Annotated in this window: 44 protein-coding genes; 23 read left to right on the top strand and 21 right to left on the bottom strand. The window is 72.4% G+C overall.

What is annotated here, in order from left to right; translation table 11 throughout:
• Nucleotides 1-145 precede the first annotated feature (145 nt).
• The 3 genes from ABZ374_RS40320 to ABZ374_RS40310 are packed head-to-tail and all read right to left on the bottom strand — an operon-like array spanning nt 146 to nt 3145.
• Nucleotides 146-985, bottom strand: a complete 840-nt coding sequence (locus tag ABZ374_RS40320) for a hypothetical protein (RefSeq protein ID WP_360321780.1) — start codon at nt 983-985, stop codon at nt 146-148.
• Nucleotides 982-1998, bottom strand: a complete 1017-nt coding sequence (locus tag ABZ374_RS40315; RefSeq protein WP_360321777.1) for a fatty acid desaturase — start codon at nt 1996-1998, stop codon at nt 982-984. The genes ABZ374_RS40320 and ABZ374_RS40315 overlap by 4 nt, the downstream gene beginning before the upstream one ends.
• 7 nt (nt 1999-2005) lie before the next feature.
• Nucleotides 2006-3145 carry an amidinotransferase gene (locus ABZ374_RS40310; RefSeq protein ID WP_360321774.1) on the bottom strand — a complete coding sequence of 380 codons (1140 nt, stop codon included), beginning with the start codon at nt 3143-3145 and terminating at the stop codon, nt 2006-2008.
• Between the two features lie 281 nt (nt 3146-3426).
• On the opposite strand from ABZ374_RS40310, the gene ABZ374_RS40305 reads away from it, so the two are divergent.
• Nucleotides 3427-3999 (top strand): papain-like cysteine protease family protein, encoded by a 573-nt coding sequence (locus ABZ374_RS40305; RefSeq protein WP_360321771.1) that lies wholly within the window; start codon nt 3427-3429, stop codon nt 3997-3999.
• A gap of 11 nt (nt 4000-4010) precedes the next feature.
• Nucleotides 4011-4856, top strand: a complete 846-nt coding sequence (locus ABZ374_RS40300; RefSeq protein WP_360321768.1) for a hypothetical protein — start codon at nt 4011-4013, stop codon at nt 4854-4856.
• 67 nt (nt 4857-4923) lie between these two features.
• On the opposite strand, the gene ABZ374_RS40295 is transcribed toward ABZ374_RS40300, so the two are convergent.
• The 7 genes from ABZ374_RS40295 to ABZ374_RS40265 all read right to left on the bottom strand — a co-directional run bounded on the left by ABZ374_RS40295 (nt 4924) and on the right by ABZ374_RS40265 (nt 13867).
• Nucleotides 4924-5823 carry a carbon-nitrogen hydrolase family protein gene (locus ABZ374_RS40295; RefSeq protein WP_360321766.1) on the bottom strand — a complete coding sequence of 300 codons (900 nt, stop codon included), beginning with the start codon at nt 5821-5823 and terminating at the stop codon, nt 4924-4926.
• 31 nt (nt 5824-5854) lie between these two features.
• Nucleotides 5855-6505 (bottom strand): carbon monoxide dehydrogenase subunit G, encoded by a 651-nt coding sequence (locus ABZ374_RS40290; RefSeq protein WP_360321763.1) that lies wholly within the window; start codon nt 6503-6505, stop codon nt 5855-5857.
• 15 nt (nt 6506-6520) lie between these two features.
• Nucleotides 6521-8959 (bottom strand): aerobic carbon-monoxide dehydrogenase large subunit, encoded by a 2439-nt coding sequence (gene cutA, locus ABZ374_RS40285; RefSeq protein ID WP_360321760.1) that lies wholly within the window; start codon nt 8957-8959, stop codon nt 6521-6523.
• Complete coding sequence (locus ABZ374_RS40280; RefSeq protein WP_360321757.1) at nt 8956-9498, bottom strand: (2Fe-2S)-binding protein; 543 nt, start codon at nt 9496-9498, stop codon at nt 8956-8958. The genes cutA and ABZ374_RS40280 overlap by 4 nt, the downstream gene beginning before the upstream one ends.
• Complete coding sequence (locus ABZ374_RS40275) at nt 9498-10418, bottom strand: xanthine dehydrogenase family protein subunit M (RefSeq protein WP_360321754.1); 921 nt, start codon at nt 10416-10418, stop codon at nt 9498-9500. Before ABZ374_RS40275 ends, ABZ374_RS40280 begins: the two co-directional genes overlap by 1 nt.
• A gap of 55 nt (nt 10419-10473) precedes the next feature.
• Entirely contained in the window at nt 10474-11952 is a 1479-nt protein-coding gene (locus ABZ374_RS40270; RefSeq protein WP_360321751.1) for a solute carrier family 23 protein, read from the bottom strand.
• Nucleotides 11953-12211: 259 nt separating this feature from the next.
• Nucleotides 12212-13867, bottom strand: coding sequence for a PucR family transcriptional regulator ligand-binding domain-containing protein (locus ABZ374_RS40265; RefSeq protein WP_360321748.1), 1656 nt, complete (start codon nt 13865-13867; stop codon nt 12212-12214).
• Nucleotides 13868-14206: 339 nt separating this feature from the next.
• Here ABZ374_RS40265 and ABZ374_RS40260 point away from each other — a divergent pair, with 339 nt between their 5' ends.
• The 3 genes from ABZ374_RS40260 to ABZ374_RS40250 are packed head-to-tail and all read left to right on the top strand — an operon-like array spanning nt 14207 to nt 18034.
• Entirely contained in the window at nt 14207-15154 is a 948-nt protein-coding gene (locus tag ABZ374_RS40260) for a DUF2877 domain-containing protein (protein WP_360321745.1), read from the top strand.
• Nucleotides 15138-16616: an FdrA family protein gene (locus tag ABZ374_RS40255; RefSeq protein ID WP_360321742.1), complete on the top strand. Its 1479-nt coding sequence runs from the start codon at nt 15138-15140 to the stop codon at nt 16614-16616. The genes ABZ374_RS40260 and ABZ374_RS40255 overlap by 17 nt, the downstream gene beginning before the upstream one ends.
• Entirely contained in the window at nt 16613-18034 is a 1422-nt protein-coding gene (locus tag ABZ374_RS40250; RefSeq protein ID WP_360321739.1) for a DUF1116 domain-containing protein, read from the top strand. The genes ABZ374_RS40255 and ABZ374_RS40250 overlap by 4 nt, the downstream gene beginning before the upstream one ends.
• 135 nt (nt 18035-18169) lie before the next feature.
• On the opposite strand, the gene ABZ374_RS40245 is transcribed toward ABZ374_RS40250, so the two are convergent.
• From ABZ374_RS40245 to ABZ374_RS40235, 3 genes are read right to left on the bottom strand one after another with little or no spacing between them, the layout of a single operon-like run.
• On the bottom strand, nt 18170-19276 hold the full coding sequence (locus ABZ374_RS40245; protein ID WP_360321736.1) for an XdhC/CoxI family protein: 1107 nt from the start codon (nt 19274-19276) through the stop codon (nt 18170-18172).
• Between the two features lie 6 nt (nt 19277-19282).
• Nucleotides 19283-20452 carry a VWA domain-containing protein gene (locus tag ABZ374_RS40240; protein WP_360321733.1) on the bottom strand — a complete coding sequence of 390 codons (1170 nt, stop codon included), beginning with the start codon at nt 20450-20452 and terminating at the stop codon, nt 19283-19285.
• A gap of 1 nt (nt 20453) precedes the next feature.
• The gene (locus ABZ374_RS40235) at nt 20454-21356 is read right to left on the bottom strand and encodes a MoxR family ATPase (protein ID WP_360321730.1); all 903 of its coding nucleotides are present in this window, start codon (nt 21354-21356) and stop codon (nt 20454-20456) included.
• 270 nt (nt 21357-21626) lie between these two features.
• On the opposite strand from ABZ374_RS40235, the gene ABZ374_RS40230 reads away from it, so the two are divergent.
• Both ABZ374_RS40230 and ABZ374_RS40225 read left to right on the top strand, forming a co-directional pair.
• Nucleotides 21627-22904 (top strand): sensor histidine kinase, encoded by a 1278-nt coding sequence (locus ABZ374_RS40230; RefSeq protein ID WP_360321727.1) that lies wholly within the window; start codon nt 21627-21629, stop codon nt 22902-22904.
• 36 nt (nt 22905-22940) lie between these two features.
• Nucleotides 22941-23615, top strand: a complete 675-nt coding sequence (locus ABZ374_RS40225) for a response regulator transcription factor (RefSeq protein WP_360321724.1) — start codon at nt 22941-22943, stop codon at nt 23613-23615.
• 21 nt (nt 23616-23636) lie between these two features.
• On the opposite strand, the gene ABZ374_RS40220 is transcribed toward ABZ374_RS40225, so the two are convergent.
• Nucleotides 23637-24392 (bottom strand): nucleotidyl transferase AbiEii/AbiGii toxin family protein, encoded by a 756-nt coding sequence (locus tag ABZ374_RS40220; RefSeq protein ID WP_360321721.1) that lies wholly within the window; start codon nt 24390-24392, stop codon nt 23637-23639.
• Between the two features lie 307 nt (nt 24393-24699).
• Nucleotides 24700-26019 (bottom strand): aromatic acid exporter family protein, encoded by a 1320-nt coding sequence (locus ABZ374_RS40215; RefSeq protein ID WP_360321718.1) that lies wholly within the window; start codon nt 26017-26019, stop codon nt 24700-24702.
• Between the two features lie 278 nt (nt 26020-26297).
• Here ABZ374_RS40215 and ABZ374_RS40210 point away from each other — a divergent pair, with 278 nt between their 5' ends.
• Complete coding sequence (locus tag ABZ374_RS40210) at nt 26298-28256, top strand: AAA family ATPase (RefSeq protein WP_360321715.1); 1959 nt, start codon at nt 26298-26300, stop codon at nt 28254-28256.
• A gap of 219 nt (nt 28257-28475) precedes the next feature.
• On the opposite strand, the gene ABZ374_RS40205 is transcribed toward ABZ374_RS40210, so the two are convergent.
• Nucleotides 28476-29648, bottom strand: coding sequence for a serine hydrolase domain-containing protein (locus ABZ374_RS40205; RefSeq protein ID WP_360321712.1), 1173 nt, complete (start codon nt 29646-29648; stop codon nt 28476-28478).
• A gap of 141 nt (nt 29649-29789) precedes the next feature.
• Complete coding sequence (locus ABZ374_RS40200; RefSeq protein WP_360321709.1) at nt 29790-30893, bottom strand: hypothetical protein; 1104 nt, start codon at nt 30891-30893, stop codon at nt 29790-29792.
• A 204-nt stretch (nt 30894-31097) separates the two neighbouring features.
• Here ABZ374_RS40200 and ABZ374_RS40195 point away from each other — a divergent pair, with 204 nt between their 5' ends.
• Together ABZ374_RS40195 and ABZ374_RS40190 are read left to right on the top strand one after the other, a co-directional pair.
• Entirely contained in the window at nt 31098-31553 is a 456-nt protein-coding gene (locus ABZ374_RS40195; protein WP_360321706.1) for a hypothetical protein, read from the top strand.
• A 143-nt stretch (nt 31554-31696) separates the two neighbouring features.
• The gene (locus tag ABZ374_RS40190; RefSeq protein WP_360321703.1) at nt 31697-31981 is read left to right on the top strand and encodes a hypothetical protein; all 285 of its coding nucleotides are present in this window, start codon (nt 31697-31699) and stop codon (nt 31979-31981) included.
• On the opposite strand, the gene lanL (ABZ374_RS40185) is transcribed toward ABZ374_RS40190, so the two are convergent.
• Together lanL (ABZ374_RS40185) and ABZ374_RS40180 are read right to left on the bottom strand one after the other, a co-directional pair.
• Nucleotides 31960-34575, bottom strand: a complete 2616-nt coding sequence (gene lanL, locus ABZ374_RS40185; RefSeq protein ID WP_360321700.1) for a class IV lanthionine synthetase LanL — start codon at nt 34573-34575, stop codon at nt 31960-31962. The genes ABZ374_RS40190 and lanL (ABZ374_RS40185) overlap by 22 nt on opposite strands.
• 237 nt (nt 34576-34812) lie before the next feature.
• Nucleotides 34813-34983, bottom strand: a complete 171-nt coding sequence (locus ABZ374_RS40180) for an SflA family class IV lanthipeptide (RefSeq protein WP_360321697.1) — start codon at nt 34981-34983, stop codon at nt 34813-34815.
• A gap of 252 nt (nt 34984-35235) precedes the next feature.
• Here ABZ374_RS40180 and ABZ374_RS40175 point away from each other — a divergent pair, with 252 nt between their 5' ends.
• On the top strand, nt 35236-36051 hold the full coding sequence (locus ABZ374_RS40175; protein ID WP_360321694.1) for a phosphatase: 816 nt from the start codon (nt 35236-35238) through the stop codon (nt 36049-36051).
• A gap of 49 nt (nt 36052-36100) precedes the next feature.
• Here ABZ374_RS40175 and ABZ374_RS40170 read toward each other — a convergent pair whose 3' ends face one another.
• A complete protein-coding gene (locus ABZ374_RS40170) occupies nt 36101-36541 on the bottom strand; it encodes a DUF5997 family protein (RefSeq protein WP_360321691.1) in 441 nt (146 codons plus the stop codon).
• A gap of 58 nt (nt 36542-36599) precedes the next feature.
• On the opposite strand from ABZ374_RS40170, the gene ABZ374_RS40165 reads away from it, so the two are divergent.
• Complete coding sequence (locus ABZ374_RS40165; protein WP_360321688.1) at nt 36600-37370, top strand: LysR family substrate-binding domain-containing protein; 771 nt, start codon at nt 36600-36602, stop codon at nt 37368-37370.
• Between the two features lie 42 nt (nt 37371-37412).
• On the opposite strand, the gene ABZ374_RS40160 is transcribed toward ABZ374_RS40165, so the two are convergent.
• Nucleotides 37413-38759, bottom strand: a complete 1347-nt coding sequence (locus tag ABZ374_RS40160) for an MFS transporter (protein WP_360321685.1) — start codon at nt 38757-38759, stop codon at nt 37413-37415.
• A 358-nt stretch (nt 38760-39117) separates the two neighbouring features.
• Between ABZ374_RS40160 and ABZ374_RS40155 the strand changes: the two genes are divergently transcribed.
• From ABZ374_RS40155 to ABZ374_RS40105, 11 genes are all read left to right on the top strand, one after another.
• The gene (locus ABZ374_RS40155; RefSeq protein WP_360321682.1) at nt 39118-39654 is read left to right on the top strand and encodes an LAETG motif-containing sortase-dependent surface protein; all 537 of its coding nucleotides are present in this window, start codon (nt 39118-39120) and stop codon (nt 39652-39654) included.
• A gap of 273 nt (nt 39655-39927) precedes the next feature.
• Nucleotides 39928-40407 (top strand): SigE family RNA polymerase sigma factor, encoded by a 480-nt coding sequence (locus ABZ374_RS40150; protein ID WP_360321679.1) that lies wholly within the window; start codon nt 39928-39930, stop codon nt 40405-40407.
• Nucleotides 40404-40928, top strand: coding sequence for a hypothetical protein (locus ABZ374_RS40145; RefSeq protein WP_360321676.1), 525 nt, complete (start codon nt 40404-40406; stop codon nt 40926-40928). Before ABZ374_RS40150 ends, ABZ374_RS40145 begins: the two co-directional genes overlap by 4 nt.
• 198 nt (nt 40929-41126) lie before the next feature.
• A complete protein-coding gene (locus ABZ374_RS40140; RefSeq protein ID WP_360321673.1) occupies nt 41127-41414 on the top strand; it encodes a helix-turn-helix domain-containing protein in 288 nt (95 codons plus the stop codon).
• Nucleotides 41411-41914 (top strand): hypothetical protein, encoded by a 504-nt coding sequence (locus ABZ374_RS40135; protein WP_360321666.1) that lies wholly within the window; start codon nt 41411-41413, stop codon nt 41912-41914. Before ABZ374_RS40140 ends, ABZ374_RS40135 begins: the two co-directional genes overlap by 4 nt.
• A 111-nt stretch (nt 41915-42025) precedes the next feature.
• Nucleotides 42026-42421, top strand: coding sequence for a GNAT family N-acetyltransferase (locus ABZ374_RS40130; protein ID WP_360321663.1), 396 nt, complete (start codon nt 42026-42028; stop codon nt 42419-42421).
• A 107-nt stretch (nt 42422-42528) separates the two neighbouring features.
• Nucleotides 42529-43359 (top strand): SigB/SigF/SigG family RNA polymerase sigma factor, encoded by an 831-nt coding sequence (locus tag ABZ374_RS40125; RefSeq protein ID WP_360321660.1) that lies wholly within the window; start codon nt 42529-42531, stop codon nt 43357-43359.
• A gap of 211 nt (nt 43360-43570) precedes the next feature.
• On the top strand, nt 43571-43792 hold the full coding sequence (locus tag ABZ374_RS40120) for a hypothetical protein (protein WP_360321657.1): 222 nt from the start codon (nt 43571-43573) through the stop codon (nt 43790-43792).
• A 263-nt stretch (nt 43793-44055) separates the two neighbouring features.
• Nucleotides 44056-45159 carry a glutamate--cysteine ligase gene (locus ABZ374_RS40115; RefSeq protein ID WP_360321654.1) on the top strand — a complete coding sequence of 368 codons (1104 nt, stop codon included), beginning with the start codon at nt 44056-44058 and terminating at the stop codon, nt 45157-45159.
• Nucleotides 45160-45430: 271 nt separating this feature from the next.
• Nucleotides 45431-48034 carry a class IV lanthionine synthetase LanL gene (lanL, locus tag ABZ374_RS40110; protein WP_360321651.1) on the top strand — a complete coding sequence of 868 codons (2604 nt, stop codon included), beginning with the start codon at nt 45431-45433 and terminating at the stop codon, nt 48032-48034.
• A 3-nt stretch (nt 48035-48037) separates the two neighbouring features.
• The gene (locus ABZ374_RS40105) at nt 48038-48172 is read left to right on the top strand and encodes a hypothetical protein (RefSeq protein ID WP_360321648.1); all 135 of its coding nucleotides are present in this window, start codon (nt 48038-48040) and stop codon (nt 48170-48172) included.
• Nucleotides 48173-48216 lie beyond the last annotated feature (44 nt).

Below are 48216 nucleotides of genomic sequence, written 5' to 3'. Positions count from 1 at the left end.
CGGCACCGCCACGCCGTCCCTGTGCGCCGCGGACGGCACCGCGTGCAACCCGGCGGGCATCTCCGCCAACAGCCTGCGGATCGGCGCATACCTGCGCCGCCGCACCCCCACCCGTCCCCCCGTTCCCCAAGCGCGTCCCGAACGCTCAGGTCCACCAGACCAGTTCGCCATCACCGCCCAGGGCCGTGAAGCACGTCAGCAACAATCGCGCGGCGGGCTCGGCGTGTTCGCTGCCCACCACCGCATGCGCGAGGTTGCCGTCGATCACGCACAGATCGCCGCCGCCGACCGGCAGCGTCAGGTGGGCGTGGCCGGCCAACAACTCCGGCGGATACGGAAAGCCGCTGTACGTCAAGCCCAGGGCCGCCCGTGACGCGTCGTCCGGTTCGACGTTCCACAACCGCAACGCGCCGGTCCCCTGCGGAACCTGCGGGTAGACGTTGACGGCCATCACCCGGGACAACCGCTGGATCTCGAAACCCGCCTGGAGCGGGTCGCGAAGCTGGGCGACATCGTCGTGCGGCATGAGTTGGTACGCGCCGGTCTGGTTCCAGCACACCGCCTTCGAGTCGCCCGCCGCCTGGTCGCCGTGCACCGCCGGGCGGGCCCCGGCCACCACGCCCTCGTCGACCAGCGCGTCGCGCAGGGCCGCCACCGGATCGAAGGCCCCCTCGTACAGGGCCGCGACCGCATCCGCCGACTTCGCCACCTCGGAGAGGTATTCCGCGGTGGTCTTCTCGATGTGCGAGGCCCCGACGAAGTACCCTTCGACGCCGTCCTGTCCCGCCCCGTAGCGCGGGGTACGCCGCTCCGAGGCCCAGAAGTTGGCGGTGATGCGCGCACACTCCTGCGGGGTGAGGAACCCGGTCACCCGATGGGCGGCCAACTCGCCGTGCAGCACGTCGCGCACGGCGGACAGGTCCACCACGCGCGCCGTCTCGTGGACACGAAATCCCGTCGCGGGCAACGCCCGCCCGCTGATCACGACGCACTCCCGAATTCGGTCACGGAGCCACCGGAAGCCCCCGACGCACCCGATGCGCCGGCCGCCCTGCCCGCCGCCTCCCGATGCAGCAACGGCCGCCCCCGATCGAGGAATCCGAGCATCGCCGGAACCGGGCTGATTATTCGCGGCCCGGCGGCCAACCTGGCCCAGTTGCGCTCGCGCACCTGCGGCATCTTCGACCAGTGCATGCCCGGGCTCAGATGGTGTTCCTGATGGAAGCCGTCGTTGAAGGTGAGCAGGTTGTACAACCGCCCGTAGTGGCTCACCGAGTCGGCCGCTCGCGAGCCCGGGTCGGCTCCGTAATGCCGGTAGTAGTTCTGCACGTTCACCATGGTCAGGGCCACGAAGAAGGCCGGCAGGTAGCTCAACAGCAGCCACTGCCAGGAGATCACCGCGAGCAGCGCGGGGGTGAGCACGTGCGCCGCCCGATCCGCCCGGATCAGCCGCAGTTCGCTGCGCCGCCGACTCTCCCGGCGCGAGGCCAGCGCGTGCAGCGTGCTCTCGCCCGGACCGACCCGCCACAGTCGGACCACGTACGACACTTCGCGGGCACGGTCGAGCAACGACTCCAGTGCCCCGCCGAGCGCGTAGCGCAGCAGCGGGGCGTGCTCTCCGTCCTTGCCCCCTCGGTAGGTCGAGGTGGTGTCGCGGGTGGTCCCGTCCACGCCCGGCGCGTCGTTGTTGAACCGATGGTGGTTGCGCACGTGGGTGAGTCGGTACGCCTGCACGGACTGGCCGATGTTGGCCGAATTGAGCACCGACACGGCCGCGTTCAGTCGATCGGAGGTGAACCAGGGCACGTGCGCGAACAGATGGGAGACCACGATGATGTTGTAGGCCGTCATCACCGCGAGCGCGGCGGTCCCGCCCGCCTGCGCCGGGATCGAGGCGTCGTCCCAGCGCACCGCCAGCCAGACGGTGGTGGCGAACTGGGCCACGCTCAGGCCCAGGAGAAGCGCGTCCTTCGGGGTGTTCCGCCAGATCCGCGTCACCGTGACCTCACAGGTAGGATTCGAGCGTGCCGCGCCGGCGCACATCGAGCGTGGCGCAATGGAACGAGCCGCCGAAGCTGTTGAAGTTGCGGAAGTCGCACGGGATGGGCGTGAAGCCGAACCTGCGCATCGCGTCGATCATCGGCTCGTCCTGGCGCTCCACGACGACGCGGTTCTCGTCCAGCATCAAGATGTTCATGTTGAGCCACTTGCTGGTCATGTAGAGCGGATGCCCGTCGGGGATGACCGGCTGCGGGGCGGCCATTACATCCCACCCCTTGAACAGCTTCGGCACCTCGGGGACCCGGTCCGGGTGGATCAGCAGCTTCCCGGGGGCCATCGGCACCAACGTGGCGTCGATGTGCATCGGATGCGAATCCTCGAACTCGAAGACGTGGATCCGGTATTCGTCGCCCAGGTGGCGACGCAGCCACTCGATGCCGAAGGTGTTGGTGACATTGCTGGTCTGGGCGATTATGTCGCGCCCGCAGCGGGTGAAGTCGGCGGCATCGAAGGTCGGTTCGAACTCGGTGACCACCAGTCGGGTCGGGCCGTCCTCGCCGGGATCAGTCCAATCCTGGTCGTATTGCTCGTCCTTGAGTTCCGGTTTGGGTGCCGCGCTCCATCGGGCCCCGGCGTGGAAGTACTCCTTCAGGAGCGGCCGGTAGGCCAGCGTCTCGAAGTAGCGCGACCGCCAGGCCATCGGGCATTCGATGATCTCGTCGCCGACCACCAACAGCGCGTCGCGGGGCATCGCCGCGTACATGCCGGTGCTGGTCCAGTCCAGGGTGCGGTACTCCTGCTGCTGGGGGATGGGTTCCGGGCGGCGCACGGTCACCCCCTCGGCTTCGAGGAGATGGACGAACCCCTCCAACTCCCGGCGGGCGGCCTCGACCTGCTCGGCGGGGAAGGGGCGGCCGGCCCGGTTTCTGAAGGTCGCGTGTTGGTCGGCGGGCAGGACCGGTGGCAGGGACATATGCCAGGTGGGGAAGCCGGCGCCGTCGACGATGCCGACGATCACCTCTTCCAGTGGATCCCACTCCGTGTAGGAGCCGACGGGATACCCCGAACCGGGGTTGCCGGTAAGGGTCTTCGGTTGTGGTGGGGCGGTCGGTGTGGTGACTGCGTCCAGATGGTCGAGACTCATGGTCCACTCCTCGTCGGGTGGCTCGGCCGGCCGGGCCGCACTCGTCGCACAGAGTGCATGGCCTGTAACAGATGGAACGCCATGGTCACCCTTGGAGACAACCCCATCACGTTAAGTTTGTTCGGCTGGGGTGCGTCGTGGGGACTTCCCTGTGCTTATACGACGGCTCGTTCCTTCGGGTGTCGTTCCCGGGTGGCGCGTAGGCGACGTGGACATTTCGCGCTGTCATGTGATCGCAGGATCGCTCGAAAATCGTCATGTCCACACAGGAAAGCAGGAGTATGAGCAGATTCCGGTTCGCGAACGGCGCGTCCGTCATCGCGTTGACGGCCTCGGGGTTGCTTCTCGTCGCGAGCGGCACGGCCCGGGCGGAAAGCAACTACGACCAAATCACCATGCTCAAGCAGGAGAAGACCCAGTGGTGCTGGGTGGCCTCCGGACTCACCATCGCCAAGTTCCAGGGCTACGGCACCACCCAGGCGGACTTCTGCACCCGCGCCGCCGCGAAGAACAGCGGTCTGAGCTGCGACAACCAGCCCGCCACGCTCCAGGACATGGCGAACGCCTGGTCGAGCCTGGGCATGAAGCAGACCGGTACCGGCCTCTCCAGGGCGGCGACGTTCAATGAGGTGAGCACCGACGTCAAGGCCGCCCGGCCGATCGGCGCCCGCATCGGCTGGAGATCCGGCGGTGGCCACATGAACGTCGTCTACGGCTACGACACCTCGAACAACACCATCGGCGTGGGCGATCCGTGGAAGGACACCCAGACCTACACGTGGTGGAACTACAACGACTATGTGAACAACAGCTCGTTTGTGTGGACCCACTCCAGGACCGGCATCTCCCAGTAGAAGGAGGCGACATGCGAGACCCAGACACGTCCATCACCCGCAAGAGGAATCGTTCCGTCCGACTGTCCGCCGTCCTGGCACTGAGCGCGTCGGCACTGCTGACCGCCGTCGGTCCGGCCGGCGCCGCGGACATCCCCGACCCGCAGGCCGCGCTGGACCTGGTGAAGTCCGCCGAGGTGCACAACGCCGTCTGTCGCTTCCTTTCCGTACCGCTGCCCCAGGGCGACTCCCGGACGCCGGTGAACATTCCGGACAATCCCGAACCGTGCCGGGACCTGCCGGTGTTCACCGTGAAGGACCCGCTGGCGGTCAACGAGATCACGCCGGACTTCGTGGCCGGCACGGCCCTGCCGATCCCCGGCCAGGCCATCGCGCTCAGCCATCTCGTGGCCTCGCTGGACGCCCCCGTCAACGGCCGCAATGCCACCGTCATGCTCGCCCCGACCCAGGGCGGCGGCTGGCACCTGGCGGCCGTTCGGGACGGCGATGTCGACAGCACGTACGCCGGCAAGGCCGAGGCGGGCACCGCGGTGTTCACCGAGCCGCAACTGCACGCCTGGTACCGGCTCAAGGCCACCACCGTCGAGGCGCTCGACGACCAGGCCATGGAGGGTCTGGGCGGCCGGTCCACGGCCTCGCTCGGCGACTACCAGAAGCTGGTCAAGGCTCGCTACGCGGACAAGCTGCCCGGGTCGGACTACGACACCAAGGGCATGTCCAGCGGCTTCGCCACCACCGACCCGGCGGACGACTCGTCGTCCGCCACCGCACTGGTGGTCGGCGGTTCGAGCGCGGCACTCGTACTCGCGGGCGGCGCCGCCTTCCTGCTCCGCCGGCGGCGCGGGCACACCGGCTGAACCCCGCCCTTCGCCCCGGCCCCCGCCGACACAGGGGGGGGACCGGGGCGAAGCGAGGGGCCGGCGTCTACCCGTGCGGGAAACTCGTCTTCGCCGGACGGACCAGGTCCTCCGCGTAGTTCGCGATCAGGTCCAGGTTGCGATCCGCCAAGTGGTCGAAGACCTGGGGGATGTTCGACCCCGGGGTCAACGATGCCAGCGCCCGCTCCGGGTCCAACCGGGCCGAGACCCACCCCTCGTGCGAGGAACCGCGCGCGACGACCTCCGCGCCCGGCGTGACGATCATCGAATTGCCGAAGTACAACACGCCGGCCGGGTCGCTGCCGGTGGCGTTGGCGCCGATCACGTAGACGTGGTTGTCGTACGCCCTGGCCCGGCAGGTCAGTTCCCACAGGTCGGCGGAACGCAGCAGCGCCGACGGGCGGCAGATGATCTCGGCGCCGTGCACGGCCTGGATCCGGCTCAACTCCGGGTAGTCGCCGTCGAAGCAGATGATCATGCCGATCCGACCGAGGTCGGTCTCCACCACGCTGACGTACTCACCCGCCGTCACCCACCCACCGCGCGACCGCAGTTCGGGCCCGAACGGGTGGGTCTTGCGGTAGACGCCGAGCACCCGGCCGTCCGGCCCGGCCAGCACGGACGAGTTGTACACCACGCCCCGGTCGTCGCCGCGCTCGTAGGTGCCCCACACCAGGTGCACGCCCAACTCCCGGGCCCGCTCCTGGAACGGCTCGGTGAGCGCGCCGGGGACGTCGTCGACCAGGTCCCACAGCTCCTCGGCGCTCAGCGCCGGGGTGAAACCGGTGGTCACGCTTTCCGGCAGCACCACCAACTCGGCGCCGGTGGACTCGACGCAGCGGGTCACCCAGTCCAGCGCGTGGGCGATGTTCGCCTCGACCACCGCCGCCGTGAGCGGTCCGGGCTGGGGGACGACCTGGACGGCCGCCGCCGTGAAGGCACGCATGGTTGCTCCTTTCCGTGCAGGCGAGGACGGATCAGCGCCGACGGGCGATCACGCCGCCGACGATCGCACCGAGCAGGGCCACCGCGGCGCCGAACAGGGCGCCCTTGGCGAAGTCGTCGCCGAGCGAGGCGGTCGGCGCCGCGAACGTCCCGGCCGGCAGAGCCGGCGCGGCCGCGACGCCATCGGCCGTCGCCACCACGGGAGTTCCGTTGACCGCCGCGGGCACCGGGGTGAGCGGCGTCTGTCCGGTCAGGATCTTGTCGACCGACTTGAAGAACTCACCCGCCGTCTTCTTGGCGACACCGGTGAGCATGCGCTGCCCGACTCCGCCGATGACGCCGCCCACCACGGCCTCGGCGTCGTACTCCAGCCGGGTGCGCCCGCCGTCGATGTCCGCGAGGGTGACCTTGACCTCCGCGCTGACCGTGCCCGGGCCGCCGGAGCCGGACGCCTTGAGCATGAACGAGCCCGGCGGCACCTGGTCGGTGAGCTGCACGTTGCCCAGGTAGGTGCCCTTGATCGAGGCGACGCCCATCGTCACCGTCATCCGGTACGCGTCCGGACCGGTCTCCTCCAGCTTCTCGCAGCCGGGGATGGTGCGGGTCAGTACCGCCGGGTCGTTCAGCGCGGCCCAGACCTTGTCGGCCGGCGCGTTCAGGATGGCGTTTCCTTGGACCTTCATGCTGGGTCGTGCTCCTTAACGGTGGGCGCTGCGCGGGGCGGGCTCGTGGTCGGCGCCGCGGCGCAGGGCCGGGATCTCGCCGGCGGCGAACCGCTTGCGCAGGTGGAAGAGTTCGGACGGCTGGATCGGCATCCGCACGATCGGGAAGCCCTCGGCGTCCTCGATCGCGGAGGCGAACACGGCCGCCGCGGGAATCACCCCCGCCTCGCCCGCGCCCTTGATGCCGAGCGGGTTGAGCGGGGAGGGAGTCTCCAGGTGGTCGATCTCGATCTTGGGCACCTCGCTGGCGTACGGCATCAGGAAGTCCATGAACGAGGCGTTGACCAACTGGCCGTGCTCGTCGTACTCCATGCGCTCGTACAGTGCGCCGCCGACACCCTGGGCGACGCCGCCGTGCACCTGGCCCTCGACGATCATCGGGTTGATCAGGTGTCCGCAGTCGTGCACGACGCAGTAGCGCAGGACGCGGATCTCGGCGGTGTCCGGATCGGTCTCCACGATCACCGCGTGCATGCCGTTGGCGAAGGTCGCGGTCGGCGGCGAGTAGTAGTCGCGGCCCTCCAGGCCGGGTTCGTCGTCCTCGGCCACCGGCGGCTTGGTCAGGTCGGCGGTGCCGGTGAGCTGGGTGGCCGCCTGGGACGCCTCGTCGAAGGCGTAGCGCAGCGGGTTGGACAACACCGCGACCGTGCCGAGCGCGACGGACGAACCGGGGCTGCCCTTGACCCGCACGTGCCCGTCGACGATCTCCAGGTCGCGCGGATCCGCCTCCAGCGCCTCGCCCGCGATCCGCAGCGCCTTGGCCTTGACGTTGCGCGCCGCCAGCGCGATGGCGTTGCCGCTCATCACCGCCGCCCGCGAGGCGAACGTGCCCACCGCGTAGGGGAATCGGCGAGTGTCGCCGGTGGTCACCGTGACGTCCTCGATCGGCACGCCCAACTCGTCCGCGACGATCTGCGCGAACACCGTCTGGTGCCCCTGGCCCTGGCTGGTCAGCCCGGTGGCCACGTTGACCTTGCCGGTGGTCTCGACCTGGACGTGGCCGCCCTCGTACGGGCCCACCCCGGTGCCCTCGACGTAGCACGCCACGCCGATCCCGACCCGACGACCCTCGGCCCGCGCCTGCGCCCGGTACGCCTCGAACTCGTCCCAGCCGACCAGCTTCTTGAGCGCGTCCAGCGACGCCGGGAAGTCGCCCGAGTCGTAGATCAGCGGCCGGCCGTCCTGGAACAACAGCCCGTGGTCGTACGGCATTTCGTTCGGCTGGATGAAGTTGACCGCGCGCACCTGGGTGCGGTCCTTGCCCAGGTGGTCGGCGATCGCGTCCATCGCCCGCTCCATCGCGAACACGCCCTGTGGGCGGCCGGCGCCGCGATACGGCGTCACTATCACCGTGTTGGTGTAGAGGCTGCGGAAGTCCACCCGGTAGGCGCCGGGCTTGTACGGGCCGAGCAACTGGGTGGAGGTGATGATCGGGACGATGATCCCGTACGGCGTGTAGGCGCCGTTGTCGTGCAGGATCTCCACGTCCAGGCCCAGCAGTCGGCCGTCGTCGTCGAACCCGACCCGTACCGTCTGGAGTTGGCCGCGTTCGTGGGCGGCGGAGATGAAGTGTTCGCGGCGGTCCTCGGTCCACTTGACCTCGTGGTCGAGCAGCCGGGCCGCCCACGGGATCAGGATCTCCTCGGGCCAGGGGTGCACGATCTTGACGCCGAAGCCGCCGCCGACGTCGGGGGTGACGCACTCGACGCGGTCCAGCGGCAGGTCCAACTTGGCGGCCACGGCGGCGCGTACGCCGGTGGAGGTCTGGGTGGAGGTGTACACCCGCAGGCTCGCGTCGGCCGCGTCCCAGCGGGCGTAGACGCCCCGGCCCTCCATCGGCATGCACGCGCTGCGCTCGATGTCGAGCTTGAGCTCCAGCCGGTTCGGCGCGGCGGCGATCGCGGCGGGCGCGTCGCCGACCTCCTGGACGAAGTGCGCGGCGCAGTTGCCCGGCACGTCGTCGTGCACCAGGCGCTCGGCGCGGTGGGCGTTCTCGATGCCCACCACCGGCGGCAGCGGTTCGTACTCGACGGTGATCCGCTCGCAGGCGTCCTCGGCCAGGTAGCGGTCCCGGGCGACGACCATCACCACGGCCTCGCCGACGTGGTTGACGAACTCCTTGGCCAGCGGGTAGGCGGTACGGCCGTGGGTGAGCGAGGGGTGTGGGATGAGCAGCGGCAGCGGCTCGGCGACCCGGCCGGACAGGTCCTCGTAGGTGTAGATCGCGATCAGGCCGTCGACGTCGAGCGCGCCGGTGACGTCGATCCCGGTGACCCTGGCCCGGGCGTGCGGACTGCGCACGAAGGCGGCCTCGTAGGCGCCCTGGCCCAGGTCGTCGAGGTAGCGGCCGTTGCCGACCAGCAGCCTCAGGTCCTCGGTGCGCTGTACGGGTGCGCCGAACATCTTGGTGGTCATCGGGCGTCCCCCTCGGCCTGCTCGGCCTGCGCGGCCCGGCGTTCGTCGGTGATCTCGGCGGCGCGCAGTACCGACTTCACGATGTTCTGGTACCCGGTACAGCGGCACAGGTTGCCGGAGACGGCCTCGCGGGCCTCCTCCTCGGTGGGTGCCGGGTTCTCCTCCAGGAAGGCGGAGACGACGGTGAGGAAGCCGGGGGTGCAGAAGCCGCACTGGAGGCCGTGGCACTCGCGGAACGCCTGCTGCACGGGGTGCATGGTGCCGTCGGCGTCGGCCAGTCCCTCGACCGTGGTGATCTCGTGGCCCTGGGCGCTGACCGCGAACATCAGGCAGCCGCGCATCGGCTTGCCGTCCACCCGGATCGTGCACGCGCCGCACACCCCGTGCTCGCAGCCCACGTGGGTGCCGGTCAGCCCCAGGTCGTGGCGCAGGCAGTCGGAGAGCAGCCGGCGCGGGGTGACGGTGGCGGTGCGCAGGACGCCGTTCACGTTCAGCCGGATGTCGAGGCGTTGCTCGGTGGGGATCTGCGTCTCGGTCATCAGGCGCTCCGCTCGTCGGTGCCGGTGCTGCTCGGTGCGGTGGGGTTCGGGTCGACCAGGGCCGCGCGTTCGGTGGCGGTGCGCAGGGCGCGGGCGGTGAGTACGCCGGCCAACTGCATGCGGTACTCGGCGGTGGCGTGGATGTCCGGCTCGGGCTCCAGGCTGCCGGCGGCCAGCTTCGCCGCGTCCTCCCAGACCGCGGTGTCCGCGGTGCGGCCGATCAGCGCGTCGGTCAGGTCGAGCACGAGCGGGACGGGCGAGAGCGAGAGGTAGGCGGCGCGGGCCGAGACGATCCGCAGGTCGTCGTCGACGGTGACCGCCGCCGCGACGCCGCACATCGCGTAGTCGCCGTGTCGGCGGGCGATCTCGGTGAACTCGGTGCCGGTGCGGCCGGGCAGGTGCGGGAAGTGCGCGGCCACGGCCAACTCGCCGGCTTCGATGCACGATTCCAGCGGTCCGAGGAAGAAGTCCTCGGCGGCGACCGTGCGGGTGGCACCCTTGCGGGCCAGGGTCATCGAGCCGCCGAGCAGGGCCAGCACCGCGGTCATCTCGCCGGAGGGGTCGGCGTGCGCGAGGCTGCCCACGGTGGTGCCGCGGTTGCGGATCACCGGGTGGGCGACCAGGCGCAGACCCTGGCGCAGCAGGGGGACGACCGCGTGTGCGGCCTCGTCCGCCTCGACCTCGGCGTGCCGGGCGAGCGCGCCCACCGCGACGCCGCCGGGGTCGGTGCGGACGTAGGAGAGTTCGGCGAGCCCGTTGATGTCCACCAGGTGGGCCGGGGCCGCGAGTCTCATGTTGAGCATCGGAATCAGACTCTGGCCGCCGGCGAGGACCTTCCCGTCGTGGCCGACCGCGTCGAGGGCGTCGAGAGCCTCGGCGAGATCGGTCGGTGCGTGATATCGGAATGCCGGCGGCTTCACGGTGTCGTCTCCTCCTGGTGTTCGCGTGCGGTGGTGCGCGTCGGGTGGGTCGGCGTCAGCTCGACGTCGGCGGCGCCTTCTTCGGCGGAGCGGCGGCGGTGGAGCCGGCCAACGGCTGTGCCGCGGGCCGGTGTTCCTCGACGGTGCCCAGGGACAGCGCGGTGCCGCCCTCCAGTTCGACGTCGACCGGGGCCTTGGGGTCGCGCATGTGTGCGGGGGCCAGGGCGTGCAGGGCGTGGTAGATCACCAGCGTGACTATGGTGCCCAGCGCGATGCCCTCGATGGTGAAGTCGTCGTTGAACTTGATCGCGACGCCGCCGATGCCGATCACCACGCCGGCCGCGACCGGGACCAGGTTGATCGGGTTGGCGAAGTCGACCTTGTTCTCGATCCAGATCTTCGCGCCGAGCAGGCCGATCATGCCGTAGAGCACGACGGTGATCCCGCCGAGCACACCGCCGGGGGTGGCCGCGATCAGGGCGCCGAACTTGGGACACAGGCCGAACAGCACGGCGACGACGGCGGCCACGTAATAGGCGGCCGTGGAGTAGACCCGGGTGGCCGCCATGACGCCGATGTTCTCGGCGTAGGTGGTGGTGGGCGAGCCGCCGACCGCGCTGGCCATCATGGTGCCCAGGCCGTCCGCGGTGATCGCCTTGCCCAGGCTGCCGTCCAGGTCGGCGCCGGTCATCTCGGAGACCGCCTTGACGTGACCGGCGTTCTCCGCGATCAGCGCGATCACGGCGGGCAGCGCGACCAGGATCGCCGAGGTCTTGAAGTCCGGGGCGTGCGTGGAGGGCATCCCGAACCAGTCGGCGGAGGTGACGCCGGAGAAGTCGACCCGGTCGTGCGCGAATGCCTTGCCGTCGTGCTGACCGGGCTGGACCGAGGTGATCTGGCCGAAGCCCTTGTCGAACAACCACGACAGCGCGTAGCCGAAGACCAGGCCGAGGAAGATCGCGATGCGGGACCAGAAGCCGCGCAGCAGCACGGTCATCGCGATCACGGCGGTCATCGTCAGCAGGGCGATCCACTGGTCCTGCGGCCAGTAGACCTCGGCCACCACCGGCGCCAGGTTGAAACCGATCAGCAACACCACGGCGCCGGTGACCACCGGCGGCAGGGCCTTGTTGACGAGTTCGGCGCCGAGCAGGTGGATCAGCACACCGGCGAGCGCGAGTACGGCGCCGGCGATCAGGATCGCTCCGGTCACCGTGGCGCTGGAGCCGCCGGCGGCGCGGATGGTGGCGACCGCGCCGACGAACGCGGCGCTGGTGCCGAGGTAGCTGGGGATCTTGCCCTGCACGATGAGCAGGAAGACCACCGTGGCCAGACCCGACATCATGATGGCCAGGTTCGGGTCCAGACCCATGACCACCGGGAATACGAATGTCGCGCCGAACATCGCGACGATGTGTTGTGCTCCCAGACCGATGGTCCGACCCCACGAGAGCCGTTCGTCGGGGCGTACGACCTCACCCGGAGGTGGGGTGCTGCCGTCCCCGTAGAGCTTCCATCCCAAGCCGAGTGCCATGTTCAGCCGCCTTCCAGGCGTAGGGGGGTGCGAGGGCGATTCGTTGTCGCACGACCCGGCACGGTGAGCGCGATCCGGTGGAGTCCGCCGTTCTCGCCACGAGGTTGGGGGAAGGTTATGGACGGGTCGGACACTGCGGCTTGGGTGATAGGTGACAGATCCGGCCCGGCGGTGTTGTGGAATTCACCCAAGGTTTGTTGCCTTCGTGTGTCGGCGTATGGATGAACAACCAAGGGTCTCTCCGTACGTGCGCGTTACGCTACAGCCCGCGCATGCGGCGGACCTGGAGCGCCAGCATGATGTTGAGCCGCAGATGCGAATCGGTGGTGAACGCGCCGAGCAGCCGTTCCAGCTTCCCGATCCGGTAGCGCAGCGTGTTGTAGTGGAAGTGCAGGATCCGGGCCGTCTCGGCGACGTTGAGGTTGGTGTCCAGCAGCACCTCCAGGGTGGTGCGCAGGTCGGTGGTCTCCTCGTCCTCGCGACTCGCGAGTTCCCCGAGCGTCTCCCGCATGAAACTGGTCAGTTCGGCGGAGTCGGGGACCAGGCTGAGCAGCCGGTACACACCCAGGCTGTCGAAGTCGGCGATGCCGCCCGGGCCGTGCATCTGCCGGCCGACCTTGGCCGCGCGGCGGGCCTGTTCGTAGGCTTCGGGCAGCAGCGCCGGGTCGGTGACCACGCGGCTGACGCCGGTGGAGAACGAGCGGCGTCCGCCACCGCCGTCGCCGGAGACCTGGGCGACCATGTGTCGGACCAGTTCGCCGGGCGGGGTGCGCTCGGAGGCGCCCATCACCACCACGACCTCCTGGCTGTAGCCGACCACGGCCGCGCGCGGATCGCGTTCGCGTACCACGATGCCCCACGCGGTGGCGAAGCGTTCGTGTGCGGGCCGCAGGTCGTCGCTCTCCGGGTCGGGGCCCTCGCCGGGTTCGAGCTGCGCGACCACCACGGTCAGCGGGCGGTCGATCGCCCACCCGAGCGAGGCGCAGTGCCGGACGGTGTGCGCCGGATCGCCGGCCCGGCCGGCCAGCAGGTCGCGCATGAAGTCGCCCTGGTACTTGCTCTCCACGGCGGCGACCGCGAGTTCCTTGGTGATCACCAGCGCCGCGGTGGCGGCGGCGCGTTCCAACACCTGGATGTCGCTCTCGTCGAGCGTGCGGCCGGCGGAGATCAGCACCACCCGGCCGTGGTCCAGGGCGCCGGCCAGGATCGGCACCAACGCCACCTTGGCGGCGGGCTCCTCCAGGGCCCGCGCGCCGTGCTTGAAGCGCTCGACCCGGAACCGGCCGGTGGCGTCGAACACGCCGCGCCCGGACGCCTTGGCCTCGACGCCCTCCGAGGCGGAGGAGGCGAGCAGCCGGCCGTCGGGCGTGGTGACCATGACGGTGCCGCCGAGCAGCCGGCTGAGTTCGTCGGTGATCGCCTCCAGGCCGCCGCCCGCGAGCACCACGCTGACCAGCGCGCGGTGCGCCTCCTCGGAGCGGGCCAACACCGCGGCCTGCCGGTTGAGGATGTCGGTGAGCACCTGGTTGAGGATGTCGTCGAAGGCGACGTCGTCGGCCAGCCGGATGATCGGCAGGCCCACCCGATCGGCGGCCGCCAGCATGTCGGCGGGCAACTCGTCCAGGTAGCGGCCCAGCTTGATGCCCACTGCGGCCAGCCGGCGCGACTCCAGCTCGGTGACCAGGTCGCACAACGACTGCGGGGTCTCGCGCAGCGGGTAGCCGGTGGTCAACAGGAGTTCGTGCGGCTTGGTCCAGGGCAGGATGTCCGGGACCTCCATCACGTTGAGCCGCTGGACGACGCGGTCCAAGCCGCGCTCTCCCGCCATCAGTCGGGCGCCGGACAGGCTGGAGAGGCTCAGCACGTCGCGGACCGACACGCCGCGAACGAGCGTGCCGGTACTCGCGGTTCGCACGCCGCCGGGGCCTTCCCCAGGGCTTGGCAAATTACGCGAATTAAGTGCGCCAAGGTTGGCAACTTGCTCCATTCGAGGACCATAGCCATTGGATTACGTTCACAACAGACATAGAGCGGTCCGATTCAAGTCGTTTCGGGAAAGCAGTCACCTCGTCGCTCACCCGACCCGGGGGCCTCGACCACACCGCGTTCACCACCGGCACGCACGGCTTCGTTCCGTATCGCATCGGCTCCGCACCGCCTCGAAACCGCTTCGATCCCGCACCGCACCGCACCGACCGCGCACCGCTTCGCATCCGTACCGCTCGCATCCGCACCGTTCCCGGGAGGCACCATCGTGGTAGGCCCGGGAGAGCACGACGAGCCGGTGGCGAAGTCGGTGCCGGGTTCGGCCTCGGTACGCCTGCGTGCCGTGCTGGAGCGGCCGAGCCGGCCCGCCCGGGTGCTCGGCGTCTTCCCGGCCGCGATCTACCTGGCCGACCCGGACGGCACCGTCCTGACCCTGTGCACGCACGACGCGGTCCGGCTGCCCAACGCCGTCGTGCTCACCGCCCGCACCGCCGCGTCGCCCTTCCCCGGGCCGGCCGGCCGCATCGACGCCCGGATCGGCGACGGTCGGGTGGGCCTGGGCGCGCTGGAGGTGACGGCGGTCCGCTGGTGGACCCCGCCGCGCCCGCCCGCACCGGGCGACGCCGACGCCCGCCGGGCCGGCCGCGCCGCGCTGCGTGGCGCACTGGCGCCGGTCCGCACCGGGCTGTCCGGGCAGGCCCGCGCCGACCTGGCCGAGCTGGGCCGGTACGCGGCGACCGACCCCGAGCGGGCCGGCGCCGCCGCGCTGCGCCTGATCGGCCTGGGCCCGGGGCTGACCCCCAGCGGCGACGACGCGCTGTGCGGCTTCCTGCTCGCCCGACGCCTGCTCGACCCCGAACCCGGTGGCGATCGGCCACCCGACACCCTCGGCGCCCGGATCGCGGCACACGCCCCCGGCCGCACCACCGACCTGTCCGCCGCCCTGCTCGGCCACGCCGCCGGCGGCGACGGCTGCGCGCAACTGGTCGACCTGATCGGCGCGGTCGGCCGCGGCACCGACGTACTCCCGCGCCTGCGCCACCTGCTGGCGGTGGGCCACACCTCCGGCGCCGACCTCGCCCACGGCGTGCTGGCCGGGGCCGAGGCGGCCGACGCAGGCGCCGTACCAACCGTGGCCGAAGCCCCGTACGGGCCCGGCGACGGAACCGAACTCCCGTACCCCGAAGGAAGGAGCGCCCGTGAGCAGCGCGCTTGAGCTGCGCCGCGGAACATACCGAGACTCGGTCAGCCTGATGCAGGTGAGCCGATCGGTAGCCGCGGTGGACGGGGTGACCAAGGCGCTCGTCGCGATGGCCACCGAACTCAACGTCGGCCTGTTGGCGGGCATGGGCTTCGAGACCCCCGACGGCGCAGGACCCAACGACCTGATCGTGGCGATCCGGGCGGACGACGAGGACACGCTGCGGCGCGCCCGCGAGGTGCTGGAGGAAGCCCTCGTGTTGTCCACCGGCGGCGGCACCGGGATCGGCTCCGCCGCCGGCGTGCCGCCGCGCACGATCCGCACCGCCGCGAACGCCACGCCCGGTGCGAGCCTGGCCCTGGTCTCGGTGCCCGGCCCGCACGCGTTCGCCGAGGCGATGGACGCCCTCGAAGCCGGCCTGGACGTGCTGATCTTCAGCGACAACGTGCCGGTCGAGCAGGAGATCCGGCTCAAGGACGCCGGCCGTGAACGCGGCCTGCTGGTGATGGGCCCCGACTGCGGCACCGCCATGGTGGGCGGCGTCGGGCTGGGCTTCGCCAACTCGGTGCGCCCCGGCCCGATCGGCCTGGTGGCCGCCTCCGGCACCGGATCGCAGGAACTGATGTGCCTGCTGCACGCGGCCGGCAGCGGCGTCAGCCACTGTCTGGGGGTGGGCGGTCGCGACCTGAGCGAGGCGGTCGGCGCGCGCTCGACACTCCAGGCGCTGGCGATGCTGGACGCCGACCCGGCCACCGAGCTGATCGTGGTGGTCTCCAAGCCGCCCGCCGACTCGGTCGCGGCCGAGGTCGAGCGCTACGCCGCGACGCTGAGCACGCCGGTGCAGTTGGCCTTCCTCGGACAGGGCCGGGACGACCTCACGGCCGCCGCGACCAAGGCGCTGGCCGCGATCGGACACCCGGGTGTGCAGGACCGGGTCTGGCGGCCCGACGCGGCCCGTGCCACCCGCACCGGCGCGCTGCGCGGGCTGTTCTGCGGCGGCACGCTGTGCGACGAGGCGATGATCATCGCCGCCGACCGGCTCGGGCCGATCGCGTCCAACATCCCGCTGCGCGCCGACTGGGCGCTGCCCGCGGACCTGCGCGCCGCCGGGCACCTGATGATCGACTTCGGCGACGACGGCCTGACCGCGGGCCGCCCGCACCCGATGATCGACCCGAGCCTGCGCCTGGAGCGGCTCGCCGAGGAACTGGCCGACCCGGCCTGCGCCGTACTGCTCCTGGACGTCGTGCTCGGCCACGGCGCGCACGCGGACCCGGCCGCCGACCTGGCCGAGGTGCTGCGCGCGGCCGGGCCGAACGCGCCCACCGTGCTGATCTCGCTGTGCGGCACCGACCTGGACCCGCAGGACCTGGAATCCCAGGCCCGGACGCTGACCGCCGCCGGCGCCGAGGTCCACCTGTCCAATGCCGAGGCCGCCCGGCGCGCCGTGGCGATCGTAGAAGGGCTCGACGCGTGAGTGCTCCCAACCCCAACGGCGGCTCGCTGCTGACCCGGGACCCCTCGGTGGTCACGGTCGGCGCCGAACTGCTCGCCGACGCGCTGGCCGCCCAGGCCGTCCCGGTCACCGCCGTCGACTGGCGTCCGCCGCTGCCCGGCACCGCCGACGCGCTGGCCACCGTGCTGGCCGACGCGCGCCGCGAGGCGGCCAACCGGGTCGCCATCGAGCGGGTGCTGGCGTCCACGCCGCATCTGGTGGACGTCAAGCCCGCGAGCGAGGCACTGGGTCTGCGGGCCGGGCAGTTCCGGCACGCCGGGCCGCCGATCGACTGGGCGCGGGCGTCCGGGCCGATGAAGGGCGCGCTGATCGGCGCGGTGCTCTTCGAGGGCTTGGCCAACTCGCCCGAGGCGGCGGAGAAGTTCCTCGCCGAGGGGCACGCCGAACTGGACTCGTGCCATCACCACCACGCGGTGGGCCCGATGGCGGGTGTGGTCAGCCCGTCGATGTGGATGTTCGAGCTGGAGGACACCACGCACGGCACACGCGCGTGGTGCTCGCTGAACGAGGGCCTGGGCAAGGTGCTGCGCTACGGCGCGTACGGGCCCGAGGTGATCGACCGGCTGCGCTGGATGTCGGCGGTGCTGGGCCCGCTGCTGCGCACCGCGGTGCGCGCGGGCGAGGCGATCGACATCCGGGCGATCATCGCGCAGATGTTGCAGATGGGCGACGAGGGCCACAACCGCAACCGCGCGGGCACCCTGATGCTGCTGCGCGAACTGCTGCCGAACATGATCGACAGCGGCGCGCCGACCTCGGACATCGCCGAGGCGGCCCGCTTCGTCGGCGGCAACGACCACTTCTTCCTGAACCTGGACATGCCCGCCTGCAAGCTGGCCATGGACGCGGGCCGCGACGTGCCCGGCTCCTCGCTCGTGGTGGCCATGGCCCGCAACGGCACCGACTTCGGCATCCAGGTCTCCGGCACCGGCGACCGTTGGTACACCGGCCCCGCCGAGGTCCCGGACGGCCTCTACCTGGGCGCCTACGGCCCGGACGACGCCAACCCGGACATCGGCGACTCGGCGATCACCGAGACCGCGGGCATCGGCGGCTTCGCGATGGCCGCGGCGCCGGCGATCGTGCGGTTCATCGGCGGCGAGGTGGACGACGCGCTCGCGGCCACCCGCCGGATGTACGAGATCACCCTCGCGGAGAACCCGGCCTACCAGATCCCGGTGCTGGACTTCCGCGGCACGCCGACCGGAATCGACGTGACCAAGGTGGCCCGCACCGGCATCCTCCCGCAAATCAACACCGGCATCGCCGGCAAGGTCGCGGGCACCGGCCAGGTCGGCGCGGGCCTGGTCACCCCGCCGGCGGACTGCTTCGTCGCGGCGATCCGGGCGCTGGCCGAGGCGGCCCCGCCGCTCGGCTGATCCGGAGGCAACCGCAGGGAGCCCGCCGCGCGAATCGCGCGGCGGGCTCCTTCGTGTGTGCGGTGCTCGGCTTCGGGGGCGCTCCGGCGGTGCTCCACCGCGTGGCCCGGCCCGCGATGCTCCGCCGGGTGGAGGTCAGCGGTGGATGCTGCCGTCGGTGAGCGACAGCGGGCGCGCGGAGCCGCCGTGCCGGGCCTGGATGATCTCGGCGAGCACCGCGATCGCGGTCTCCTGCGGGGTGCGCGCGCCCAGATCCAGACCGATCGGCGAGTGCAGCAGCGCCAGCTCGGCCTCGGTCACGCCCGCCTCGTGCAGCCGGACCAGCCGGTCGGCGTGCGCACGCCGGCTGCCCATCGCGCCGACATAGGCGAGCGGCAGCCGCAACGCCCGGACCAGGACCGGCACGTCGAACTTGGGATCGTGGGTGAGCACGCACACCGCCGTACGCCCGTCCACCCGGGTGCCCGCCAGGTAGCGGTCCGGCCAGTCCACCACCAGCTCGTCGACGTCCGGAAAACGCTCCGCCGTCGCGAACACCGGCCGCGCGTCGCACACGGTCACCCGGAACCCGGCCAACGCACCCATCCGGGCCATCGCCACCGCGTAGTCGTTGGAACCGAACACCAACAGCCGAGGGCGCGGCACGTACGAGCGCACGAAGACGATCTCGTCCTGCCGCACGCCCAGCGCCTCGACCGGCACCAGCGCGTCGCCGTCGGGGTGCGCCAGCGTGGTGCGATCCGCCGCGAGCAGCTCGCGCAGCGCCACTGTGAGCGCACGGCTCGCCTGGCCGTCGGCCTCCCGCTCCGGCCCGACCACCACCCGGGCGCCGAGCCGATCCCGGTCGGGCGTCGCGACCACGGTGGCGACCGCGAGCGGGCGACCCTCGCGCAGCGCGGCGATCAGCTCGGGAAACTCCGGATAGCGCGCCGGGTCGACCGGCTCGACGTAGACCTCCAGCGTGCCGCCACAGGTCAGCCCCACCATCAACGCGTCGTCGTCGCTGATCCCGTAGGCGGCGGTGCGCGGCCGGCCCTCCCCGATCACCTCCAGCGCCAACTCGTACACCGCGCCCTCGACACACCCGCCGGACACGCTGCCGAGCGCCACGCCGTCGGCGGACACCGCCATCACCGCACCCGCGTCCCGCGGGGCACTGCGCAGCGTGGACACCACCGTGGCCAGCGCGAAGGTGCGCCCGTCGCGGTACCACGCCTCCAGGTGGTCGAGCAGTTCACGCATCGTCGTTCACCCGGTCCGTCGTTCGTCGACCAGCAGTGCACACAATTCCTCCAGCGCGGCCAGGCTGTGCCCGGCGACAAAGTCGTCAACGTACGGCAGCGCCGCCGCCATACCGGCCGCAAGGGGTTGATACCCCTCCCGGGCCCGATGCGGATTCACCCAGATCACCCGATGAGCGAGCCGATGCAGGCGGGCCATGCCCACCGCGAGCCGATCCGGCTCGCCGCGTTCCCATCCGTCGGAGGCGATCACCACCACCGCGCCCCGGGCCACGCCCCGCCGACCCCAGTCGGCCAGGAAGGCGTGCAACTGGTCGCCGAGCCGGGTCCCGCCGCTGAAATCGGGCACCGCGGCGGACGCGGCGGCCAACGCCCGATCCGGGTCGGTGTGGCCCAGCTCCCGGCTGATCCGGGTCAGCCGGGTCCCGATGGTGAACACCTCGGTACCGCGACGCCGGCGCGCCGCGGCGTGGCCGAAGCGCAGCAGCGCGTCCGCGTACGGCGCCATCGAGCCGCTGACGTCCAGCAGCAGCACCAGCCGGCGCGGGCGCACCACCCGCTCGGCATACCGCAGTCGGTCGATCTCGCCGGTCCGCAGCGCCGCCCGCACGGTGCGGGCCCGGTCGATCCGGCCGTGTCGGGCCGGCCGCCGACGCCGGGTGCGGCGCATCGGGGCGGCCGGGCGCAGCAGCGCGAGCAGTCGGCGCAGCTCGGCGCGCGCGGCCGGATCGAGCAGGGCGATGTCGCGCCGGCGCAGGACCTCGGTGCGGTCGGCGGCGGCGACCCGCGGTTCGGCACCGTGCTCGTCCCGCTCCGGCGGGGCCTGCTCGGTGCCGGGCAGGCCGACGGCCCGCTCGACGTCGACGCCCGGCCGCCGACGCCCCGCCGGCGGTTGTTCGCAGCCGAAGTACGCGGTGAACGCGGCGTCGTAGCGGGCCAGTTCCTCCCGCGCGGAACACAACGTGAGTCGACCCGCCCAGTACGTACCCGAGCGCCCGTCGGCGCCCGACTCGGCGGCGGCGGTCAGGAACGCCTGCACCCGTCCCGGATCGGCCCCCACGCCGGCCGCCCGCACGGTGCGGGCGAAGGCGACCAGGGTGGCGACCCCGTCGCGGCGCACCGGTGCGGCGAGGGCGGCGCGCACCGTGGTGGCGTCCGGCACCCCACGCGCGGCCATCTCAGCCGCCTGCCGCGAGCAGCCGATCCAGCCCGTGCGCCCGTACGCTCGCCAGGTCCTCGCGATGCTTGAGCACCGCGCCGAGCGTGCGGGCCGCCGCGTCCGGATCCAGGTCGCGCACGCCCAGTACGAGCAGCGCGCAGGCCCAGTCCAGGGTCTCGGACACACCGGGCGGCTTGACCAGGTCGGCCGCGCGCAGTCGGCCCACGGCGCGCACCACGTCCTCGGCCAACCGGGTGCTCACCTCGGGCAGCCTGCGGCGCACGATCGCCACCTCGTGCGCGTGGTCCGGGTGATCGAGCCAGTGGTAGAGGCAGCGCCGTTTGAGCGCGTCGTGCAGTTCGCGGGTGCGATTGGAGGTCAACACCACCAGCGGCGGCACCTTCGCCGCGATCCGGCCCAGTTCGGGCACGGTCACCGCGAAGTCGGACAGCACCTCCAGCAGGAACGCGTCGAACTCGTCGTCGGCCCGATCCACCTCGTCCACGAGCAGCACCGCCGGTGCCGCCTCGATCGCCCGCAACACCGGCCGGGCGATCAGGTAGCGCCGGTCGTACAGGCCGGCCTCCAGGGCCGCCGCATCGGTCTCGCCCGCCGCGCCGGCCGCCCGCAGATGCAACATCTGGCGCGGAAAGTCCCAGTCGTACAGCGCCTGCGACGCGTCCAGACCCTCGTAGCACTGGAGCCGGAACAGCGGTAGGCGAAACGCGTCCGCCAGGGCCCGGGCCAGCGCGGTCTTGCCCACTCCCGGCTCGCCCTCGACCAGCAGCGGCCGGCCCATCCGCAGCGCGAGCCAGGCGGCGGTGCCGATGCCGTCCCCGGCCAGGTAGTCCACGCCGTCCAGCCGGGCGACCACCGCCTCGGGCCCGTCGACGTCCTCGCCGTCCCACCACGCCTCAGCCACGGCACACCCCTCGACGCGCATCCTGCCCGGCCCGTCGGGACGGGCGACCGGTGTTCAGTGGATATCGCTGTTCAGTACATGCTGTGCAGGCCGCGCACACGACGGCAACATCTGCCAAATCAGGACGCGATCCCTGCACATCCGTGCCGGCGCGGGGCCACCGGATCCGCACCACTCGCGCACCGCGCGGCGATCTCCACCCAGCGTGGTAGGCACTTGTCGACCGTGGGTTCGACGACCGATCCGCGATCGCGGGCTACGCTGCGCCGAATGCGGGCGCGAACGCTGTGGAGCAGGCACGCCGTCACCCCTCCGCCGATCGTGGTGGACGCGATCCTGGCGTTGTCCTACATCGTGGTGAGTCTGCTGCTGGCCCACGAGGATCCCACCGGGGACTGGCGCAGGACCGACATGTTCGGCTTCGTGCTGATCGTGGTGATCAACCTGCCGCTGATCGTGCGCCGGCGCGCCCCGGTCGCGGTGCTCTCGGTGATGCTCGCGCTCCAGATCTGGTACATCGCGCTGGGTTACTGGCCGGTGGTCAATTCGCTGGGCACGCTGATGGCGACCTACACGGTCGCCGCGCACCGCCCGATCCGGAACCTGCTCTGGTGCGTGCCGGCGGTGGGTGCGACCTGGTTGTACGCCGGGCTGGCCGCGGACGGCGGTTCGATGGCCACCGTCGTCGCCCAGGTCCTGGTCGTGCCGCCGGGGATCTGCTGGTTCGGCGTCGCGGCCCGGCGGCTGAACGAACGCAACGCGCAGTACGCGGCGTTGACGCGGCGACTGGCGCGCGAGCAGGAGGCCCGGGCCCGGCGTGCGGTCACCGACGAACGGGTGCGCATCGCCCGCGAGTTGCACGACGTGGTGGCCCACCACGTATCGGTGATCTCGGTGCAGGCGGGGCTGGCGGAGTACGTGTTGAGGTCCGATCCGCCCACCGCCGAGGCGGCGTTGCGCACAATCGGCGAGACCACGCGCGAGACGCTGGACGAGATGCGCCGGATGTTGATGTTGCTGCGCGCGGACGACGAGGACATGTTCGACCCGGACGAGGCGCCGCCGGACGCCGCACGGGGGCGGACCGCCGACGATCGGCTGGATCCGGCGCCGGGGCTGGCCCGATTGCACGAGGTGGTGCGCCGGATCCGGGCGGCGGGGGTCGACGTGCGGCGCGAAACGGTGGGCGTCGAGCGCCCGTTGTCGCCGGGGATCGAGTTGTGCGCGTACCGGATCGTCCAGGAGGCGCTGACCAACGTGCTCAAGCACGCGCGAACCGCGAAGGTGGACCTTTTGGTCGACTATCGACCGCATCATCTGCGGATCACCGTGACCGACGACGGCGGCGGGCGGCCGATGGTCGCACCGCAGGGTTGCGAAGCGGGCACAATCGGTGGGGTGGCGGCGCACGGGTTGATCGGCATGTCCGAGCGGGCCAAGCTCTACGGCGGGACGCTCGTTGCGGGACGGCGGCCCGATGGGGGGTTCGAGGTCGACCTCGTCCTGCCGATCCCGGCCGAGGCCGCCGGGAGCGCCGGGGACGGCTAGGCCGCCGTGTACCGACGGGACGGAAGGAACGACGGGGTGACCAAGGTATTGGTGGTCGACGACCAGGTCCTGATCCGGGCCGGACTGGCCGCGTTGTTACGCGCGGCCCCGGGGATCGAGGTGGTGGGGGAGGCATCCGACGGGGCCGAGGCGGTCGACCTGGCCGCGAAGTTGCATCCCGAACTGATTCTGATGGACATCCGGATGCCCGGGATGAGCGGCGTGGTCGCCACCGAACGCGTCCTGGCCGCCGCCGAGGGCACGCCGCCTCGGATCGTGGTGCTGACCACGTTCGATCTGGACGAATACGTCTATGCCGCGTTGCGGGCCGGGGCGTCCGGGTTCCTGCTCAAGGAGATCGGCCCGCAGCGGTTGCTGGCCGCGATCGACGCGGTGATGGCCGGCGACATGTTGTTCGCGCCCAGTGTCACCCGGCGGCTGATCGAGACCTACGTCTCGTGCGCCGCCGCGGCCGGCGGCGGCGCGGTGCCGCCCGACCTGGAGGCGTTGACCGGGCGGGAGTTGGAGGTGCTGCGCCTGGTCGGCCGGGGCATGGCCAACAACGAGATCGCCGGCACCCTGGTGGTCACCGAGTCGACCGTCAAGACGCACTTCAACCGTGCGCTGGCCAAACTGAACCTGTCCAGCCGGGCCCAGGCGGTGGTGTTGGCCTACGAGACCGGCCTGGTCACGCCCGGCGGCCGGCGCTGATCGAGCACCGCGTGGGCGCGCTCACCCGGGTTGGTCGCCGGACGGTCCCTCCGCCGGGGTCACCGACTCCGCCAGTGCCGCGAGCTTGGCCAACACCCCGGGGTCCAGCGCGGCGGCGATCGGGCGGCTGTGCCGGACGGAGAGCTCGGCGAACCGGTCCTGGAACCAGGCTCGGACGGCGGCGACCCGGGCGGCCGGCGCGCCGAACCGGGCGAAGTCCACGTCCTCGCGCTCGGTGACGTGCTTGAACGCGGTCAGGACGTCCTCGGCGCGCAATTCCCGGTCGTAGGCCAGGGCGAGGTCGAGCAACCGGTCGATGTCGTAGTGGTCGGCGAGCGCGAAGACGTCGAAGGCGTCCCGTACTTCCGAGCGCAGGGCCAGGGTGACCAGCTTGGCCGCGGCGAGGTCGTCGGGGTGCAGTACCGCGACGCCGGCCACGACGGCGGGCTCGTGCGTGCGCGGTGCGACGTGCAACGTGAGCGGCGTGCCGCGGCCGGGCCCGGCCGGGCGCACGTTCATCCGGACGAACGCCTTGCCGCCGGCCCTGCCGTCGACGGTGACCCGCCAACCCTGCTCGGTCAGGGCCGCGGCGATCGTGGTGCGGGCGGCGGTCAGGCGCTTGGCGTCGCGCGCCGCGAGCGCGAAGTCGACGCCGTCGCCGTCCCGGTCGACCAGGCCGTGTCGGCGCAGGCCCCGAGCCCCGGCCAGGGCGACCCCGAAGGGCTCGCCGGCTGTCGCGACGGTGTGGACGAGTTGTTCTTCGGGGCTGTGCGGCACGGTGTCCGGTCCTTGGCTTCGGGGCTCACAGGGTACGTGGGCACCGGCCCCCGGCGCCGCCCGCATCCGCGTACTCCGACGGTTGACCCGCTCGCCCCGACTACCGCGTCGGTTCGACCCGCCCCTCCACCCGGGACGGGATGCCCTCGCGGGCCCCGGCTGCTTGGCTGGACGCACAGCGGTTCGCCGGTCCACCCCGGATCCCCGGCACCCGACCGCTCGGCATGAGCTCGTACACGGGGGTGAGCTCAGGCCCGATCCAGGGCCGGCCGGTGCGAGACTCACGCACCGGCCGGCCCTCGGTCGGTCAGCGGCGGCGGCGCAGGGTGTGGCGGTGCAGGCGGCGGGGGACGCGCAGGAGGCGGTCGGTGGGGGCGACCACCCGGCGGAGGCGGTCCCGCAGCACCGGTGCGGGACGGATCACCGCGGCCCGCAGGCGACGGTCCTCGGCCAGGCGCCGGCGGCGCTCGTCGATCCGCTGCGCCAGGTCGCCCGGGGTGCCCGCGGGCCGGGTCTCGTCGACGAGCTTGTCGACCGCGGTCAGCAGGGTGCCGTACAACTCCCAGCGGTCCGGGTTCTCGATCGAGTCGGCGAGCAGGATCGCCTCGGTGCGCGAGCGGTCCACATCCGCCTCGGCCAGCCGTTCGCGCAGCGTGTTCTCGGCCCGGGCGGAGTCCTCGGGGCGATCCTGGCCGTGCAGCACGACCAGGTGGCCGTACGCGGCGAACAGCGCGGCCAGCGAGCGGAACAGGCTGCGCAGCGACTGCTCGGTGGCCGGCGGGATCTCGGTGTACGCCGGTTCGCCGCGCTCGCCCCGCGCGTACAGCCCGCTCAGTGCCCGGCACACCATGCGCAGCGCCACCGCGCTGATCTCGGCGGTGTCCAGGCCGCTGCGCAGCGCGAGCACCCGCCCCGTGGCCCGCCGGCCGCGCGGGTTGAGCCGGGTGCCCTCCTCGGCGGTGGACAGCGTCGCGTCCACCCGCACGATGTCCCGGTCGATCCGGCGGGCCTCCTCCAGCCAGCCGTGCGCGCGGTCGTGGCCGACGTCGGCCTCCAGTTCCCCGGCCATCGTGTCCAGGAGCCGGGTCAGCGCGGTGAACGCGGACATCACCGCCTCGTTCGCGGGCCGCACGTGCACGGGTGGCGCCAGGATCAGGGAGAACATCATGCCGACGGCCGCGCCGACCAGGGTTTCCGCGACCCGGTCCCACGCGGTGTCCCCGACCTGGCTGACGCCGAGCACGATCATCGCGCTGATCGCCACCTCGTTGATCGAGTCGCCGAGCCGGATCAGATGGCCCAGGCCGAGCGAGGCCAACAGCAGCAGGGTCAGGCTCCACCAGTTGAGCCCGACCGCCTCGCTGAACAACACCGCGATCAGCACCCCCGACACCACGCTGGCCACCCGCTGCACACCCGTGGTGAAGGTCGCGTACGAGGTGACCTGGACGACCAGGAGCGCGGTGAGCGGGGCCAGGATCGGCTGTGGATCGGGGCCGGTCAGGGCCAACGCGGTGACGTAGGAGGTCACCGCGGCCACGGTGGTGCGCAGGACCTGGGCGACCAGCGAGGTCTCGCTCTCCTTGACCCTGGACAGCGCCGCGGCGAGATCGACGTCCGACGGCATGCGACTCCCTTCTCTCCCGGTTCGCGGGCCCTCGTGGGGCGGATTTCCCTTGTATGCCCTGTTCCGGACGAGCACACCACGCGCCCGGGGCAATATCGCGATCATCCGGACGCGCGTGGGCGAGTGCGTGGCGGCGGGCCGGTGGGCGCGTCGGTTCGGTGTCGATCCGCCCACACGGGGGTCTGTGGTGTGCGAGGGTGCGGGGGACGGGGTCGGTCGCGGCCAGGGCTCCGCGGGCATGCCGGCCGGACCGGCACGAGGCATCGGAGTCAGCTCCCATGGCATATCAAATCCCGCCGGAGACGGCCCACTTCGTGGACCGGGAGCCCGAACTGGCCCGGGTCTTCCGAGCCGCCGCCGAGTGGCGCGGACACTCCCGCCCGCTGTGCGTCGCGCTGAGCGGGCCGGCCGGGGCCGGGCGCACCGAACTCGCCTTCCGGATCGCCCGCAGACTGCGGCAGGACCCCGCCGACGAGGTGCTGTACCTGGACCTGGACGACCTCCGGCGCGACGGCGTGGTCGAAGTAGCCGACGCGTTGGGCGAGTTGCTGCGCTCGCTCGGGGTGCCCGCGGAGTTCGTCGAACAGACGTTCCGGGCCCGCTGCAAGCAGTACTGGACGCGGACCGACGGCAAGCGGGTCGTGGTCGTGGTGGACAACGCCCGCTACGGGAGCGAGGTGGTGCCGCTGTTGCCCGCCTCCGGCGCGGGCATCGTGATCGTGGTCAGCCACGGGCCCCTCCACGACCTGGAGCACGGTGCCGCGGTCGAGCTGTCGCTGCGTCCGCTGGACGACGAACACGCGATGGAACTGCTCGAACGCATGGTCGCGGACCCGAGACTGGCCGCCGAACCGGAGGCCGCCCACGGGTTGCTGCGGTTGTGCTCCGGGTTGCCCGCGGCGCTGCACGTGGCGGCCCGTTGGATGCGCCGGCATCGGTTGCGCTCGCTGTCGCGGCTGCTCGCCGAGCTGACCGCCGAGCTGCACGAGAAGGGACTTCCGGTGGTCGAGGCGGTGTGGGATGCGGCCTACCGCGAACTCGGGCCGGACGGTGCCCGGTTGTACCGGTTGCTCGGCGGCGCCCCCGGCCCGGAGTTCACCCCGGAGACCGCGGTGGCCCTGCTCGGCCGGGGCCTGGACGCCGGCCTGGACGCGCTTGAGGAGTTGGAGACGGCGGGCCTGGTGGACGCCCGGGACGAATACCGGCGGTTGCCGGAGCTGTTGCGCGCGCACGCCCGGCGGCGGGCCGAACGGGACGGCAGCGCGGCGGAAACCACCGACGGGCAACGCCGGATCGTGCGTTGGTACCTGCGGCAGGCGCAACTCGCGGACGCGACGGCGGCGGGCGCCCGGATGACGCTGGCCGAGCGGGTGCCCGCGTTACCGGAGGCGCCCGACGTGGTGTTCGCGGACAAGGCGCGGGCCGCGCGCTGGCTGGAGACGGAGCGGCACGCGCTGTACGGGTGCGTGCGGATGGCGTACGCGCACGGTCTCGACGCCGAGGCGTGGGGCCTGTGCGAGCCGTTGTGGACACACTTCCTCGACCACCGGCACTACGCCGACGTGCTGGACGCCTTCCGCACCGGCGTGGCCGCCGCGCAGCGGGCCGGCCATCCTCGCGCCGCGGCGCGGATGCGCTGCCAACTGGCCCGTCCATTGTGGGAACAGGGGGACTTCGCGGCGGCCGGGGACGAACTGGAGCGGGCGCTGGGCACGGTGGCGGCGCTGGGCGCGGCGACGGCGGCGGACCGCAAGCTCGGCGCGTCGACCGTGGAGTTTCGCGGCATGTTGCGGGCGGCGCGCGGGGATTGGGCGAGTGCGGCGGCGGATTTCGAGGCGGCCCGCGAGGTGCACCGGGCGATCGACAACCCGTACGGCGCGATGTTGATGACGTACCGCCTGGGCGAGGCCGCGGCGGCGCTGGGCGAATCGCGGCGCGCGGCCGAGTTGTTCGAGCGTGCCCACGCGGCGGCGGGCGAGCTGGGCCGGGAACGGATGACCGCCCGCACCGGATTCGCGCTGGGCACCGTGTTGGACACCCTCGGGCGCGCGGGCGAGGCGCGTGCGTTGTACGTGGCGGCGCTGGCGAGTGCGCGGGCGCGGGGCGCCCGTGCCGAGGAGGCCCGGATCCTGGACGCGCTGGCCGACTCCGCCGAGGCGGCCGGGCACCGGGTCGAGGCGGACGAGCACCGCGAGGCGGCCCGGGCGCTGCGGGCGGGGGAGGGGCCGGTGGACTGAGGCTCCGGGTGCTGCGTGCGAGGCAGTGGGGGCGGAGGCTTCGGACGCTGCGTGCCGGGGACGGGCGGGTGGGCCGGGGCTTCGGCCGGTGCGCGCCGGGCACGGGCGGATGGCCGGGGCTTCGGGCGTCCTGTTCGGCCGAGTAGTGGGCCGACGACGAGGATCCGTCCGGCCGGGTGCGCGGAGGCACGCGGCCGGACGGATCCCGACGGGGGTGAATCAGCGGCACAGGGCCGTGAACACGACCTGGTCGACCCGGTCCCGGGCCGCCTCGTTGCCGAGCTGCATGGTGACCGCGACATTGGCCGCGCGGCCGTCGTCGGTGGCCCCGCCCCGGGTCTCGTAGCCGGGGAAACTGCCGCCGTGGCCCCAGTAGAGCCCGTTGCACGGCAGCGGCCTGCTCACCAGTCCCAGCCCGTAGCGGGCACCGGGGCCGAAGGTGCCCTCGGCCCCGGCGACGGTGGTGCGCATCTGGGCGAGCTGGGCCGGCGGGAGGAGACGACCGGCCAGGAGCGCGCCGTAGAACCGGTTGAGGTCGGTGTTGGTGGAGACCAGGGCACCTGCCGCCCAGCCCCAGGAGGGATCGATCTCGGTGACGTCGATCGGCGGCGCGTCGGGCGATGCCCGGTCGTAGCCCTTGGGGTGCGGCTCGCGGATGGTCGCGTCACCGGGGGCGGGGAAGTAGGTGTGGCGCAGCCCGATGCGCTTGATGATGCGCCGGTCCATCTCCTGGGCGAGGGGTCGGCCGGTGATCTTCTCGACGATCATGCCGGCCAGTACGTAATTGGTATTGCTGTATGCCCATTTTTTCCCAGGGTCGAAGTCGGCCGGGTGTTGCAGGGCGATGTCCACGAGTTCGCGGGGTTCGAAGTAGCGGACCTCGTCCCCGAGGTGGTTGGTGTAGTTGGGCAGTCCGCTGGTCTGCTGGAGGAGGTGGCGCACGGTGATGTGGCGTCCGTCGATACCCTCGCCGCGGACCAGGCCGGGCAGGTAGGTGTCGATGTAGGCGTCGAGGTCGATCCGGCCTTCGCCGACCAGTTGCAGTACGAGCACCGCGGTGAATGCCTTGGTGTTGCTGCCGATGCGCACCTGGCCGTCCTTGGGCACCTTCGAGCCGGTGGCCGTATCGCCGACGCCTGCGGTGTAGGTGCGGGTGTGGCCGTCACGGTCCTTGACGCTCGCCAGTCCGGCGGGCAGGTCGTCGGAACGCAGGAGTGCGCTCAGACCCCGCTGGACGGCGTCCGGCCGGGAGCCGGCCGACGCCGAGGGCGGTACGAGGACGCTCATCGCCAGGACACCCACGGCCACCGCGGTCACGGCCGGCAGCGCTCTGCGCCCGCCGCCCTGCGGCCGTCCGGAAAAACGAAACCTCTGCCACGACTGCTCTCGCACGAGCCGAACTCCTACCGAATCTTTGGGGAACCAGCGTTGTCTGCCGGACCCAGCATGTCCGGATGCGACCGGCGGCAACGAGCGTGCCACCCGGCCGGTCGAGGTGGTGCCAGCACCCCGATCCGGCGGCGGCGCGGGCCGTCAAGGTCCGTCGGGCAGGTTCCCGAATGGGGCTTGTGGCTCGCTCGGTTCGGTGGGCGTGAGGTGCACGCGGAAGGTGTGGTCGCCGATCAGGCAGGCGATGGTTGCCGGGAGGTCGGGGTGTCGGGCCAGCCATGCGTGGGTGGCGCCGAGGACGGCGGCCGGGTCCGGGTGGTGCACTCGGCCGTGTTCTCGGTGTGGTTCGAGGTGCGCGGTGAGCAGGGCGCCGGCGCGGGTGCGGACGACGCAGTGTGACGGGGACAGGATCACCGCGGCCGTGCGGCAACCGGGGAGGTCGGCCAGGATTCGGGCGGTCCAGTCGGCCGGGGTCCAGTCGAGGTGGTGGCCGGCGGCCTGCGCGGGTCGGGTGTGGCGGCGGTAGACGAGTGCGGCGCTCTGCAGGTGGCGGATGCCGGCCGGGCCGTATTCGGCGGCGATGTGTTGCGCGGGCATCGTGCCGTGGGTGGGGCGGCGCTCGACGTGCACCTCGTGGTCGCCGAGGCGGGCGCGGACCGCGAAGGCGGCGGGGGTGCGCAGCGGCGCGGCGGGGACCGGCAACACGCGGGCGGTGGCGGGCCCGGACGGCGGTGTGAGGTCGAGCAGCCGGTACAACTCGCCACGCAGCCGCTCCAACGCGTGGCCCTGCTCGGCGAACGCGGCCGCCGCGAAGGCGCGGACCGTGCCGGGACGGTGCGTGGCCAGCAGCGCGCCTATCCCGCCAGGGTCGGCCAACTGCGGGCTGTGGGCCAGCAGTTCGGCCATCGGGCTGCCGGGGATCAGCTCGTCGCCGCCGTCGTGGGCGCGGATGATCGGCCGATCCAGGGCCGCCGCGTACAGCGCGGTCGAGCCGTGGTCGGTGATCACCGCGTCGGCGGCGACCAGCAGCGCGGCCCACTCCTCGTGCGGCGCGGCCAGGATCATCCCGGCGTCGAGTGCGGCGGCGAGTTGCTCCTCCAGGTCGAACGTGCCGATCCGGCTGCGCTCGTTGGGGTGCACGATCAGGGCCAACTGGTAGGTGCCATACGGGAGTTCGGCAGCCAACTCGGCGGGCAGGCCGGGGCGGCGGCGGAGCAGCGACTGCGGACCCCAGGTGGAGGTGAGCACGAGCAGGGTGCGGGCGCCGGTGCCCAGGACCAGGCTGTACGAGCACGCCGGCGCTCGCTCCCAGGGGGCCTTCCGGCCCGCCGCTGCTTGATCGCGGCGAGCGCCTCGCCGTCGAACTCGGAACCGGGCACCGGGAGGCGGAGCCCGCGTGAGCATCCTCGCATCCGCCTGCGGGTGTCGATGCCCGTGTGCACAATGTGGTTCATGAGTGAGTGGGGAATCGCGCTGATCGCAGCAGGATCGGCGCTCGCCGGTGGCCTGATCACCGGCTGGTTCGCCCGCAGCGCCGGAATCCGCCAGGCCGATGCGGCCCGGCACGCGGGCAATCGGCAGGCGGACGCACTCCTGGACACTGTGCGCACCACGCTCGACGAGCAGCGCGTCGAGCGGCTCCTGGACCTGCGTCGCCAGACCTACGTGCGATTCCTGGAGGCCGCGGAGACAGCGATCCTGGCGCAACGTGCCGGCACCGGGACTCCCCAGGACCTCCCCACCCTGCAACGTGCGTTCGCCGCCGTGCAGTTGGAGGGACCGCCCGAGGTCACCCGGACGGCGCGCGTGCTGACCGAGGCCGTCCGCCGACACGAAACCCCGGACCAGCTCGAACAGGCCCGTCAAGCCGTCCTTGCCGCCGCGCAACAGGCGCTCATGCGTTTCTGATCCCGGCTGATCCCGCTCGCCGACGGTCGCCGGGCGGGAGAAGGACAGGGACCCCGGTTGCGGGCGTTGGGGGACGGGCCAGGATGGAAGTGATGCCTTGCGACCGGTGGCATCGGTGACAGCGGCGCGTCTGGAGGACCGTCATGGCCATTCTCATGCAGGTCGATCTGGCGGGGGTCGGCAAGGAACAGTACGACAAGCTTTCCGCGCGGGTGCGGTCCGGCGAGATCCCGGCGCCGGGTTGCCTGGCGCACGTGGCGATCGCGACCGGCGACGGCGTACGGGTCATCGACCTGTGGGAGTCGCAGGCGGCGATGGATGCCTTCAGCGCTCTCCTGAGGCCGGCGGCCGAGGAGCTGGGCTTCCCGCAGAGCGGGACCCCGCCGCAGGTCACCGAGGTGCACGCCTACTGGGTCCCCGGCACGTAGACCTTCCGGTCGACGGCCTCGGGCGGTGCGACCAGGCGTTCGCCGCCCCGGTCCCGTACGCGACGCAGCAGGGACAGCACGCCGCTGCCGCCCGTGGCCCAGCCGGGATCGGTGCCGGCGAGGGTGTTGTCCGGGAACAACGGGCGCCGTACCGTGCCGCCGCTGCGCGCCAGGATCAGCGCCACCACGTCCTCGGCGGCCCGCCAGTGCTCGTCGTCACCGGTGGCGAGCGCGGCGTCCACGAGCAGTTCGCCGACTCCGGACAGGCCGCAGCACTGCGACACCAGGCTCATTCTCGGGGCGAGCACATGGCACAACCGGGCGCAGCGCAGGCCGAGTTCGAGCAGTTCCGGATCCTGCGCGGGTGCGCCCGCCGCGATCAGCACGGTGCCGATCCCGGCCATGCCCCGACACCAGGACCCGAAGTGCCGGGCGGCGTCCGGGCGGGCCGCCGAGGCCAGCAACTCCGGTGTCAGCGCGACGAGTCGATCCAGACCCCCGCGAGCGGCGCGGGCGAACACCGGATCGGCGTGGCCCGGAAGGTCCCGGCAGGCGTGCAGGAAATGCACGATGCCGGCGCTGCCGTGGGCGTAACCGTGGACGTAGGCCGCACGCGAGGAGGCCGGCGGTAGGTCGAGTTCGGCGTGTTCCGGGTCGGCGCGCCGGTCCAGGAGTTCCCCGGCGCAGGCGGCCGCGGCGGCCAGATGCGCGGCGGCTTGTTCGGCGTGCCCGGCCGCGTGTGCCTGGCGGGCCAGGAGGAGATGGCCGGTGCCGGTGCCCGCCGCGCCGCCGATCTGGTCGCCGGTGTCGTCGTACGGCAGCGGCTCGCTCGGGAACACCGGTGGTACGACGTCGCCGCCCGGCAGCGTGGCGGCGGCGCGCAGGAACAGCTCGACCCCGGTGCGCCCGGTGTACAACGCGCCCGGGAGCGCGCCCAGTTCGGGATGGGCGGCGGTGCGCCGGGCCAACTCGACGACCGCTTTCGGCACGCCCGGCCGGTCGAGGTGGTGCAGCAGTTCCAGGCCCACTCCGGCGGCGCCCGCGTAGAGCGTCAGCGTCGATCCCGGCCGTGGGCCGGATCCGGCGGGCAGGTCGGCGGCGGTGCGTACGCAGTCGCCCACGGTGTGGTCGATCACGTCGTCCAGGAGGCCGGCGGTGATCCGGGGCGGGGTCGGCAACCGGCGGGCGCGCGGCGGTTCGGGCAGGCCGGCCCGCAGGCGCCGGGCGCAGCCGATCCGCTCCGCACGATCGAGGTCGAGCAACCCGGCGACCAGGGCCCGGACCGGCCGGTGCGCGGCATCCGGCAGCGCGGCGGCGAGGCAGGCCAGCGTGCGGTCCCGGGCGATGGCCGGGTCGGGGTCGACGATCACCGGATCCATGCCGGTCAGCGCGTAGTACAGCGTCGCGCCCAGCGCGTACAGGTCGTCCGCGGGATCGGGCGGGTCCTCGCCCGAGCCCGTCGCCAGGGTGTACCCGGGGGTGCCGCCGGCCGGGCGGACCGCGCCCAGCGCGCTGATGCCGAAGTCGACCAGCTTGCAGGTGCCGTCCGTGTCGAGCACCACGTTGCCCGGTTTGAGGTCGCGCATCACCACCCCCAGCGCATGCATCCCGTCCAGGATCGCGAGCAGGCGGCGGGCCAGCACACTCACCCGGCGCCCGGGTTGCGCGTCGCCCGGGTAGGGGCCGTGCGCCGACACGTCGCGGCGCAGGTCCTGCGGGCCGCAGTCGGTGGTGACCAGGTACTCGTCCTCGCCGTGCCGCAGGTGGTCGAGCACCCGGGGCACACCGTCCGACCCGGCCAGGGCCGCCAGCACCGCGTGCTCGTGCCGCAACCGGCCTCGGGCGTCCACCCCGTCGCCGTCCTCGCCCGCGTACGCCCTGGCCTGTTTGATCACCACCCGCTCGCCGGTCGTGGTGTCCAGCGCGCGGTAGACGTCCCCGTGCGGGGAACGGGCGATGCCCGCGGTGAGCCGATATCGACCGCCGACCAGGCGGGCGGGTCGCCCCGGCGTGGGAGCGGGGGCACCGAACGGGTCGGCCGCCCACGGGGGTTGGCGGTAGCGGATGCTCGCCCGGCCGGGGAAGCGCTGCCCGTCGGGGCCGATCATCACCGATTCGGCGGCGCCGACGCCGAGCACCCGGAAGGGGCCGTAGCGGTAGTAGACGGGCGCGTCGGGTCGGACCCGGCGGTCGCTGAGCACACGCGGGCCGCCGTGACCGGTCAGTACGTCGGCCAGTTCCCGGCCCAGGGCAGCGACATCCTCGGTGCGTGGATAGACGGTGACCGCCTTGCCGACCACGGCCGGGCCGCGTACGCCGGCGTTCAGTTCCTCCAGAACGGCGGTGCCGGCCGCGAACTTGGCCAGGCAGCGGTAGCGCAGCAGCACCGGGACCAGCAGGTCCAGCGTCCGGGGGAAATCCTCGGGGCGGGCCGAGACGTGCAGTTTCCAACCGTGGTCGAGCGTGGGCATGCGCGGGTCGAACAGGTGCAGCCAGACGTCGTCCGCACGGCAACGGCGGTCGTGCCCGGCCACCAGCGTGTGCAACCGGTTGCGCAGCTCCTGTGCGGATCCGTTCGGGATCGAACGCACCATGCCCCCTCCCGCTCGTGCCGTTCGCTCGATCCGTTGCGGTCACCGGGCGGCGCGGCCGGGGCACCGGGGTGGGCGGCTGCCGGGGCGGCACCGGCGGGGGCGCGGGCCCGATCGGGTCGAGCGGTTCCGATCGGGCCGTGCGTGCCGGGTGCCTACGGACGAGCGAGCCGTCCGGATCCGCAGGCCCGACCCGGTTCGTCGAGCCGAGCCGCCCGTCGGGTCAGGCCGTCCGTCCGGTCAGGACTTGAAGTCGCAGCCGACGCGGGTCGTCGCGGTCGGCCAGGGCTCGGGCAGACACGCCTCGATCCGGCGGTCCGGGTTCGATTCGTCCTCGAACTCGACCACTTCCTCCTCGACCTCGACGTCGAGCGGACCGGCGTCGCGGATCTCCATCGTTACGGGGCTCATATCGATCCTTCCTGCAAAAAAGGCGGGCAGATCAGTACACGAACCTTGCGTCCTACCGTCGTTCGCGGTCGGCGTCCACCACGCCTCGGTGCGGATGAGGCGGGTGGGTCGTCGTTACCGCGCCAATAGTCTCCACGGTGGACAACAAAAGGAGAACGTGTCGAATCGGCCGGCTTATGGCGGGATTTAGCGCTGGTGAACGAGCCGAGCCCGAGGCTCCGGTGCGCTGCGCGGGTAGGCACAATGGTCGACATGACGAAGCCGAACATCCCCCCGTCCCGCGACGAGTTGCTTCGGCATCTGGTGGCCACGCGCATCTCCGGCCCGGTGGCCACCCCCCGGGAGGTCAATCTGCGGCACTACGCCGAACTGGTGAAGGGCAACCGGCGCTTCTGGCTGGGCCTGGAACTGGGCGATCGCTGGACCCAGGAGGACGTGCTCGCCGTGATGGTCGAGCGGGCGGGGGTACATCCCGACCCCGAGCACCACTTCGGCCAGGACACCATCGACCCACTGCTCACGCTGGCCGGGCTCGACCGGATGGCCGCCGTCCTGCGCGACGCCGCCGCCCGTCGGCTGCGGGTGTTGCTCGCGACCGGACACCCCGGCGGCCTGCTGGACGTACACCGGGCCGTCGGCCGGGCACTGCGCGCGGCCGGCGCCGAGATCCTGGACATCCCACGCGGGCTGCACACCACCGAGGGCGACGACGAAACCAGCGGCAGCGTGCGGCAGTTCGGCGACGTGGCGGTGCTGGAGCGCGGTGCCACGCTGTGGCACACACACGCGCCGCAGCCGATGAGCGCGATCCTGGACGCCCTCGACGCGGCCGGGCGGCCCCGGCCCGAGCTGGTCGTCGCCGACCACGGCTGGGCCGGTCGCGCGGGGCAATACGGCATTCCCACGGTCGCGTTCGCCGACTGCAACGACCCGGCCCTGTTCCTCGGCGAGGCCGAGGGCTCCGTCACGGTCACCGTCCCGCTGGACGACCACGTCGTGGACGCCCGGGACTACGCGCCGATGACCGCCTACCTGTTGGCGGCTGCGGGCCTGCCGGCCGAGGGCTGACACACGAACGGCGGTCGCCCGGTCTTCGGGGCGACCGCCGGACGGCGGGTCAGGAGCGCGGTCGGCGCGCCTTCGCGGGGCGCTTCTCGCTCTTCTCGGCGCTCTGCTCCGCGCTCTTCTCCTGGTTCTTCTCCTTGATCCGGATCGTTTCCTTCCGGACCTCGGCCTGGGTGGCGCGCTCCTGGCGCAGCCACTCCGGACCGTCTTCCTTCAGCGCGTCGATCTGCTCGGTGGTGAGGGCGTCGGTGATGCCGCCGCGAGCGAGGCCGGCGATGGAGACGCCGAGCTTGTTCGCGACGACGGGTCGCGGGTGCGGGCCGTTGCGGCGCAGTTCCTGCAGCCACTCGGGCGGGTCGGCCTGCAGCGCGTTCAACTCGTCGCGGGAGACGACACCCTCTTGGAACTCGGCGGGGGTGGCCTGGAGGTACACGCCCAGCTTCTTCGCCGCGGTCGCGGGCTTCATCGTCTGGGTGGTCTTGTGCGACGTCATGGTGTCCAGAGTAGCGACCGTGTGCGGTGCCTCCGATCATGGCCGGTAGCCTGACGTGGTGACAGGCTCGGAAGTACCCACCCCGTTCCGGCTCGCGTACGTTCCGGGGGTGACCCCCACCAAATGGGTGCGGGTCTGGAACGAGCGGCTGCCCGACGTCCCGTTGACCCTGATCGCGGTGTCCGCCGCCGACGCGGCCGACCTGCTGCGCGCGGGCGAGGCCGACGCGGGGTTGGTGCGGCTGCCGATCGAGCGGACCGACCTGAGCGCGATCCCGCTGTACACCGAGACCACGGTGGTCGTGGTGCCCAAGGACCACGACGTCGCGGGAGTGGACGAGGTGGTCGCCGAGGACCTGGCCGACGCCGTGGTCCTGCATCCGCTCGACGACACCCTGGAGTGGGCGCAGCGCCCGGGGGAGCCCGCGAAGGAGCGGCCCGCGAGCACCGAGGACGCGGTCGAACTGGTGGCGGCCGGGGTGGGTCTGCTCGTCGTCCCGCAGTCGCTCGCCCGTCTGCACCACCGCAAGGACCTCACCTACCGGCCGGTGACCGACGCGCCCGAATCGCGCGTCGCGCTGGCCTGGCCGGAGGCCCGGACCACCGACCTGGTGGAGGAGTTCATCGGGATCGTCCGGGGCCGCACGGTCAACAGCTCGCGCGGCCGGACCCCGACTCCGCCACAGCCGAAGGCCAAGTCCCAGCGCCCCGACGCCTCCGGAGCCAGGCGCAAGCCCGGCGCGGCCGGCGGGTCGGCCGGGAAGGGTGCCCGCGGCGGCCCCGGCGCGGGCAAGGGCGGCAAGCGCGGCAAGCCCCGCGGCCGCTCCTGACCCGAGCGGCCGCCGGGGCGACGGCGATTTCGCCGGCCGGGTTCACGCCTTCGCAGCGGCAGCCGGCGCGGGATGGAGGGCCGGTTCCGGCACGCCCTCCGGGACCACCCGGAACAGGGCGATCGCGCCGACCAGGCTGATCGTGCACATCGCCACCAGGTACCAGGTGACCCCGGTCGAGGAGTCGCCGGAGTTCAACAGCGCGGTGGAGATCGTCGGTGCCAGCCCGCCACCCAGTACCGCGCCGAGTTGCAGGACCAGCGAGGACCCCGAGTAGCGCACATGCACCGGGAACGTGTCGGCGATGATGCCGCCCTGTACACAGTGCGTGACCGGAATGATGAGCCCCATGCCGGCGAGGGCCAGAACGGCGAGCGCCGAATTCCCGGTGTTCAACAACGGGAAGAAGGCGATACACCAGACCAGGATCGCGGCCGAACCGCCGATGAACATGGTGCGCCGGCCGTATCGGTCGGCAATTCGGGTCCACAGCGGAATACTCGCGAACCAGAGCACGGCGGCGGCCGAGATGCTCAGGATCAAAAAGCGCTTTCCGTAGTCGAGGTGTTTGGTGCCGTAGGACAGCGTGAACACCATGAAGACATAGGCGACGGCCGAATTGGCGACCACGGCCAGCAGGGTGAGACCGAGTCGAGGGAAGCCGACCTTGAATGCCTCGGCGAGTGGGAAACGGACCACGTGGTCCTGTTCGCGTGCCTCGTTGAAGGAGGGGGATTCGGTGACCCGCAGGCGGATCACCAGGCCCGCCGCGACCAGGATGAAACTCATCAGGAACGGGATGCGCCAGCCCCACCCGGTGAACGCGTGATCGCTCATCCCGGTGCTGACGGCGAGGAACACCAGGTTGGCCAGAACCAGCCCCGCAGGCGTCCCCATCTGCGGAAATCCCGCGTACAGGTTACGTTTTCCGGCGGGCGCGTGCTCCATGGACATCAGCGTCGCGCCGGCGCCCTCGCCACCGAGTCCGATGCCCTGGACGATGCGCAGCAGTACGAGCAGGACCGGTGCCCAATAGCCGATCGTGTCGTAATTGGGAATGACGCCGATCAGGGTCGAGCCGATGCCCATCAGCAGCAGCGACACCACCAGGGTCGCCTTGCGGCCGATACGGTCGCCGAAATGGCCGAAGACCAGACCGCCCAAGGGTCGGGCGACGAATCCCACCGCGAGCGTGCCGAAGGAGGCCAGCGTGCCCGCCGCCGGGCTCAGGGACGGGAAGAATTGTTTGTCGAAGATGAGTGCGGCGGCCGTGCCGTAGAGAAAGAAGTCGTACCACTCCAGGGTGGTGCCGGCCAATGTCGCGACGGCCGTTCTGCGTGCGGCCTTTCCGCCGTCGTCCACGCTCTTTGTCGGAGCCGAATTACGCATGGGTGACCTATTCACTCGGGGGCGGGTGGACACTCCGCAAAGCCGTTGCGGCGGCCGATGTTCACAGCGCGTTAACATGGATCCTGACCCCGGGAGACATCACATACAAATGCCGAATTCGCGGTTCGTTATACCCGTCTCGGTATGAAGGTGCGCCACCCGCGACGCGGTGGCGGTCCCTGCCCGGTTCGCGGCCGGGGTTGCCGCCGGGGTTCGCGGCTCGGCGATTTCGAGCCCGGTGAAAAAAGTTCTCCCGGATCGGGAACCCGGCACGTGGCCGCGCGTCTGGATGTCCGTCACTCGATGGTGGCGGCCTCCGGAAGCCCGGTGGTCCGTTCGATGCCCCACAAGGAGAACGGTGTTCATTCCCTCCCCGCGTCCCCCGCGCCGCACGACGGCCGCGCCGCACGGCGGCCGGTCCCGGGTCCTGGTCGGCCGTGTCCTCGGCGCCGGCCTCGTCCTGGCGGCTTCGGCCGTGCTGGTGGCGCCGAGCCCGGCGCTGGCCGCAGACGGCGCGCCGGCCGGCTCGGCCCGCGCCTCGGACGGCCGGGTCGCCCCGTCCACCGCGCCTGGTCAGCCCCGCGCCTCGACGCCGACCCCGCCCGCCGACCCCGGGGCGCCCGCGGCCAACCGTCCGGATTCGCCGTCCGTACCCCCGACCGCCCGACCGGGCAACCCGTCTCGGCCGCCGACCGACGAGGGGCGACCCGCCGGCAGCGACCCGGCCGTCTCGCCGCCCGGCGCGCGGCCCGGCTCGCCGACCGCGCCGCCGCGCCTGGCCGAGACCGGCGGTGACGACAAGACCGCGCTGTACGTAGGCGGCGCCGCGGGGCTGCTCCTGCTCGGCGGCGGCGCCATCGTGTTCGGCCGACGTCGCGGGCGTACCGCGGCCTGATCCGAAGCCCGGAACCGGCCGGTGTATCGGGCACGTCGACGTCCCCGATACACCGGCCGGCCGCGGCGCCCACCGAGACCACCGGCCCACGGCACCGCGCCCCATCGGTACGCACCCGAGGAGTTCACCGCCATCCAGGATTCCCACGTCCGGGTCCAGCACGACCCGAGCCCGGCCCACCCGGCGCCGCCCGTCGAGGCCGCGCCGCCGCGCCGGCGTGCGTTCGGTCTGTTCCGACGTCGGACCCGGGCGGCCGGCGAGCCGCCGCCGACCATGACGCAGCTCTACCACGCGCACCGGATCCGCCTGGTGCGCCTGGCCACGCTGCTGGTGGACGACCAGGAGACCGCCGAGGACGTCGTGCAGGAGGCGTTCACGGCCGCCTTCCGCCGCTACGGCGCGGGCCTGGGCGAACTCGACGACCCACCCGCCTACCTGCGGCGCTGCGTGGTCAACGGCGCCCGATCGGTGCTGCGCAGACGACGGACCGCCCGGGCCTGGATCCCGCCGGTGCCGCCGCCGGTGGCCTCGCCCGAGGACGACGCGCTGCGGGCCGAACGCGACCGGCGGTTGCGGCACGCGCTGGGGCGACTGACCCGGCGCCAACGCGAGGTGCTGGTGCTGCGCTACTGGGAGAACCTCAGCGAATCCGAGATCGCCGGCACGCTGGGCATCCCGTCCGGCACGGTGAAATCCACCGCGAGCCGCGGGCTGACCGCGCTGCACCGGTTGCTTATGGAGGACGACACGTGACCCGACACGGTGCGGAACCCCTGCGGTCGGGCACGCCCGAACATGCCGCGTTGGAGGCCGAACTGCGCGACTGGATGGGCCGGCGGGCCGACACGGTGACACCCGAGACGCTCCGGACCCGGGACGTGCCGCTGCCCGCCGGGCCGGTGCGCGGGCGCCGCGTCCCGCTGCGCCTGGCGCTGCCGATGGCGGCGGTGGCCGCGGCGGCGGCGAGTTGGGCGCTGCTCGGCTCGATCGGCGGGTCGGACGCCCCGCGCCCGGTGCGGGTGCCGCCCGCCGTGCCCGCTCCGCCGATCGGTGTGTCGACGCCGCCGAGCGTGTCCGGGTCCGCGCCCGCCCACCCGTCGGCGACACCGTCGGCGCCCGAACCACCCGTGGATCCTCCGGCGGCCGGGATCCCCCGGTCCGACGCGCCGGTCCGTCCCCCGGCCACCGGACCCAGCGCGCGCCGGACGGTGGGCGCCGACAACCCGGCGCGCAACCCGCCGCCCGCCACCGGCGAGGGCCGGCGCGCGGGCTGACGTGTGGGCCGACGTGTCGGCCGAGCCGCCGAGCGCACCCGGCCCGCGCCCACGATCTCGACTCGGCCGCACGTTCGGCAACGCGGCAACTTTCCCGCAGGGAGGGACGATTGTCCCTCTCCCGCACTACCGCTCCCGCAATCGACGATCTACGCTGCCCGGATGAGAGATGTTGCGCCTGGGGTGCGTGGGACCAGAATGGCGGAGCCGATACCCGACCCGGACCCGGACACCGACGAACCGATCCGGATGATCGTGGTGCGCAACGTGCGGATGCTCGCACGGCGGGACGGCTACACGGACGGCGCCATCGGCGAGGCACTGGGCCACGGCCGGTCCTGGGCCTGGCGCCGATTCACCGGCGAACTCCCCTTCGACCTCAACGATGTGGAACGCCTGGCCCAGCTTTTCCAGGTGGAACCGGCGCATTTGCTCGCTCCCGCCCACACGTGGGCTCCGGACCCGGCCCGAAGGGTTGTCTCATGAGCACCGATCGTCGCCCGAGCAGCCGGCGCAACCGAGCCGACGCCAAGCACCGCGTGGACCGCGTCGCGGCCCGCCCCGCCCGACACAACGACGGCGCCTCCGTACCGGCGATGTCCTCGGAGGTGGTCGAGGCCGCGCTCTACCGCGCCGCCGAGGGCAGCCACTCGACCCAGGCGACCACGTACATCCTCACCGAGGAAGGCTCGTTCGTCCGCCGTCCCGAGTTGTACGCGGTGTGCCTGGACTGGTCCGACGACGGCCGCTACGCGGCGGTGCGCTGGCGCACCCTGCGCGCGGTGGTCACCGCGCCGGACGCGCCGTTCCCGCCGGGGGCGTTGCGCACGATGTTGCTGCTGTGCTGTTCGCTGCACGACGACGGACCGGCGCCGCTGTCCCAACTGTCGCTGCTGGACTCGACCAACGCGCGGATCGTGTCCCGCGGGATCCACATCGCCACCGGCGCACTGCCCCTGCGCCAGGCCCTGGGCAACACGCCGTAGCCCGAGCGCCTCGGTCCGAACCGTTCGGCGCGGCACGGGATTTCCCTCCCGTGCCGCGATCCGGGCCGGATGAGCACCGGTAACGGCCTTGGCACTTCCTAGGATTGCCGCATGACGGTTACCTTCGAATGGCGGGGCGACTTCGACAACGCCGCCGTCAACGCGCTGCACGCCGAGGGATTCGAGCACCCGCCGCTGCCGATCGACTGGCGCGCCCAGTTGCAGCGGTACAGCCTGGGCTGGGTGTGCGCCTGGCAGCACGATCGCCTGGTCGGCTTCGTCAACGTGGCCTGGGACGGGGGAGTGCACGCGTTCGTCCTGGACACCGTGGTGGCCCGGCGCAATCGGCGGAGCGGGATCGGCGCGGAGCTGATCGCGGTGGCGGTGCGCGAGGCCCGGGCCGCGAAGTGCGAGTGGCTGCACGTCGACTTCGACGACGGGCTGCGCCGGTTCTACGTCGACGCGTGCGGCTTCCGCCCGACGGACGCGGGCCTGATCCGACTCTGAGCGCCGCCACGCCCACCCCATCGGCGGCCGATGGAACGTGTGTATGGTGCATGAATCGGGTGGGGCGGCGACAACCCACCGCGCGAGACGCACCGGAAGGACGTGGCATGACCTTTGGTATCGCGACCGACTCCCCGGCCGACACCGCTCTCGTGGAGGACACCGCCGGACCATCGGCCGCAAGCGACGCGCGGGCGATGTCCAGGGTGCTCTTCGATCGGCTGAAGTCCCTGGAAGAGGGCACGTCCGAGCGCCAGTACGTACGCAACACCCTGATCGAACTCAATCTCCCGCTGGTGCGCTTCGTGGCGTCCCGCTACCGCTCGCGCCGGGAGGAGACCCAGGAGATCGTGCAGGTCGGCACGATCGGCCTGATCAAGGCGATCGACCGCTTCGACCCGGCGTTCGGGTACGAGTTCCCCACCTTCGCGGTGCCCACCATCTCCGGCGAGATCAAGCGCTTCTTCCGGGACCACACCTGGGCCGTGCACGTCCCGCGCCGACTTCAGGAACTGCGCATCGAACTGGCCGAGGCCCGGGACACGTTCACCGCCGAGCACGATCGCGAGCCCGGTGCGGCCGAACTCGCCGCGCGCCTGGGCCTGGACGTCGCCCGGGTGACCGAGGGCCTGACCGCGGCGGCCGGCTACACCGCCGAGTCGCTGGACGCCCCCGCCTCCGAGGACGGGCCCCTGCCGGCGCATGCCGCGCGGGCCTCGTTCGTCGATCCGGGATTCGCCCGGGTCGAGGACCTGCACGCGCTCAAGCCGCTGATCGCCGCCCTGCCGGAACGCGAGCGGACCATTCTGGCGCTGCGCTTCGGCCGGGAACTGACCCAGTCGCAGATCGCCGAGCGACTCGGCCTGTCCCAGATGCACGTCTCCCGACTGCTCGGGCGCACCCTGGCCGGCCTGCGCACCGGGCTGCTGGCGGACTGACCCGCGCACCGCCGGGCCGCCGCCGGTGACCCCGGCGCGCCGCCGATCTCCCGTGTCACCCGCGCGGCCCAGGGGCCGGACCGGGGATTCTCCCTGCTCGGACGCCCGGCCGGGCCGGATCGACCCGGGCGCGGGAGGCCCTGGGAGTGCAGGGTCGGCCGGCAGCGGATTACATGGTGAGGTCGATGGATCTCACGACACGGGAGCGGACATGCACGTGATGAGAGCGGTCCAGGACGCACAGAGTGTGGTGTGGCACGCCATGGAGAGCGAGGACATCGCCATGTGCGGGGAGACCTTGCCGGCCGGCCGGGAGGTGGACGGCACCCGGCGACGGGAGACGTTCTGTGTCCCGTGCATGAGCGAGGTCGAGCGGACCATGCATCCCGTGGCCGGATCCGGCGATCGGGCGGACGAGGAGACGCCGGTCTGACCCGGTGATCCCGCCGGAGGGGCGTCGCGCCGGGCGGCGCCCCTCGGCATGTGGGCCGAAGGCCCTCGGGCCGGCGACGCCGCTCGGGACGGGCGCCTCGCCGCCGGACACGGCGTCAGGGAGTGCACGATGGTGCGTGCGATTGCGGGGCCCGTGCCGGCCCCGGTATCCGGTTCGACCGCGGGGCACGGGACGGCTTCCGGATTTTGTTGGACATGTCGCGGTTCCGCGTTCGGTGCGGGGCCGGCGGTCGGTGACCGGGCATGATCACGTTCGGGGTCGAGGAGGAGTACCTGCTCGTGGATCCCGCCGACGGCCGGCCGATGCCGGTCGCCGAGGCGGTCCGGGCGGCGGCGAACCTGCAACCGGCGGTGACCGGCGGCGAGATCCAGCCCGAGTTGATGCAGGTGCAGGTCGAGGTGGCGACGCCGGTGTGCGCGGCCCTCGACGAGGTGGGCGGACACCTGCTGCGGCTGCGCCACTCGGTCGCCGCGGCGGCCGAACAGGCGGGATGCCGGCTCGTCGCCTCCGGTACCGCGCCGTTCCGCTCCGAAACGCCGATCCCGCTCACCGACCGGGTGCGCTATCACGCGCTGCACGCGGACGCGCCACGCCTGGTCGACGAGATGTTCGTCAACGGGATGCACGTACACGTCGGCGTCCCGGACCGGGACGCGGGCGTGATCGTACTCAATCGGCTGCGCCCGTGGTTGCCGCTGTTGGTGGCGATGGGCGCGAACTCGCCGATGTGGGAGGGCGGAGACACCGGCTTCGCGAGTTGGCGCACCATCGTGTTCGGCCGCTGGTCGATCAGCGGCATGCCGCCGGAGTTCGTCGACGCGCTCGACTACGACCGCCGGATCGAGGAATTGCTGACCGCCGGCATTCTGCGCGACCGGGCCAGGGTCTACTGGCAGGTCCGGCTCTCCGAGCGCTACCCCACGGTCGAGATCCGCGCGATGGACGTGCAACTGCGGGTGGAGGACGCGGTGATGCTCGCCGGACTCGTCCGGGCCTTGGTCACCACGGTGTTGCGGGACGCGACGGCCGGTCAACCACCGCCCCGATCGGCCCCCGAATTCGTCGCGGCGGCCCAGTGGTACGCCGCGCGGCACGGGCTGACCGACGCGTTGATCGACCCGCACGCGCCGCGTCGGCTCAAGGCCGGTGAACTGGTCGGCCGCCTGCTGGACTACGTCGCACCGGCGCTCGCGGACGCCGGGGACGATCGGCAGATCGACGCGCTCGTGCACCGACTGCTGCGCGAGGGGGCGGGGGCCGATCGGCAGCGGGCGGCGTTTCGGCTCGGCGGTCGGGACGCGTTGGTGCATCTGCTCGTGTCCGAGGGGATGTCCACGCACGGATGAGCGCGGCGCCGACGCGGGTGCGGGCGGGTCGCGGCGGCGGGTGTGGGCGGTGGGTGCGGGCGTGGGCCCGGAGGCGGGAGGGCGTGCCGTCGATCGACGGCGTAGTGCGTACGGCAATCGGGTGATATATCGAGGTTCGACTCTGGTCGGGGCCCGATCGCGGTGGCAGGCTGGGCCGGTGATGTCGAGCTACCGGTTATTGGTTTCCCGGGTTCTGACCGAGACGAACCGCATCGATTCATGGCGGGTATGGCATGGCGATCCCTGGTGCATGGTGTCGCCTCCCGGGCACGTACGACGGCGCCAGGGTTGGAAGTTGCACCTGTCGTGCACCGCCCGATCCGCGCCGGACGTGTTGGAGCGCGCGGTCCGGGTGCTCCTCGCCCACGGGTGCGCGTTCAAGTTCGCGGCCGATCCGCGGATCGCCGCCGAGTTGAACGGGGTCCGGGCGGCCCGGGCCCTGTCCGGCAAGTTCATCACCGCCTACCCTGCCGATGACGAGCAACTGGTGCTGCTCGCCGCCGAGTTGCACGCGGCGACCGAGGGCCTGCCGGGACCGGCCATTCTCTCGGATCGGCGCTACCGGCCGGGCAGCGTGGTGCACTACCGGTTCGGCTGCTTCGCCCGCCCGCGCGAACTCAACGACGAGGGGTTCTACGAGGGCCGATTGCAGGCACCCGACGGCACGTCGGAGACCGACCGCCGCGAGCCCTGGTTCTCCCCGCCGCCCTGGGCGGTGGACCCGTTGGCGGTGCCGCCCACGGCGCTGCTCGCGCGGCGTCGCGGCGATGCGGTGATGCTCGCGCGCCGGTATCGGGTCCGTGAGGCGATCCGGCACTCGAACCGGGGCGGGGTCTACCGGGCGCGCGACGAGCGCACCGGCGAACAGGTCCTGATCAAGGAGGCCCGTCCGCATGTCGGGGCCGGGCCCGACGGCCGCGACGCGCGGGACTGGTTGCGGCACGAGGCGCGGATGTTGGCGCGCCTGGCGCCGCGAAGGATCGCGCCCGAGGTGCGCGAGGTATTCGACAGCGGCGGCCACGTCTTCTTGGTCGAGGACCTGATCGAGGGCGTCGCTCTGACCCGATGGACCTCGGCCCGGCTGGAGCGCCGACACGGCGACGACGGCCGGATCCCGGTCGCGGCCGGTTGGGAACTGGCCCGCGAACTCACCCGGTTGCTGGCCCAGGTGCACGCGGAGTCCCTGGTGCTGCGCGACTTCAAGCCGGGCAACGTGATGATGACGCCCAAGGATTGCCCGGTGTTGGTGGACCTGGAGAGCGCGGTGCCGGTCGGCAGCCGGGTTCCGGTGGTCGGCACCCGAGGCTTCACCGCCCCCGAATACCTGGGCTCGGCCGGAGCCGACGGGGTCGCCCCGGCGGCGGACTTCGCGGCGGACTGCTTCAGCCTGGGCGCGACCCTGCTCCAGGTCGGCGCCGGGATCAACCCGGTGTTGGCCCCCGAGACCGAGCCCGCGCGGCCGGTCGGCGAGCGGATCGCCGCGATCGTGGCCGCCGCCGCGCCCGGGTTGCCGATGTTGCGCGCACTGGCGCCGCTGATCGTCGGGCTCACCGGCGAGGCGGGCGAGCGGTGGAGCCTGGCACAGGCCGCCGACTTCCTGCGGGCCGGCCCCGAGCCGACCCGCCGGCTCGGGGCCGGGCCGCCCGCGCCGGCCGACCCGGAGCGGTTGCTCACGGACGGGTTGCGGCACCTGGCGGACACGATGGACCCGGACGCGGACCGGCTGTGGGCCGCGCCGCGCGCGTTGCCGGACGGCGATCCGTGCAACGTGCAACTGGGCGCGGCCGGCGTGCTTGCGGTGTTGGACCGGGCGGTGCGGTGCGGTCGACGGGACGCGGAGCCCGCGCTGCGGACCGCCGCGGACTGGCTCGACCGCCGGTTGACCCGGCCGGACCGGGTGTTGCCCGGGCTGTACTTCGGGCGTTCCGGCACCGCCTGGGCGCTGTACGAGGCGGCCCGGACGCTGGCCGACGACACGTTGGCGCGGCGGGCGGCGGACTACGCCCTGGCCATCCCGCTGACCGGCGGCAATCCCGATGTGTGTCACGGTCTGGCCGGTGCCGGCACGGCCCAGTTGCACCTGTGGCACGCCACCGGCGACCGGCGGTTCGCCGAGCGGGCCGGGGAGTGCGCGGACGCCGTGTTGCGGTTGCTGGCGACCGCCGACGGCGGGGTGGACTGGCCGGTGGGTCCGCAGGTGCGCGGCGAATTGGCCGGGTCGGCGCTGTACGGCTTCGGGCACGGGGTGGCCGGCAACGCGACGTTCCTGCTGGCGGCGGGCCGGGACCTGGACCGCCCCGAGCTGATCGACGTCGCGCTCGGCGGCGGACACGCGCTCGCGGCGATCGCCGACCGGCGCGGGGGCGTGGTGATGTGGCCGAAGGGCCCCGGGCGGGCCGAGCGGCCGGGACTGGACTTCTGGTGCAACGGCACCTCCGGTGTCGGCACGTTCCTGATCCGGCTGTGGCAGGTCACCGGCACGGACCGGTGGTTGGACCTGGCCGAGGGGGCGGCCCACGCGGTGTACGCCGACCGTTGGCGGATCGGGCCGGGCTCGTGTCACGGCGTGGCCGGCAACGCCGAGCTGCTGCTCGATCTGTACGCGGCCACCGGGGACGAGCGGCACCGCTCCCGGGCGCACGAGCTCGCCGGCTGCATCTCGGTGCGCGCCGCCCATCGGCAGGGTCGGTGGCTGGTCCCGGACGACACGCTGCGCGAGATGTGCGCGGCGTACGGCGTCGGGATGGCGGGCGTGCTGGATTTCCTGCTCCGCCTGACACACGGCGGACCTCGTTCGTGGCTGGTCGACCGACCGGCCACCGGGCACGACCGCGACCCCGGAAAGGGGAGATGAGGCATGGAGAGCTCCGTACTGGAACTTCAGGAACTGCCGGAGACCGATGAGCAGCAGGACCTCGAACCGATGATGTGTTGCGACACGGGTCACCACAGCTACGAGTGGACCGAGCTGTGCGTGGCGGCGCTCGACTGATTCGGCGTCGAGGGTTCCGTGGGGGGGGGGGGGGGGCCCCCCCC

The sequence above is a fragment of the Embleya sp. NPDC005971 genome, from assembly GCF_040629175.1.
GTDB lineage: Bacteria > Actinomycetota > Actinomycetes > Streptomycetales > Streptomycetaceae > Embleya.
Note: the sequence above shows the minus strand (reverse complement) of the source record. Positions and strands in the feature narration are given on the sequence as shown.

What these genes read in the sequence shown, in the direction of transcription:
- ABZ374_RS40300 (WP_360321768.1), top strand. Translation starts at nt 4,011, where the DNA reads ATGCGAGACCCAGACACGTCCATCACCCGCAAGAGGAATCGTTCCGTC.
- lanL (WP_360321651.1), top strand. Translation starts at nt 45,431, where the DNA reads ATGGTGTCGCCTCCCGGGCACGTACGACGGCGCCAGGGTTGGAAGTTG.
- ABZ374_RS40140 (WP_360321673.1), top strand. Translation starts at nt 41,127, where the DNA reads ATGGCGGAGCCGATACCCGACCCGGACCCGGACACCGACGAACCGATC.
- ABZ374_RS40160 (WP_360321685.1), bottom strand. Translation starts at nt 38,759, where the DNA reads ATGCGTAATTCGGCTCCGACAAAGAGCGTGGACGACGGCGGAAAGGCC.
- ABZ374_RS40270 (WP_360321751.1), bottom strand. Translation starts at nt 11,952, where the DNA reads ATGGCACTCGGCTTGGGATGGAAGCTCTACGGGGACGGCAGCACCCCA.
- ABZ374_RS40105 (WP_360321648.1), top strand. Translation starts at nt 48,038, where the DNA reads ATGGAGAGCTCCGTACTGGAACTTCAGGAACTGCCGGAGACCGATGAG.
- ABZ374_RS40130 (WP_360321663.1), top strand. Translation starts at nt 42,026, where the DNA reads ATGACGGTTACCTTCGAATGGCGGGGCGACTTCGACAACGCCGCCGTC.
- ABZ374_RS40310 (WP_360321774.1), bottom strand. Translation starts at nt 3,145, where the DNA reads ATGAGTCTCGACCATCTGGACGCAGTCACCACACCGACCGCCCCACCA.
- ABZ374_RS40195 (WP_360321706.1), top strand. Translation starts at nt 31,098, where the DNA reads ATGAGTGAGTGGGGAATCGCGCTGATCGCAGCAGGATCGGCGCTCGCC.
- ABZ374_RS40210 (WP_360321715.1), top strand. Translation starts at nt 26,298, where the DNA reads ATGGCATATCAAATCCCGCCGGAGACGGCCCACTTCGTGGACCGGGAG.
- ABZ374_RS40180 (WP_360321697.1), bottom strand. Translation starts at nt 34,983, where the DNA reads ATGAGCCCCGTAACGATGGAGATCCGCGACGCCGGTCCGCTCGACGTC.
- ABZ374_RS40125 (WP_360321660.1), top strand. Translation starts at nt 42,529, where the DNA reads ATGACCTTTGGTATCGCGACCGACTCCCCGGCCGACACCGCTCTCGTG.
- ABZ374_RS40120 (WP_360321657.1), top strand. Translation starts at nt 43,571, where the DNA reads ATGCACGTGATGAGAGCGGTCCAGGACGCACAGAGTGTGGTGTGGCAC.
- ABZ374_RS40290 (WP_360321763.1), bottom strand. Translation starts at nt 6,505, where the DNA reads ATGAAGGTCCAAGGAAACGCCATCCTGAACGCGCCGGCCGACAAGGTC.
- ABZ374_RS40170 (WP_360321691.1), bottom strand. Translation starts at nt 36,541, where the DNA reads ATGACGTCGCACAAGACCACCCAGACGATGAAGCCCGCGACCGCGGCG.
- ABZ374_RS40115 (WP_360321654.1), top strand. Translation starts at nt 44,056, where the DNA reads ATGATCACGTTCGGGGTCGAGGAGGAGTACCTGCTCGTGGATCCCGCC.
- ABZ374_RS40230 (WP_360321727.1), top strand. Translation starts at nt 21,627, where the DNA reads ATGCGGGCGCGAACGCTGTGGAGCAGGCACGCCGTCACCCCTCCGCCG.
- cutA (WP_360321760.1), bottom strand. Translation starts at nt 8,959, where the DNA reads ATGACCACCAAGATGTTCGGCGCACCCGTACAGCGCACCGAGGACCTG.
- ABZ374_RS40215 (WP_360321718.1), bottom strand. Translation starts at nt 26,019, where the DNA reads ATGCCGTCGGACGTCGATCTCGCCGCGGCGCTGTCCAGGGTCAAGGAG.
- ABZ374_RS40240 (WP_360321733.1), bottom strand. Translation starts at nt 20,452, where the DNA reads ATGGCCGCGCGTGGGGTGCCGGACGCCACCACGGTGCGCGCCGCCCTC.
- ABZ374_RS40295 (WP_360321766.1), bottom strand. Translation starts at nt 5,823, where the DNA reads ATGCGTGCCTTCACGGCGGCGGCCGTCCAGGTCGTCCCCCAGCCCGGA.
- ABZ374_RS40135 (WP_360321666.1), top strand. Translation starts at nt 41,411, where the DNA reads ATGAGCACCGATCGTCGCCCGAGCAGCCGGCGCAACCGAGCCGACGCC.
- ABZ374_RS40305 (WP_360321771.1), top strand. Translation starts at nt 3,427, where the DNA reads ATGAGCAGATTCCGGTTCGCGAACGGCGCGTCCGTCATCGCGTTGACG.
- ABZ374_RS40175 (WP_360321694.1), top strand. Translation starts at nt 35,236, where the DNA reads ATGACGAAGCCGAACATCCCCCCGTCCCGCGACGAGTTGCTTCGGCAT.
- ABZ374_RS40245 (WP_360321736.1), bottom strand. Translation starts at nt 19,276, where the DNA reads ATGCGTGAACTGCTCGACCACCTGGAGGCGTGGTACCGCGACGGGCGC.
- ABZ374_RS40190 (WP_360321703.1), top strand. Translation starts at nt 31,697, where the DNA reads ATGGCCATTCTCATGCAGGTCGATCTGGCGGGGGTCGGCAAGGAACAG.
- ABZ374_RS40280 (WP_360321757.1), bottom strand. Translation starts at nt 9,498, where the DNA reads ATGACCGAGACGCAGATCCCCACCGAGCAACGCCTCGACATCCGGCTG.
- lanL (WP_360321700.1), bottom strand. Translation starts at nt 34,575, where the DNA reads ATGGTGCGTTCGATCCCGAACGGATCCGCACAGGAGCTGCGCAACCGG.
- ABZ374_RS40150 (WP_360321679.1), top strand. Translation starts at nt 39,928, where the DNA reads ATGACGCAGCTCTACCACGCGCACCGGATCCGCCTGGTGCGCCTGGCC.